The 57671-nt window shown below is 57.3% G+C and carries 52 protein-coding genes, 3 pseudogenes and 1 other annotated feature (1 of these 56 running past the window's edge); of the genes and pseudogenes, 20 read left to right on the top strand and 35 right to left on the bottom strand.

The window, feature by feature from the left end; all coding sequences use genetic code 11:
- From hisIE to hisL, 9 genes are all read right to left on the bottom strand, one after another.
- A protein-coding gene (hisIE, locus tag FHW04_RS17025; protein ID WP_089561749.1) for a bifunctional phosphoribosyl-AMP cyclohydrolase/phosphoribosyl-ATP diphosphatase HisIE crosses the window boundary here: on the bottom strand, positions 1-449 show its 5' portion. It extends 163 nt beyond the left edge of the window; 449 of the gene's 612 nt are visible here — the first part of the coding sequence; the start codon lies at positions 447-449; its stop codon lies off the left edge, out of view.
- Complete coding sequence (gene hisF / locus FHW04_RS17020) at positions 443-1219, bottom strand: imidazole glycerol phosphate synthase subunit HisF (protein ID WP_031375353.1); 777 nt, start codon at positions 1217-1219, stop codon at positions 443-445. Before hisF ends, hisIE begins: the two co-directional genes overlap by 7 nt.
- Entirely contained in the window at positions 1201-1938 is a 738-nt protein-coding gene (hisA, locus tag FHW04_RS17015; RefSeq protein WP_089561750.1) for a 1-(5-phosphoribosyl)-5-[(5-phosphoribosylamino)methylideneamino]imidazole-4-carboxamide isomerase, read from the bottom strand. The genes hisF and hisA overlap by 19 nt, the downstream gene beginning before the upstream one ends.
- Positions 1938-2528, bottom strand: a complete 591-nt coding sequence (gene hisH / locus FHW04_RS17010; RefSeq protein ID WP_031375355.1) for an imidazole glycerol phosphate synthase subunit HisH — start codon at positions 2526-2528, stop codon at positions 1938-1940. The genes hisA and hisH overlap by 1 nt, the downstream gene beginning before the upstream one ends.
- Positions 2528-3595 (bottom strand): bifunctional histidinol-phosphatase/imidazoleglycerol-phosphate dehydratase HisB, encoded by a 1068-nt coding sequence (gene hisB / locus FHW04_RS17005; RefSeq protein WP_031375356.1) that lies wholly within the window; start codon positions 3593-3595, stop codon positions 2528-2530. Before hisB ends, hisH begins: the two co-directional genes overlap by 1 nt.
- Positions 3592-4668 carry a histidinol-phosphate transaminase gene (gene hisC, locus FHW04_RS17000; protein WP_089561751.1) on the bottom strand — a complete coding sequence of 359 codons (1077 nt, stop codon included), beginning with the start codon at positions 4666-4668 and terminating at the stop codon, positions 3592-3594. The genes hisB and hisC overlap by 4 nt, the downstream gene beginning before the upstream one ends.
- Positions 4665-5969: a histidinol dehydrogenase gene (hisD, locus tag FHW04_RS16995; RefSeq protein WP_089561752.1), complete on the bottom strand. Its 1305-nt coding sequence runs from the start codon at positions 5967-5969 to the stop codon at positions 4665-4667. Before hisD ends, hisC begins: the two co-directional genes overlap by 4 nt.
- Positions 5970-5972: 3 nt before the next feature.
- Positions 5973-6872, bottom strand: coding sequence for an ATP phosphoribosyltransferase (gene hisG, locus FHW04_RS16990; protein WP_031375359.1), 900 nt, complete (start codon positions 6870-6872; stop codon positions 5973-5975).
- 197 nt (positions 6873-7069) lie between these two features.
- Positions 7070-7190, bottom strand: a sequence feature (His leader region).
- Entirely contained in the window at positions 7166-7213 is a 48-nt protein-coding gene (gene hisL / locus FHW04_RS16985) for a his operon leader peptide (RefSeq protein ID WP_100396937.1), read from the bottom strand. (Overlaps the previous feature by 25 nt.)
- A gap of 180 nt (positions 7214-7393) precedes the next feature.
- Here hisL and FHW04_RS16980 point away from each other — a divergent pair, with 180 nt between their 5' ends.
- Complete coding sequence (locus FHW04_RS16980; protein ID WP_031375360.1) at positions 7394-8221, top strand: SDR family oxidoreductase; 828 nt, start codon at positions 7394-7396, stop codon at positions 8219-8221.
- Between the two features lie 164 nt (positions 8222-8385).
- Here the strand turns inward: FHW04_RS16980 and FHW04_RS16975 are convergent, their stop codons facing one another.
- From FHW04_RS16975 to puuD, 3 genes are read right to left on the bottom strand one after another with little or no spacing between them, the layout of a single operon-like run.
- Positions 8386-9663, bottom strand: coding sequence for an NAD(P)/FAD-dependent oxidoreductase (locus FHW04_RS16975; RefSeq protein WP_031375361.1), 1278 nt, complete (start codon positions 9661-9663; stop codon positions 8386-8388).
- Between the two features lie 19 nt (positions 9664-9682).
- Positions 9683-10240, bottom strand: a complete 558-nt coding sequence (puuR, locus tag FHW04_RS16970) for an HTH-type transcriptional regulator PuuR (protein ID WP_031375362.1) — start codon at positions 10238-10240, stop codon at positions 9683-9685.
- A complete protein-coding gene (puuD, locus tag FHW04_RS16965) occupies positions 10233-11000 on the bottom strand; it encodes a gamma-glutamyl-gamma-aminobutyrate hydrolase (protein WP_046288220.1) in 768 nt (255 codons plus the stop codon). Before puuD ends, puuR begins: the two co-directional genes overlap by 8 nt.
- A gap of 204 nt (positions 11001-11204) precedes the next feature.
- On the opposite strand from puuD, the gene FHW04_RS16960 reads away from it, so the two are divergent.
- Positions 11205-12620 (top strand): glutamine synthetase family protein, encoded by a 1416-nt coding sequence (locus FHW04_RS16960; RefSeq protein WP_046288221.1) that lies wholly within the window; start codon positions 11205-11207, stop codon positions 12618-12620.
- A 382-nt stretch (positions 12621-13002) separates the two neighbouring features.
- Entirely contained in the window at positions 13003-14361 is a 1359-nt protein-coding gene (locus tag FHW04_RS16955) for an APC family permease (protein WP_069729544.1), read from the top strand.
- Between the two features lie 54 nt (positions 14362-14415).
- Here the strand turns inward: FHW04_RS16955 and ygbI are convergent, their stop codons facing one another.
- Positions 14416-15177, bottom strand: a complete 762-nt coding sequence (gene ygbI, locus FHW04_RS16950) for a DNA-binding transcriptional repressor YgbI (RefSeq protein ID WP_031375364.1) — start codon at positions 15175-15177, stop codon at positions 14416-14418.
- A gap of 269 nt (positions 15178-15446) precedes the next feature.
- Here ygbI and ltnD point away from each other — a divergent pair, with 269 nt between their 5' ends.
- The 5 genes from ltnD (at position 15447) to FHW04_RS16925 (ending at position 20526) form a co-directional block, all read left to right on the top strand.
- On the top strand, positions 15447-16352 hold the full coding sequence (gene ltnD, locus FHW04_RS16945) for an L-threonate dehydrogenase (RefSeq protein WP_089561753.1): 906 nt from the start codon (positions 15447-15449) through the stop codon (positions 16350-16352).
- On the top strand, positions 16352-17617 hold the full coding sequence (gene otnK, locus FHW04_RS16940; RefSeq protein WP_089561754.1) for a 3-oxo-tetronate kinase: 1266 nt from the start codon (positions 16352-16354) through the stop codon (positions 17615-17617). Before ltnD ends, otnK begins: the two co-directional genes overlap by 1 nt.
- Positions 17610-18254, top strand: coding sequence for an aldolase (locus FHW04_RS16935; protein WP_069729547.1), 645 nt, complete (start codon positions 17610-17612; stop codon positions 18252-18254). Before otnK ends, FHW04_RS16935 begins: the two co-directional genes overlap by 8 nt.
- On the top strand, positions 18254-19039 hold the full coding sequence (locus FHW04_RS16930; protein ID WP_046288223.1) for an HPr family phosphocarrier protein: 786 nt from the start codon (positions 18254-18256) through the stop codon (positions 19037-19039). The genes FHW04_RS16935 and FHW04_RS16930 overlap by 1 nt, the downstream gene beginning before the upstream one ends.
- 128 nt (positions 19040-19167) lie before the next feature.
- Entirely contained in the window at positions 19168-20526 is a 1359-nt protein-coding gene (locus tag FHW04_RS16925) for a GntP family transporter (protein ID WP_089561755.1), read from the top strand.
- Positions 20527-20604: 78 nt separating this feature from the next.
- Here FHW04_RS16925 and sbcB read toward each other — a convergent pair whose 3' ends face one another.
- From sbcB to FHW04_RS16905, 4 genes are all read right to left on the bottom strand, one after another.
- On the bottom strand, positions 20605-22032 hold the full coding sequence (gene sbcB, locus FHW04_RS16920) for an exodeoxyribonuclease I (RefSeq protein WP_031375233.1): 1428 nt from the start codon (positions 22030-22032) through the stop codon (positions 20605-20607).
- Positions 22033-22397: 365 nt separating this feature from the next.
- The gene (locus FHW04_RS16915) at positions 22398-22829 is read right to left on the bottom strand and encodes an Hcp family type VI secretion system effector (protein ID WP_089561756.1); all 432 of its coding nucleotides are present in this window, start codon (positions 22827-22829) and stop codon (positions 22398-22400) included.
- Between the two features lie 282 nt (positions 22830-23111).
- Positions 23112-23804 carry a hypothetical protein gene (locus tag FHW04_RS16910; RefSeq protein ID WP_089561758.1) on the bottom strand — a complete coding sequence of 231 codons (693 nt, stop codon included), beginning with the start codon at positions 23802-23804 and terminating at the stop codon, positions 23112-23114.
- Positions 23805-23848: 44 nt separating this feature from the next.
- The gene (locus FHW04_RS16905; protein ID WP_158087036.1) at positions 23849-24022 is read right to left on the bottom strand and encodes a hypothetical protein; all 174 of its coding nucleotides are present in this window, start codon (positions 24020-24022) and stop codon (positions 23849-23851) included.
- A gap of 246 nt (positions 24023-24268) precedes the next feature.
- Between FHW04_RS16905 and dacD the strand changes: the two genes are divergently transcribed.
- Complete coding sequence (gene dacD, locus FHW04_RS16900) at positions 24269-25432, top strand: serine-type D-Ala-D-Ala carboxypeptidase DacD (RefSeq protein ID WP_031375230.1); 1164 nt, start codon at positions 24269-24271, stop codon at positions 25430-25432.
- A gap of 54 nt (positions 25433-25486) precedes the next feature.
- On the opposite strand, the gene FHW04_RS16895 is transcribed toward dacD, so the two are convergent.
- Genes FHW04_RS16895 through FHW04_RS16885 form a run of 3 tightly spaced genes read right to left on the bottom strand, consistent with a single transcriptional unit; the run spans position 25487 to position 29213 of the window.
- Complete coding sequence (locus tag FHW04_RS16895) at positions 25487-26704, bottom strand: cytochrome c (protein WP_089561759.1); 1218 nt, start codon at positions 26702-26704, stop codon at positions 25487-25489.
- The gene (locus FHW04_RS16890) at positions 26701-28467 is read right to left on the bottom strand and encodes a GMC family oxidoreductase (protein WP_089561773.1); all 1767 of its coding nucleotides are present in this window, start codon (positions 28465-28467) and stop codon (positions 26701-26703) included. The genes FHW04_RS16895 and FHW04_RS16890 overlap by 4 nt, the downstream gene beginning before the upstream one ends.
- Entirely contained in the window at positions 28467-29213 is a 747-nt protein-coding gene (locus FHW04_RS16885) for a gluconate 2-dehydrogenase subunit 3 family protein (protein ID WP_031375227.1), read from the bottom strand. Before FHW04_RS16885 ends, FHW04_RS16890 begins: the two co-directional genes overlap by 1 nt.
- Positions 29214-29422: 209 nt before the next feature.
- On the opposite strand from FHW04_RS16885, the gene FHW04_RS16880 reads away from it, so the two are divergent.
- Both FHW04_RS16880 and tmaR read left to right on the top strand, forming a co-directional pair.
- Positions 29423-30481: an FUSC family protein gene (locus FHW04_RS16880; RefSeq protein ID WP_069729551.1), complete on the top strand. Its 1059-nt coding sequence runs from the start codon at positions 29423-29425 to the stop codon at positions 30479-30481.
- 160 nt (positions 30482-30641) lie between these two features.
- Positions 30642-30968, top strand: a complete 327-nt coding sequence (gene tmaR, locus FHW04_RS16875; RefSeq protein WP_004571340.1) for a PTS system regulator TmaR — start codon at positions 30642-30644, stop codon at positions 30966-30968.
- Between the two features lie 123 nt (positions 30969-31091).
- Here the strand turns inward: tmaR and FHW04_RS16870 are convergent, their stop codons facing one another.
- Positions 31092-32153: a LacI family DNA-binding transcriptional regulator gene (locus tag FHW04_RS16870; protein ID WP_031375225.1), complete on the bottom strand. Its 1062-nt coding sequence runs from the start codon at positions 32151-32153 to the stop codon at positions 31092-31094.
- 95 nt (positions 32154-32248) lie between these two features.
- Between FHW04_RS16870 and FHW04_RS16865 the strand changes: the two genes are divergently transcribed.
- A complete protein-coding gene (locus FHW04_RS16865) occupies positions 32249-33025 on the top strand; it encodes a YdcF family protein (RefSeq protein ID WP_089561774.1) in 777 nt (258 codons plus the stop codon).
- Positions 33026-33061: 36 nt separating this feature from the next.
- Here the strand turns inward: FHW04_RS16865 and FHW04_RS16860 are convergent, their stop codons facing one another.
- Both FHW04_RS16860 and FHW04_RS16855 read right to left on the bottom strand, forming a co-directional pair.
- Positions 33062-33976, bottom strand: a complete 915-nt coding sequence (locus tag FHW04_RS16860) for a ketopantoate reductase family protein (protein ID WP_089561760.1) — start codon at positions 33974-33976, stop codon at positions 33062-33064.
- A gap of 25 nt (positions 33977-34001) precedes the next feature.
- Entirely contained in the window at positions 34002-34355 is a 354-nt protein-coding gene (locus tag FHW04_RS16855; RefSeq protein WP_046288224.1) for an ArsR/SmtB family transcription factor, read from the bottom strand.
- 138 nt (positions 34356-34493) lie between these two features.
- Between FHW04_RS16855 and fusA the strand changes: the two genes are divergently transcribed.
- Positions 34494-36590 (top strand): elongation factor G, encoded by a 2097-nt coding sequence (gene fusA, locus FHW04_RS16850; RefSeq protein ID WP_069729554.1) that lies wholly within the window; start codon positions 34494-34496, stop codon positions 36588-36590.
- A 48-nt stretch (positions 36591-36638) separates the two neighbouring features.
- On the opposite strand, the pseudogene FHW04_RS16845 reads toward fusA, so the two are convergent.
- Positions 36639-37397, bottom strand: a pseudogene (locus FHW04_RS16845) (phosphate/phosphite/phosphonate ABC transporter substrate-binding protein); the annotation flags it as partial.
- A complete protein-coding gene (locus FHW04_RS16840) occupies positions 37390-38316 on the bottom strand; it encodes a fatty acid desaturase (RefSeq protein WP_227021896.1) in 927 nt (308 codons plus the stop codon). The gene FHW04_RS16840 and the pseudogene FHW04_RS16845, both read right to left, overlap by 8 nt.
- 255 nt (positions 38317-38571) lie before the next feature.
- Between FHW04_RS16840 and FHW04_RS16835 the strand changes: the two genes are divergently transcribed.
- Positions 38572-39594, top strand: a complete 1023-nt coding sequence (locus FHW04_RS16835) for an LLM class flavin-dependent oxidoreductase (RefSeq protein WP_031375219.1) — start codon at positions 38572-38574, stop codon at positions 39592-39594.
- Positions 39595-40001: 407 nt separating this feature from the next.
- Positions 40002-42212 carry a catalase/peroxidase HPI gene (katG, locus tag FHW04_RS16830; protein ID WP_094106276.1) on the top strand — a complete coding sequence of 737 codons (2211 nt, stop codon included), beginning with the start codon at positions 40002-40004 and terminating at the stop codon, positions 42210-42212.
- 106 nt (positions 42213-42318) lie between these two features.
- On the opposite strand, the gene FHW04_RS16825 is transcribed toward katG, so the two are convergent.
- The 8 genes and pseudogenes from FHW04_RS16825 to FHW04_RS16790 form a co-directional block, all read right to left on the bottom strand.
- Entirely contained in the window at positions 42319-43728 is a 1410-nt protein-coding gene (locus FHW04_RS16825) for an FAD-binding oxidoreductase (RefSeq protein ID WP_069729556.1), read from the bottom strand.
- 25 nt (positions 43729-43753) lie between these two features.
- Positions 43754-44569 carry an ABC transporter permease gene (locus tag FHW04_RS16820; protein WP_069729557.1) on the bottom strand — a complete coding sequence of 272 codons (816 nt, stop codon included), beginning with the start codon at positions 44567-44569 and terminating at the stop codon, positions 43754-43756.
- 4 nt (positions 44570-44573) lie between these two features.
- Positions 44574-45401 carry an ABC transporter ATP-binding protein gene (locus tag FHW04_RS16815; RefSeq protein WP_069729558.1) on the bottom strand — a complete coding sequence of 276 codons (828 nt, stop codon included), beginning with the start codon at positions 45399-45401 and terminating at the stop codon, positions 44574-44576.
- Positions 45398-46381, bottom strand: a complete 984-nt coding sequence (locus tag FHW04_RS16810; protein WP_089561761.1) for an ABC transporter substrate-binding protein — start codon at positions 46379-46381, stop codon at positions 45398-45400. Before FHW04_RS16810 ends, FHW04_RS16815 begins: the two co-directional genes overlap by 4 nt.
- A 13-nt stretch (positions 46382-46394) precedes the next feature.
- A complete protein-coding gene (locus FHW04_RS16805) occupies positions 46395-47273 on the bottom strand; it encodes a creatininase family protein (RefSeq protein ID WP_046288227.1) in 879 nt (292 codons plus the stop codon).
- A 21-nt stretch (positions 47274-47294) separates the two neighbouring features.
- A complete protein-coding gene (locus FHW04_RS16800; RefSeq protein WP_069729560.1) occupies positions 47295-47756 on the bottom strand; it encodes a RidA family protein in 462 nt (153 codons plus the stop codon).
- Complete coding sequence (locus FHW04_RS16795) at positions 47746-49026, bottom strand: cytosine deaminase (RefSeq protein WP_089561762.1); 1281 nt, start codon at positions 49024-49026, stop codon at positions 47746-47748. Before FHW04_RS16795 ends, FHW04_RS16800 begins: the two co-directional genes overlap by 11 nt.
- Before the next feature lie 20 nt (positions 49027-49046).
- Positions 49047-50014, bottom strand: a pseudogene (locus tag FHW04_RS16790) (PDR/VanB family oxidoreductase).
- A 220-nt stretch (positions 50015-50234) separates the two neighbouring features.
- Here FHW04_RS16790 and FHW04_RS16785 point away from each other — a divergent pair.
- From FHW04_RS16785 to FHW04_RS16770, 4 genes are all read left to right on the top strand, one after another.
- Positions 50235-51158, top strand: a complete 924-nt coding sequence (locus FHW04_RS16785; protein WP_031376326.1) for a LysR family transcriptional regulator — start codon at positions 50235-50237, stop codon at positions 51156-51158.
- Between the two features lie 261 nt (positions 51159-51419).
- Entirely contained in the window at positions 51420-52409 is a 990-nt protein-coding gene (locus FHW04_RS16780; RefSeq protein WP_069729564.1) for an ABC transporter substrate-binding protein, read from the top strand.
- Positions 52410-52420: 11 nt separating this feature from the next.
- Entirely contained in the window at positions 52421-53848 is a 1428-nt protein-coding gene (locus FHW04_RS16775; RefSeq protein WP_031376324.1) for an amidohydrolase family protein, read from the top strand.
- Between the two features lie 25 nt (positions 53849-53873).
- Positions 53874-54863, top strand: coding sequence for an isopenicillin N synthase family dioxygenase (locus tag FHW04_RS16770; RefSeq protein WP_089561763.1), 990 nt, complete (start codon positions 53874-53876; stop codon positions 54861-54863).
- A gap of 379 nt (positions 54864-55242) precedes the next feature.
- On the opposite strand, the gene FHW04_RS16765 is transcribed toward FHW04_RS16770, so the two are convergent.
- Together FHW04_RS16765 and FHW04_RS16760 are read right to left on the bottom strand one after the other, a co-directional pair.
- Positions 55243-55647: a tautomerase family protein gene (locus FHW04_RS16765; RefSeq protein WP_031376322.1), complete on the bottom strand. Its 405-nt coding sequence runs from the start codon at positions 55645-55647 to the stop codon at positions 55243-55245.
- Positions 55648-55929: 282 nt separating this feature from the next.
- On the bottom strand, positions 55930-57180 hold the full coding sequence (locus FHW04_RS16760) for an MFS transporter (protein WP_089561764.1): 1251 nt from the start codon (positions 57178-57180) through the stop codon (positions 55930-55932).
- Between the two features lie 245 nt (positions 57181-57425).
- Here FHW04_RS16760 and FHW04_RS16755 point away from each other — a divergent pair.
- Positions 57426-57553, top strand: a pseudogene (locus FHW04_RS16755) (zincin-like metallopeptidase domain-containing protein); the annotation flags it as partial.
- Positions 57554-57671 lie beyond the last annotated feature (118 nt).

Below are 57671 nucleotides of genomic sequence, written 5' to 3'. Positions count from 1 at the left end.
ACTTTCTGCGCGATGCGCTTGGTGCCGCTGGCGTAGAGCCGGGCGGTGTAGGAGCTTTCAGGATCGGCGCTCTTACGTGACGCCAGCAGCTGCTCCAGCTGATAGAGGAAGGTCCACTCCGCAGCGGCCGGGGAGAAGCAGCTGGAGGTGCCGAGATGGCAGGTCGGACCGATGGGATTCGCCAGCACCAGCAGCGTATCGTTATCGCAGTCTGGCGTGATGCTGACTACCTGCAGAAAGTTGCCGGAGGTCTCGCCTTTGGTCCATAACCGGTTTTTGGTACGCGAGAAAAAGGTCACGTTGCCTTCGGCCAGGGTTTTTTCCAGCGCCGGCTGGTTCATATAACCGTGCATCAGCACTTCGCCTGAGACGTTATGCTGCACAATCACCGGCATCATGCCCTGCGTTTTGTCCCAGTCGAGCTGGGCCAGTTGTTGTTCGGTTAACACGCGCGAATCTCCACTCCGTTGTCGATCAGGAAGCTTTTCAGCTCACCAATATTGATAATCTGCTTATGGAACACCGAGGCCGCCAGCGCGCCATCGACGTTGGCATCGGTAAATGCCTCGAGAAAATGCGGCATGGTGCCTGCGCCGCCAGAGGCGATCAGCGGTACATGACAGACTTCACGCACTTTTTTCAGCTGCACCAGGTCATAACCGTTACGCACGCCATCCTGGTTCATCATGTTCAGCACGATTTCGCCAGCACCCAGCTTCTGCACTTCCTGCACCCAATCCAGCGTTTCCCACTGCGTCACCCGGGTACGGGCTTCGTCGCCGGTGTACTGATTGACCTGATACTTGCCGCTGGCTTCATCGAACCAGGTATCAATGCCGACCACAATGCACTGTACGCCGAAGCGGTCAGCCAGCCGGGTAATCAGCGAGGGATCGGCCAGCGCCGGTGAGTTAACCGAAATCTTGTCGGCACCGAACTCCAGAATGCGCGCGGCGTCTTCCGGGGTTTTGATACCGCCAGCCACGCAGAACGGAATATCGATCACTTCAGCGACCCGCGATACCCAGCTTTTATCAACCACCCGGCCATCGGATGAGGCGGTGATATCATAAAATACCAGCTCATCGGCACCTTCGGCGGCATAACGCTGCGCCAGTGGCACGATGTCGCCAATGATCTCGTGATTGCGAAACTGCACGCCTTTCACCACCTGGCCGTCACGTACATCAAGACAGGGAATTATCCGTTTTGCCAGCATGAAATAGCCTCCGAAACTGTGAATTTACCTTCCAGCAGCGCACGTCCGACGATCACGCCCTGTACGCCACTGCCGCGCAGGGCCGCGATATCGTTAAGTTCACCAATGCCGCCCGAGGACTGGAAGGCAATCTGCGGGAAGCGAGCGGTCACTTCCTGGTAAAGTGCAACGTTTGAGCCGCTCAGGGTGCCGTCGCGGGAAATATCAGTGCACAGCACATGTTTCAGGCCGACTGGCTGAAAATCGGCGATCACCTGCTCCAGCGTGACGCCCGCCGCTTCCTGCCAGCCGCTGATCGCCACTTCTTTGCGGTTATCAGCATCAATGCGCACGTCCAGCGCCAGCACAATCGCCTCTGCGCCAAACTCGGCAAACCAGCGTTTTACCTCGTCAGGCTGTTTTACCGCGGTCGAACCGACCACCACACGGCTGGCTCCGGCGTCCAGCAGCGCCTTCACATCGTCACGATGACGAATGCCGCCGCCGACCTGCACAATCACCTCGACGCCGTCGAGCAGGGTTTTCAGCAGCGCAATCTGCCGCTTTGCCGGATCTTTCGCGCCGGTTAAGTCCACCAGATGCAGCACCGTGGCGCCTTCCTGCGCATACTGCTGCAAACGCGGCAACGGATCGCTGCCGTAATCGCGCTGCTGGCCATAATCGCCCTGATGCAGACGGACCACTTTGCCGTCGATTAAATCTAACGCGGGGATAATCATCACATCTCCAGGAAGTTTTTCAGCAACTGCGCGCCCGCTTTGCCCGAGCGTTCCGGGTGGAACTGTACGCCGAAGAAGTTATCTTTCTGCACCGCCGCGGTGAAGGCTTCACCGTAGTGACACTGGGCGATAGTGCTGGCGTTGACCGGCATGGCGTAGCTGTGCACGAAGTAGAAGTAGCAGCCTTCATCAATGCCGCGGAACAGGTGATTGCCCGCCTGCGCGGTAATCTGGTTCCAGCCCATGTGCGGCAATGGCAGACCGTGCGTGTCCATCAGCGAGACCGGCTGGTCGATAATACCCAGCGTCGGCACGCCGCCGTTTTCATCACTGCCGCGTCCCAGCAGCTGCATGCCGAGACAGATACCCAGCACCGGCTGGGTACAGGCCTTGACCAGATCGATCAGGTCACGCTCTTCCAACTGATTCATCGCCGCCTGCGCCGTACCGACGCCCGGCAGAAACAGTTTGTCGGCGCGCAGTACCACATCGGGATCGCGGCTGACTTCCGGGGTATACCCCAGACGTTCAATCGCCCATTTTACCGACGAGAGGTTGGCGCAACCGGTATCCATGATCACCACGTTCATCACAGCACTCCTTTCGAGCTCGGCAGCGTATTACCTTCAACGCGGATTGCCTGGCGCAAGGTGCGGCCAAAGGCTTTAAACAGGCTTTCGACGCGGTGATGATCGTTCTTACCCTTGGTTTTAAGATGCAGGGTGCTCATCATGGCGTAGGAGAGGGAACTGAAGAAGTGCTCAACCATTTCGGTGCTCAGGTCACCGACGCGCTGATAGTTGAATTCCGCTTTAAATTCGATGTGCGGGCGGCCGGAGATATCCAGCGCACAGCGTGCCAGACATTCATCCATCGGCAGCACAAAGCCAAACCGGCCAATGCCGCGTTTGTCGCCCAGCGCTTTGAGCAATGCTTCACCCAGCGCCAGCCCGGTATCTTCCACCGTGTGGTGATCGTCGATATAGAGATCGCCTTTCACTTCGATATGCATGCGGAAACCGCCGTGCACCGCAATCTGGTCCAGCATGTGGTCAAAGAAGCCGACGCCGGTGTTGATTTTGCTGCCGCCTTCGCGATCCAGCCACAGCTCGACCCGCACCTGGGTCTCTTTGGTATTACGCTGCACCAGCGCATGGCGATCGCGCTGGGTCAGACGCTGCTGAATGGTCTGCCAGTTTTCCCCTTCAGCACCGTAACGGATCGGCTGAATGCCCATGTTCTCTGCCAGTTGCACATCGGTCAGGCGATCGCCAATCACGTAGCTGTTGGCGGTATCCAGCGCGCCTTCGGCCAGCCAGGCTTCCACCATTTTGGTTTTCGGCTTGCGGCAGTCACAGTTTTCCTCCGGCAGGTGCGGGCAAATCAGCACCTGATCAAACGCGATACCCTGCGAGGTCAGCACCTGCATCATCAGGTTGTGCGGGCCGTCAAAGTCCGCCTGTGGGAAGCTTGAGCTGCCCAGTCCATCCTGATTGGTGATCATCACCAGACGGTAACCGGCGGCCTGCAACGCCAGCAGTGCCGGGATCACGTCCGGCTCAAAGGCCAGTTTGTCCATGCGATCCACCTGATAATCTTCAGGCGGCTCAGAGATAAGGGTGCCATCGCGGTCAATAAAAAGGGTCTTCTGGCTCATGCTTGCTCCACAGATAAGGCTTGCAGCGCGGCGATCACACGTCCGCACTCTTCACGCGTGCCGATGGAGATGCGCAGGCATCCCGACAGGCCCGGATTTTTGTTCTGGTCACGCAGGATAATGCCCTGATTCCATAAGGTTTTAAACACTTCTGGTGAATCGGTAAACCGCGCCAGCACGTAGTTGGTTTCACTGGCGAAAACCTGCTCGACGCAGGCCAGCTTCGCCAGTTCCGCCAGTAACCAGCTGCGATTGTCGTTGAGCTGTGCCACATGTTCACGCATCAGGGCGATGCCTTGCTCGCTCAGCGCCTGACCGGCCACATCCGCCACCGGCGTCGCCAGCGGGTAGGGGGCAATCACCTTCATCAACAGATCGATTACCGGCTGATTCGCCAGCGCAAAGCCACAGCGCAGGCCAGCCAGCGCAAAGGCTTTCGACAGGGTGCGCAGGATCACCAGGTTGGGATAATCTTTCAGCCAGCCGGTCAGCGTCGCCTGCGGACAGAACTCAATATAGGCTTCGTCTGCCACCACCAGCGCTTTGCCAGCGGTCATCGCCAGCAGCTGACGGATATCATCCTGATTGATCAGGTTGCCGGTCGGGTTATTCGGGCTGCAGAGGTAAACCACCTTAACGCCTTCCAGCTGGTCCGCAATGGCAGGCAGGTTAAGCTGCCAGTCGGCCAGCGCCGGCACCGTGCGGTACTCAATGCCGATGGTTTCCGCGCTGACGCTGTACATGCCGTAAGTCGGCGGGCAGAACAGAATCGCGTCCTGGCCCGGCTCACAAAACGCCCGCATGATCAGTTCAATCGCCTCGTCGGCGCCGCGGCTGACCAGCACCTGCTCCGGTTTCAGGTCGGCATAGGCCGCGTAACGCTCAATCACTATTTTGGGCTGGCATTCCGGGTAGCGGTTCAGCGTCTGCTGCGACAGCTCAAACGGCACCGGCAGCGGAAACTCGTTGGCATTGAGCCAGACATCACCATTACCACCCAGCCGGCGTGCCGACTGATAAGGCGTCAGCGCGCGAACGTTGGCGCGCGCCAGTTGCTCGATATTCTGGCTCATGCTTGCTCCTTCAGTGCGGCAACGCGCAGGGTGACAGCGTTTTTGTGGGCATCCAGCTGCTCGGCGGCAGCCAGCGTTTCAATGGTGGCGGCCAGGTTAAGGAAGCCCTGCGGCGTCAGCTCCTGTACCGTCATGCGTTTCTGGAAATCAGCCAGACCCAGGCTGGAACAGGTCGAGGTATAACCGTAGGTCGGCAGCACGTGATTGGTTCCCGACGCATAGTCACCCGCCGATTCCGGCGACCAGTCGCCGAGGAATACTGAACCGGCACTGGTAATTGACTCCACCAGTTCGCGCGGCTGGCGGGTCTGCAGGATCAGGTGCTCCGGGCCATACTGGTTTGAAATCTCTACACACTGCTGCAGGTCGCGCGCCACGATCAGACGACTGCTCTCCAGCGCCTGACGCGCGGTAGCGGCACGTGGCAACTGCGCCAGCTGCTGTTCAACCGCGTCAGCGACCGCGTCGGCCAGCGTCCGCGAAGGCGTCAGCAGGATAACCTGCGAATCCGGACCGTGCTCGGCCTGGGACAGCAGATCCGAGGCGACGAAGGCGGGCGTGGCACCCGCATCGGCAATCACCAGCACCTCTGACGGACCGGCCGGCATATCAATTGCCGCCCCGTCCAGCCGCTGACTGACCTGACGCTTCGCTTCCGTCACCCAGGCATTGCCCGGACCAAAAATTTTATCTACCCGCGGTACCGTTTCGGTGCCAAAGGCGAGGGCGGCAATCGCCTGCGCGCCGCCGACCTGAAACACCTCTTCAACGCCACACAATTGGGCAGCATAAAGGATCTCATCAGCAATCGGCGGCGGTGAGCAGAGCACCACGCGCCCGCATCCGGCAATGCGCGCTGGCGTTGCCAGCATCAGCACGGTAGAGAACAGCGGCGCAGAGCCGCCAGGAATGTAGAGCCCGACCGATTGAACCGGGCGGGTAATCTGCTGGCAGCGCACGCCCGGCTGGGTTTCAACATCGACCGGCGGCAGGATCTGCGCATTATGGAAGGTTTCGATGTTGGCTACCGCCACCGCCATCGCCTGTTTCAGCGTATCGCTGAGCCGGGCACTGGCGTCGCTGATCTGCTGCGGCGTAACGCGCAGATTATCAACCTGCGCCTTATCGAAGCGGGCGCTGAAGGTGCGCAGGGCCTCATCGCCCTTCGCCTTTACCTGCTCCAGCACGTCACGTACCGTCTGGGTCACATTCTCTGAGGCGGCAATAGCCGGACGTAACAACAGCGCCTGCTGCTGTTCTGCACTGCATTGCTGCCAGTCAATCGGGGTAGAAAAGGCCATGGCTTACTCCATCATCTTCTCAATTGGCAGCACCAGAATCGAACTGGCACCCAGCGCTTTCAGTTTTTCCATCGTTTCCCAGAACAGGGTTTCGCTGCTCACCATGTGCATTGCCACGCGGCTGACATCACCGGCCAGCGGCAGCACGGTCGGGCGCTCGGCACCGGGCAGCAGGCTGATGACCTCTTCCAGCCGCTCGCTTGGCGCATGCAGCATGATGTACTTTGATTCACGCGCTTTAATCACGCCCTGAATACGGGTCATCATCTTGTCGATCAGTTCCTGTTTGGCGGCAGGCATCTCGCCGTCGCGCTGAATCAGCACCGCTTTCGAGCGGTAAATGACTTCGACTTCGCGCAGACCGTTGGCTTCCAGCGTGGCACCGGTCGAGACCAGATCGCAGATCGCATCTGCCAGCCCGGCGCGGGTTGCCACTTCAACGGAACCGTTCAGCATACAGGTTTTGAAACTGACGCCTTTTTTATCGAGGTACTGCTTTAACAGGTGCGGATAAGAGGTGGCGATGCGGGCATTATCGAGGCATTGCGGACCGGTATATTCATCATCAACCGCCATCGCCAGCGACAGACGGCAACCGCCGAAGTCGAGGCGACGCAGCGTGAAGTAGCGCGGGTCTTCACCCTGGGCACGGCGAGACAGCAACTCTTCTTCCAGCACGTTCTCGCCAATAATCCCCAGATCGACCACGCCATCCATCACCAGGCCAGGAATATCGTCATCACGCACCCGCAGGATATCGATCGGCATGTTTTCCGCAAACGCAATCAGGCGCTGTTGCTGAAGGTTGATTTTAACGCCGCAGCGCGCCAGCAGTTCGCGTGAATCATCACTTAAACGGCCGGATTTTTGCATAGCTATGCGTAAACGGGTGTTATCTAACATGGTTCCTGTCCTCTTTAAGCCTATTCCGGTAGGCGTATATTGTTGCAGTCAGTCTGGTCACGGACAGCGCGCAACAACCGGAACGTACACGCAGTACGTAAGGATGGTGAGCACCGCCCAGGGCCAGAGTGGCAAATAAAATAGCCTGATGGGATAGGCTATTATTCCTGTCCTGGTTGGTGGATATGCTTCAGCCCATAAAAAAACCCCCGGAAGACGATCTTCCGGGGGTTCTCTTGCGTTCGCACCACTGGAAGATCTTAAAAGTCTTCCAGCACACATCGCCTGAAAGACTAGTCAGGATGATGGTGGTGGTGATGGTTGAACTGAACGCGTGTCATAAAAAATTCCGTAGATGAATGAGTATTCATTTGTGAGGTTTAACCTAGCGAAGATGGCCGCGATTGGCAACCCTTTTTTAACCAGGTGGTTCGGAAAGCACTGAAACAGGTTGTTCTGATTTGCAATCCGGGGGCAAACTACGTTGAAGTCAGGGTTGATGTTTTACGCCAGGAGTCAAAATGAAGAAGGTCGCAATTGTGGGGCTGGGTTGGTTGGGCATGCCGCTGGCCACGGCGTTAACCGCACGAGGCTGGCAGGTAACCGGCAGCAAAACCACGCCGGATGGGGTGGATGCGGCACGCCGCTGCGGCATCGAAGCCTTTCAGCTGGAGCTGACGCCGGAACTTATCTGTGATGCCGCCGATGTCGAGCCGCTGTTCAACGTCGATGCGCTGGTGGTGACGTTACCCGCCAGCCGCACGGCGGAAGGGGGCGAAGCCTATCTGCAGGCGGTCCAGAACGTGGTGGACAGCGCGCTGGTCTATAACGTTCCGCGCATCATCTTTACCAGCTCGACCTCGGTGTACGGCAGCGGATCGGGCATCAAACGCGAAACCACTCCGCTGACGCCCGAAACCGTGGCCGGCAAAACGCTGGTTAAACTGGAGAACTGGCTGCACGATCTGCCGGGCACCAGCGTCGATATCGTCCGCCTTGCCGGGCTGGTGGGACCGAAGCGCCATCCGGGCCGGTTTCTGGCCGGTAAGCAACAGGTAGCGAATGGGTCACAGGGCGTTAACCTGGTACATCTGGATGACGTGGTTGAGGCGATTACGCTGTTGCTGCAGACGCCAAAAGGGGGACGGGTGTATAACCTGTGCGCCGCAAAACATCCGTCGCGCGATACCTTTTACCCGGCGGTCTCCCGTCAGCTGGGGCTGCAACCGCCACACTTCGCGCCGGAAACCGCTAACGAAAGCGGCAAACTGATTGATGGCTCGCGCATCTGCACCGAGCTGGGCTTTGAATATCGCTACGACGATCCGGTTAAAATGCCGCTGGAGTAAAGCGGAAGCTGCTGTTCCGGGCGCACGTCACCGGAACAGCCATCAAGGCAGACCACGCCTGCCATCTCATAGTTACAACATACTTAAAGCCTGCGAAAGCACGCCAGAGCCTGCCCCGACCCCGCTTTTCAGCTAAGCACGCCGGGCAGGGGCCTGGCGCTACATCAAACCCCTAAACGATCGCGAATGGCGTACCACACCGCTCCCATGGCGGTCAGTGGCACCTTGAAACGTCGTCCGCCGGGAAACGGCAGGTGAGGGAGGCGGGCGAAGGCATCAAAACGCTCGGCATCGCCGCGCAGCACTTCGCTGATCAGCTTGCCGGACAGATGGGTGCTGGTCACGCCGTGGCCGCTGTCGCCCTGCATGAAATAGACATTATTCTCCAGCCGGCCAAACTGCGGCATACGGGACAGCGTTAACAGAAAATTACCGCTCCAGCTGAAATCCAGCTTTACGTTCTGCAACTGAGGAAAGGTGCGGCGTAGCTTTGGCCGGATTAGCGCCTCAATATCGCCCGGCTCGCGCGCGCCGTAAACCACGCCACCGCCATACAGCAGCCGGTTATCGGCGGTCAGACGAAAATAGTCGAGCAGATAATTACAATCTTCCACGCAATGATTATTCGGCAGCAGCGACAGCGCCTGATCGGGTGACAGCGGCTCGGTGGCCACAATCTGCGAGCCGCACGGCATGCTTTTACCGCTCAGACGGGGCTCAACTTCACTGGCCAGATAGGCATTACCGGCGAAAATCACAAATTTTGCAGTGACTTCACCGTGCGCGGTTTTTACCCGATTCGGCGAGCCGTAGGCCACTTTCACTGCGGCGGACTGTTCATAGATACGTCCGCCGTGCCGCCGAATCGCTTCCGCTTCACCCAGTGCCAGGTTGAGCGGATGCAGATGGCCGCCGCGCCGATCCAGCAACCCACCGACGTAGCGCTCGGTCGCCACTTCACGACGAATCCCGCGCTCATCCAGCAACTCCAGATCATGATTGCCATACTGCTGCCATAACGCTTTCTGTTTACGCAGGTGCGCCATCTGGCGGGCATTAAGTGCCGCAAAAATGCCGCCGGGCCGGTAGTCGCAGGCAATGGCGTAACGATCTATACGATCGCGGATGATCTCTGCTCCCTCAAACATCATGCTGCCCAGCATCCGTGCGCTCTCTTTGCCGTAACGCTGTTCGATCACGTCCACATCGCGGCTGTAGGAATTGACCACCTGACCGCCGTTGCGCCCGCTGGCACCAAAGCCGATGCGCGCTGCTTCCAGCACCACCACCTCGTAACCCGCTTCGGTCAGATGCAGCGCCGCCGACAGGCCGGTGAAGCCGCCGCCAATAATGCAGACATCACACTGAATGCTCTCCTGCAACGTCGGCCACGGCGCGTGTGGATTGGCGGTCGCGGCGTAATAACTCTCCACGTAATTCATAACTACCTCCTTGATGCGCTCAGAAATTGGCAGGCGTATGGGCACTGACAATGCGGCAGGGTTCGTCAGACGTATTGGTAAAACTGTGCGGCAGGCCGGTATCAATCACGTAACTTTCACCGGCGTACAGGTGAAAGCTCTGGCCGTTAATCACTAAGGTGATTTCGCCCGCCAGCAGCGTGCCGGTCTCCTCACCGGGATGACGCAGTTTTTCGCCGGTGCTGGCGCCAGGCTGATAGGTTTCCAGCAGCATGCCCAGCGAGCGCTGCGGATTGCCATTTTCGACCAGCTTCAGCGAGACGCCCTGACTGCCGATTTCCAGCAGATCGTCCGGACGGACAATCACTTTAGGCGTGGCGTCGGCTTTCGGTTCTGAGAAAAATTCCGACAGGGAGAGCCCGTATACCTTTAATAGCTTCTGTAAGGTACTGACGGCCGGACTGACTTTATCCTGCTCAATGGTGCTGATGGCACTGTGGGTCAGGCCCGCCAGTTCAGCCACGCGGCGCTGTGACAAACCCAGCGCCTGACGGATCTGCGACAGCCGGCGTCCGGGTGCCAGCGTGGCGTCATTCATGATCTTTTTCCTTATGAAAGCGAACTGCGGCCTGGATAAAACCGTCAAACAGCTGACGCGAGCCGGTTGTGCGATCCGCCTGCCATTCCGGGTGCCACTGCACCGCCAGCGCGAAGGGATGATGGCGCAGGCTGACCGCTTCAATCAGCCCGTCCGGCGCGCGTGCTTCAACCCGCAGCTGCGGGCCCGGTTCGCGTATGCCCTGATGATGCAACGAGTTAACCTGCAGCGGCTGCGTGCTGTCGAGCAGGGAACTGAGCAGCCCATTCGCTTCAATAGTCACCGGATGCGCCGGGGCGTACTGCTGATCCAGCGGCTGGGTCTCATCTTCATGATGGCGCTGGAACTGTTTTTGCTGGCTGAGATCGCGCCACAGCGCACCGCCGTTAGCCACCACCAGTTCCTGCATTCCACGGCAGATCCCCAGCATCGGCATCTTTCGGCTGGTGGCCCAGGTAATCAGCTGGAAGGCGAGACGATCGCGACCCGGATCGGCGTGCGGCTCTTCACCGGCTTCACCGTAATGCCAGGGTTCGATATTGCTCGGACTGCCGGTCAGCAGCAGGCCATCCAGCACCGTCATAGCGTTTTCTAATAGGTGGGGAGCGTTCATCAGGCTGTGGGGCAGGGCAAGCGGAACGCCGCCCGCGAGGATCACCGCGTCGGGGTATTTGTTGTGCACCGTTTGCGTCAGATGGCCACCGATGTGGCTCTGGCACATCACTACGCCAATCAAGGGTTTGTCAAAAATAATGCCCATCTCACGTCCTCGCATCGCTGTTCGAAATATCTACCGAAAGGGCACGTCTGGCGGTTAAGTGTGCAATATTTTGTCAATCTAGCAATCTGCTGTTTGTTCTTCAAACAGATTTGTTACATTTGCACACTTTTTATGTTGGCGCTATGTTAGAGGAGTGGCTGTTATTTTGAGCATTGCGCAAACCGAATAGGGGCGGGTGAGATCATGACTAACCTGGTAGAAGTGGAAGACTTCACGCTTCACAGTGAAGAGAAACGAACCAGCGCGTTCCAGCTTGAGGTGAAAGCCTGGCTGGAGCGCCATCCTGAAACGCAGTATGTCGACATTCTGTTAAACGATTTAAACGGTGTCTTTCGCGGTAAGCGCATTCCCGTCTCAGCGCTGCCAAAGCTGGAAAAGGGCTGTTACTTCCCCGCCTCAGTGTTCGCCATGGATATCCTCGGCAACACGGTGGAAGAAGCCGGACTCGGCCAGTCTTTGGGCGAACCTGACAACCTCTGTCTGCCCGTCGCGGGCACCTTAGTTCCCTCCGCTTCCGATCCTCAGCACATCGCGCAACTGCTGCTCACCATGTGCAACCAAGATGGCACTCCCTTTGACGTTGAACCCCGAAATGTCCTTAACCGGCTGTGGCAACAGTTGCGCAACCGAGGCCTGTTTCCGGTGGTAGCGGTAGAGCTGGAGTTCTATCTGGTGGATAAAAAGCGCGATGCCGAGGGCTTCATCCAGCCGCCGTGCGCGCCGGGCAGCGATGAACGCAATATGCAGAGCCAGGTCTATTCGGTCGATAATCTCGATCATTTCGCCGATGTGCTGCGTGATATTGACGATCTGGCGCGTCAGCAGGGTATTCCGGCCGATGGCGCGCTGGCTGAAGCGTCGCCGGGTCAGTTCGAAATCAACCTGCATCATACTGGCGACGTACTGCGCGCCTGCGATCACGCGGTGCAGCTGAAACGGCTGATCCGTCAGGTGGCTGAAAATCACGCTATGACCGCCACCTTTATGGCCAAGCCATATGAGGAGTATGCGGGCAGCGGCATGCATGTCCACATCAGTATGCTGGATGCCGCCGATCACAACGCCTTCGCCTGTGATGACGGCAGTGACTCGCCGCTGATGAAGCGCGCGCTGGCCGGAATGATCGACCTGATGCCCGCCTCGATGGCGCTGCTGGCACCAAATGTTAACGCCTATCGCCGCTTTGTGCCGGAGGCTTACGTACCGTTGCAGGCGTCGTGGGGCCATAACAATCGCACCGTGGCGCTGCGGGTGCCGTGCGGCGATATCGATAATCATCGCATCGAATACCGGGTAGCGGGGGCGGATGCCAATCCTTATCTGGTGGTGTCGGCGATACTTGCCGGGATGCTGCACGGTCTGGATACCCAGCTGCCGTTGCCACAGCCGGTGACCGGCAACGGCCATCACGCCGAGGGTCTGGCGCTGCCGATTCGGCAGAGTGACGCTCTGTATGAGTTCAACAACAGCTATCCGCTGCAAAAATTACTCGGCGAACGCTTTGCCAGCGTCTGGTATAGCTGCAAGAATTATGAACTGATGCAGTTCGAACGGCTGATAACCGCAACGGAGATTGACTGGATGCTGAAAAACGCCTGATAACCTTTTTTTTTGCATCCGGTGCCCCGGTGGCTTGTATTTCGGCCCTGGGATGAGGCAGAATACGCGGCCTGCAAAATCAGACCATAACCGACGCTTACCGCGCCGGTTATTTTTTTTGCATCCTGTTTTAACAAATAGTTTTTCGCTGACTTAACCGAGGCCGGGCACGCACCCGGATAGATAAACACTGAAAACACGCGTTAGCGTGAGATTGAGGATACAAAGATGGGGATGTTTTCCACACTGCCAGCTCAGGCTGGTGCGCGTTTTCGTGATGACTACGGCGCCGCGTTGATCACCAACCTTACTCCCTGTCGCTTAATGCGCAGTTGCCCTGTGACCCAACCCAGTCAGGTTGTTGCGCAGGAGGGACTGAAGCATGTCGCTTAACACCTCCGCTGCACCACAGCGTGCACAGCTGAAAAAAACGCTAACGTTACTTCCGGTCGTCATGATGGGCTTAGCCTACATGCAGCCTATGACCCTGTTCGATACCTTTGGCATCGTTTCCGGGCTGACCGACGGTCACGTCGCGACGGCTTACGCTTTCGCGCTGATTGCGATTCTGTTTACTGCCGTGAGCTACGGTAAGCTGGTACGCCGCTTCCCCTCTGCGGGCTCCGCTTATACCTACGCTCAGAAGGCGATCAGTCCGCACGTCGGCTTTATGGTCGGCTGGTCATCGCTGCTGGACTACCTGTTCATGCCGATGATCAACATCCTGCTGGCGAAAAACTATTTCGAATCGCTGGTGCCCGGCATCCCTTCGTGGATTTTCGTGGTGCTGCTGGTCGGCTTTATGACGCTCTCCAACCTCAAGGGCATCAAAACTGTCGCCAACTTTAACAGCGTGATCGTGGTGCTGCAGGTGATTGTCATGGTCGGGATTACGGCGATGGTAATTTATGGCGTGGCGAACGGCGTTGGTGCCGGCACGCTGGCCAGCAGCAAACCGTTCTGGTCTGAGAACGCGCACGTGGTGCCGATGATCACCGGAGCGACGATACTCTGTTTCTCGTTCCTCGGCTTTGATGGCATCAGCTCACTGTCAGAAGAGACCAAAGATGCAGAACGTACCATTCCGCGTGCGATTTTCCTGACCGCGCTGATTGGCGGCGTGATCTTCATCATCGCCTCCTACTTCCTGCAGCTTTACTTCCCGGACATCACGCGCTTCCAGGACCCGGATTCCTCTCAGCCTGAAATCATGCTGTTTGTTGCCGGTAAAGCGCTGCAGGTCGGCATCCTGATCTTCTCGGTGGTCACGGTGCTGGCATCCGGTATGGCGGCGCATGCCGGCGTCTCACGTCTGATGTATGTGATGGGCCGTGATGGCGTGTTCCCGGAGCGTTTCTTCGGTTACGTTCATCCGAAATGGCGTACCCCGTCGCTCAACGTGCTGCTGGTGGGTGCGATTGCGCTGATGGCGATTAACTTCGACCTGGTGACCGCAACGGCGCTGATTAACTTCGGTGCGCTGGTGGCCTTCACCTTCGTTAACCTGTCGGTGATTGCCCAGTTCTGGATCCGTGAAAAGCGTAACCGTACGCTGAAAGATCACTTCCAGTATCTGGTTCTGCCGCTGATGGGTGCGTTGACGGTCGGTGCGTTGTGGGTGAACCTGGAAGAGAGTTCAATGGTGCTGGGTCTGATCTGGGCGACCATTGGTATTATCTATCTGGCGTTCGTGACCCGCAGCTTCCGTAACCCGGTGCCGCAGTTCAGCGAAGAGATTTAATCGCGCTAAACCTCGCCGCCTTCCCGCGCTAAAAACGGGAGGGCGGCGAAAGTCTTAACTGGCGAGCACCAGCTCCCAGTGTCCGGCGTTCAATGCCATCCGTCCCGCCTCACTCAACTGACTGTCGGTCACCACCAGATCAAACTTCTCCAGCGGCAGGGCCAGAAAGGTCGCAATCTTGTTGTATTTCGAACTGTCGCTCAGCAGCACCCGCTTACTGCTCACCTCGCTGACCGTCTGCTTCACCGTCACCTTATCCTCATCCGGCGTAAACAGCCCGCGCGGCCCCCAGCAGGAGGCGGAAATAAAGGCGATGTCGATCGCCAGATGACGCAGGCTGCGCGCTGCCGACTCGCCGACGCAGGAACGGTTCTCACGGCAGACCGTACCGCCGGTGTGGATCACCCGGCAGTGACTGGCTTCCATCAGCAGGTTAGCCACCATAAAATCATTAGTCACCACCAGTAAATCGTCCCGATCCACCACTTCCCGCGCCAGCGCCAGCGTTGTGGTGCCGGCATCCAGATAGATGCAGCTATTGCGCGGGATGTGCTGAGCGGCATAGCGACCAATCGCCCGCTTCTCATCGTTGTACAAGGCACTTTTGGTCAGATGTGACGGTTCGGCCGCCAGCCGATCCGCCGAACGTACTCCCCCTGACACCGACAGCACCGCGCCTTGCTCCTCCAGCTTTTGCACATCACGCCGGATAGTCATGTGCGACACGCCCAGCCGCTCGGTCAGTTCAGCAATGCTCACCACGCCACGATCGGCCACCAGCGCCAGAATCTGTTGATGACGTTCAACCGGAATCATATTCGCTCCCTGAGATTTATCATTTTTTCACATTGTAGAGCATCTGCCGGTCGGGAAGAATAGAAAATAACAGCCTGCGCCCGCTGTTAAGCCGGGTGATAATGCCCGCAAAGTGGGGTATGTCAGGGATTATGGTGGATGTTAAGAATTGTTCCTGATCACATCACAGATGTTTTTTTGTGAGTTACCACACGTTTTTGCTGGGGTAAAGCTGGCAGGATTAACAGTAACAAACAAATAATCACTTAATTTAACAGTGGAGGCCGACAGTGCCAGTCGAAAATATCTGTGTTATCGGGTTAGGTTCCATGGGCATGGGCGCCGCGCAATCCTGTATCCGCGCCGGTCTTAACACCTGGGGCGTCGATCTGAATCCCGCCGCGCTGGAGACCCTGCGCCAGGCGGGCGCTCGTGACGCGCAATCCTCCGCCGCCCGGTTTGCTGACCAGCTCGACGCGGTGCTGCTGCTGGTGGTGAATGCGCAGCAGGTGAACGCCATTCTTTTCGGTGACGATGGCCTGGCCGCGAAGCTACGGCCCGGCACGGCGGTGATGGTGTCATCGACCCTCTCAGCGCAGGATGCGCAGCAGATTGAACAGCGGCTGGCACAACATCAGTTGCTGATGCTCGACGCGCCGGTCTCCGGTGGGGCAGCAAAAGCCGCCAGCGGTGAGATGACGGTAATGGCGTCCGGCAGCGAAGAGGTTTTTACGCAGCTGCAACCGGTGCTGGATGCTGTGGCGGCCAAAGTCTATCGGGTGGGCAGCGACATCGGCCTCGGCTCGACGGTCAAAATCATTCATCAGCTGCTGGCCGGGGTACACATCGCAGTCGGGGCAGAAGCGATGGCGCTGGCAGCACGGGCGGGCATTCCGCTGGAGACCATGTATCAGGTGGTTACCCATGCCGCCGGTAACTCGTGGATGTTCGAAAACCGCATGCGGCACGTGGTGGACGGTGACTACAGTCCGAAGTCGGCGGTCGATATCTTCGTCAAAGATCTCAACCTGGTGGCTGATACCGCCAAATCGCTGCACTTCCCGCTGCCGCTGGCCTCGACCGCGCTCAATATGTTTACCGAAGCCAGCAACGCCGGTTATGGCCGTGAAGATGACAGCGCGGTGATTAAAATCTTCAGCGGCATCAGCCTGCCACAGGGTAAGGAGAATACCTGATGCGTCTTGGAGTGATAGCCGACGATTTTACCGGTGCGACCGACATCGCCAGTTTTCTGGCGCAAAACGGCCTGACCACCATTCAGTTCAACGGCGTACCGGCCGGCGATCGGGCCGTCGGGGCGCAGGCGATAGTGATCAGCCTGAAGAGCCGATCCTGCCCGGCAGAGCAGGCGGTAGCGCAGTCGCTGGCGGCGCTGGCGTGGCTGCAACAGCAGGGCTGTGAGCGCTTCTACTTTAAATACTGCTCCACCTTCGACAGCACCGCGCAGGGCAATATCGGCCCGGTGACCGATGCATTGCTGACCGCACTGGGCGAAAGCCTGACGGTGATCTGTCCGGCGCTGCCGGTGAACGGGCGCACGGTGTATCAGGGGCATCTGTTTGTCGGCGATCGGCTGCTGTCGGACTCCGGCATGCGCCATCACCCGGTCACGCCAATGCACGACAGCAACCTGCTGCGTCTGATGGCGGCGCAGGCCACCGGTCAGGCCGGGCTGATCGCTGCCGCGCAGGTCGATCAAGGCGCGGAGGCAGTGCGTCAGGCGCTGGGCCAGCTGGGGGAGCAGGGCATTAACTATGTAGTTATCGACACGCTGAATGAACAACATTTGCTGACCCAGGGCGAGGCGCTACGCGATCTGCGGCTGGTGACCGGCGGTTCCGGGCTGGCAATCGGGCTGGCGCGCCAGTGGGCGATGGCCGGAGCGGATGCAGCGGCGGCGGAGCAGGCAGGACGACCGCAGGGCGATCGTGCGGTGGTGCTTTCCGGCTCCTGCTCGCAGATGACCCAACGCCAGGTCAGTGTCTATCGCCAGCTGGCACCCGCTCAGGAAGTGCAGGTCGAACGCTGTCTGCAGGATGCTGACGGCTACGCCCTGCAGCTGTGTGACTGGGTAGCAGCCAACAGTCATCAGGCACTGGCGCCGCTGCTGTTTGCTACCGCTGACGCGCAGCAGTTGCAGCTGATTCAGCAACAATATGGTGCCCGGCGCAGCAGTGAGGCGGTCGAGCAGCTGTTTGCCGCCGTGACCCGTGAGCTGCAGCGGCGCGGCTGGCAGCGCTTTATCGTGGCGGGCGGCGAAACCTCCGGCGTGGTGGCACAGAGCCTGGGGGTTACGGCGTTTCATATCGGCCCGACCATCTCGCCTGGCGTGCCGTGGGTGCGTGATATTCAGCAGCCGCTGTCGCTGGCGCTGAAGTCCGGTAACTTTGGCGATGAAGACTTTTTCCGCCGCGCGCAAACGGAGTTTTCCCATGTCTGAATCTTTCTCTTTAGCCGAGCAGCAGGCGCGTGACGAAATGGTCCGGCTCGGCGCCTCCTTCTTTCAGCGCGGCTACGCCACCGGCTCGGCCGGCAATCTGTCCGTGCGGCTGGAAGATGGCAATCTGCTGGCAACCCCCACCGGCTCCTGCCTCGGTGAGTTACAGGGTGACCGCCTCGCTAAAGTCACGCCTGACGGTGAGTGGCTCTCTGGCGATAAACCGTCCAAAGAGATCGCGTTTCACCGCGCGCTCTACCTGAACAATCCCGACTGCAAAGCGGTGGTGCATCTGCACAGTCACTACCTGACGGCGCTCTCCTGTTTACAGGGACTGGACCCGGAAAACTGCATCCGTCCGTTCACGCCGTATGTGGTGATGCGGGTCGGAGATGTACCGGTTGTGCCGTACTACAAGCCGGGCGATCAGCGGCTGGCGGAAGATCTGGCGCAGCTGGCACCGCGCTACCGCGCCTTTTTGCTGGCCAACCATGGGCCGGTGGTAGTGGGGAAATCATTGCGTGAAGCGGCAGATAACACCGAGGAGCTGGAAGAGACGGCCCGGCTGATCTTTACCCTTGGCGACCGCGCCATCCGTTATCTCAATGACGCCGAAGTGGCCGAGTTAAGGAGCCGATAATGCCTGAGTTTGCTGCTAACCTGTCGACCCAGTTTACCGAACTGCCGTTTGCTGAACGCTTCGCTGCCGCAGCGGCGGCCGGTTTTGAGGCGGTGGAGTTTCTGTTTCCCTATGACTATCCCGCAGAACAGCTGAAGCAGTGGCTGGATGAGAATCAGCTCCAGCTGGTGCTGTTCAATACCGCGCCTGGCAACGTTGCCGCGGGTGAGTGGGGCGTTTCCGCCATTCCCGGCCGTGAAGCGGAAGCCAGAGCGGATATCGATCGCGCTCTGCAGTATGCGCTGGCGCTCAACTGCCCGCAGGTGCATATCATGGCGGCCACGGTGCCGCCGGGAGCCGATCGCCAGCGCTATGTTGAGACCTTTATCAGCGCGATGCGTTATGCCGCTGAACGCTTTGCGCCGCACGGCATCAACCTGCTGATTGAGGCACTGAACCCGACCACTAAGCCGAACTATCTCTATTCCAGTCAGTATCAGACGCTGGAAATGGTGGAGCAGATCGATCGGCCCAATGTGTTTACCCAGCTCGACCTGTTCCACGCGCAGTTAGTGGATGGCAACCTCAGCCATCTGATTCGCCACTACGCCGGGCGCTATCGTCACGTACAAATCGCCTCAGCACCGGATCGCCATGAGCCGGATGAGGGGGAAATTAACTACCCGTGGCTGTTTACCCTGCTGGATGAGGTCGGCTATCAGGGCTGGGTCGGCTGCGAATACTTCCCGCGAACCAGCACCACCGCTGGCCTCGGCTGGTTTGCCCGCTGGCGTACGCGCCGTTAATCACCTGCACGGCCACTCACACCGATTGTCAGACAAACGGTGTGAGTCCTGCTGCAGCTTAATCACACCAGTGTTCAATCAATAAAAATATAACTTACTGAAAATTATAATTAATCAGAGGTCTGCCGATGTCCACTACGCTGCTGTTATCCATCGCGCTGGTCAGCGTGATTCTGCTGTTGCTGTTGGTAATCAAAGCCAAAGTCCATCCCTTTATTGCGTTACTGATTGCCAGCCTGTTTGTCGCCATCACTACCGGTATCCCGGCTGAAAACATTATGAAAGTGATCCTTGGCGGGATGGGCAGCTTGCTCGGCAGCATTGCCGCAATAATTGTACTGGGGGCGATACTCGGCGCGATTATTGAAGCATCTGGCGGCGCTGATCGGCTGGCAAACCGCTTCGCGCAGCTGTGCGGACCACAGCGCATGGTCGCGGCGTTAACCACCGTAGCCTTTATTCTGGGATTGCCGGTGTTTTTTGACGTCGGGTTTATTATCGTGGTCCCGCTGATTTATGGTTTTACCAAAGTGATGCGCGTATCGCCGCTGAAGTTTGGTTTGCCAATGGCAGGTATGATGCTGATGGTGCATGTTACGGTGCCCACTCATCCAGGACCGGCCGCCGCCGCCGGTTTGCTGAATGCCGATCCTGGCTGGTTAATGATGACCGGGATAGCATTGTCGATACCGACAGGCATTGCCGGTTATTTCGTGGCTAAGGCGCTAAATCTTAAAAAATACCATCTTTCTGTTCAGGTACTGGAGCAGCTGCAGCTTACTGCACCCACCGCCCAGACGACATCTGCCAGCGGTAAAGATGCGCCGGGCGCCTTGCTGATTTCGGGCTTAATCTTATTGCCGATTCTGCTGATCATGCTGGGTACGTTATTGCCGCCGCATCTTACCCCCGATAGCCTGCCACTGAAGATTCTGACGTTAGTGGCATCGCCAGCTGTGGCATTGCTGATTACCCTGGCGCTTGCAGGATGGCTGCTGGGTCTGCGTCGTGGCTGGACCAAAGAGAAGCTGGAGACGCTGTCAAATAACGCGATATCCACCGCTGCCGGGGTGATTTTAGTCTCAGGCGCCGGGGGAGCATTCGGCAAGGTGCTGGTGGAATCAGGCGTAGGCAAAGCGCTGGCCAATTCATTGCAGACGATTCATCTGCCGTTGATCCCGGCTGCGTTTATTCTTTCACTGGCGCTGCGCGCTTCACAGGGGTCGGCAACGGTGGCGATTGTCACAACCTGTGGGTTGTTAAGTACTGCCGTGACGGGGCTTGGCGAGCTGCAACTGGTGCTGGTCGCCCTGTCAGCCTGTTTTGGTGCGCTGGGCTTGTCACACGTTAATGATTCCGGCTTCTGGGTGGTCACCCGTTATCTTGGTTTGTCGGTGGCTGATGGGTTACGCAGCTGGACAATACTGACCACAATGATGGGACTGTGTGGTTTTGCGCTGACCTGGCTGGTATGGGTAATGATGTAATGCGGCAACGTGCCGGGACCGCAAACAGTTGCGGTCCCGACCTAAGTCGGCAGCAGAAACTGCCGGGCAGTTTCGGGGCTAAGAAACCAGTTCCTGCGCATAGAGATAGAGCGCTTTTAACTGTCCCAGCTTCTCCGGATCGGCTTCATGCAGACTCGCCAGTGACTCCAGCTCCTGCAAAAACGCCTGCACCCGCTCAGCATTGAGCACCTCGCGCCGATGCTGCAACCAGCGCTGCTGTTCCGCATCATCCAGCGTGCCGGGGAAGTTACGCGCCCGATAACGGAACAGCAGTTTCGCCACGCGCGCGCTGTCGAAAGTTAAATCCAGCGCCGGCAGGTTAGCGGGTGCAGTCTGGCGAATAATGTTCATACCCGCGCGATCGGCATCGCTGAAAAAGCCATCGTACAGCTGGGTGTCAACATCGTCCGACGGGGTAAACGGTTCAGCGTCAGCAAACAGCGTCACCAGCTTCTCACGCACCTCTGGTTGCTGACGCAGCAGCGCCAGATTCGCCAGGCAGTGCTGACGATCGATACCCAGCCGGGCGGCATCCTCCGGACGCAGCGTATTAGCCGGTGCCAGCACCGGACATTTGTTGATATGAACCAGCTTAACCGGCACTGCTGGCAGATCGCCGAGATCGTTTTTCGGCGTATAGAGCCGCTCGCGCAGGGTCTCGGCATCCAGCTGCAGCAGCGGTGAGATATCACCGGCCAGATCGACCACAATCAGCGCATTGCGGTTATCCGGGTGCCAGGCCAGCGGAACTACCCAGCTGGTGTTGCCGCGTGCCGCGCCGAACATGCCGGAGACGTGAACCAGCGGCTTCATCTGCGGGATATCAATCAGGTTCATCAGCTTGTTTTTGTTACGGTGGGTAAACAAAAACTCAAACAGCTTAGGCTGCTTCTCTTTCACCAGCCGGGCCATCGCCAGCGTGGCATAGACATCAGACATCGCGTCATGGGCATTTTCATGCGCCACACCGTTGGCTTTGGTCAGATGTTCCAGCCGGAAGCTGGGAAAGCCTTCTTCATTTTCCGGCCAGTTGATCCCTTCCGGGCGCAATGCATAGCAGGCCCGCATCACGTCGAGCAGATCCCAGCGCGAGTTGCCGTTCTGCCAGCTCCAGCCATAGGGATCGTAGAAGTTGCGGTAGAAGATATTGCGCGTCACTTCATCATCAAAGCGCACGTTGTTGTAGCCGACCACGCAGGTTTGTTCGGTGGTAAACAGGGCGTGAATGCGTTCAGCGAACTCCGCTTCTGTCACACCGCGCGCCATCGCCACCTGTGGCGTGATGCCGGTAATCATCACGGCTTCCGGCTGCGGCAGATAGTCATCCGGCGGACGGCAGTAAAACACCTGCGGCTCACCAATCGGATTAAAATCGCTGTCGGTACGCAGACCGGCGAACTGTGCCGGCCGATCGCGTGAAGGGCTGGTGCCGAAGGTCTCGTAATCGTGGAAGAGGAAGGTGGCCTGGACGCGATCGTTATTCAAATTTCATATCCGCTTAATTTCATTCACTAAACTGATGAACAGCAAGTTGTCACTCTTCCCGTTCGCTTGATGCCTTTCTTCATCTGCGCCTGACTGCTGATGCGCATGTGCCGGTGCAGAGCAAAATCACCCAGGCAGCATCAGGCTTCACAACCTATATGGTAAACCATAATCCGACCGGCCTGAAGTTTCGGATGGTTGCGGGGGCAGGCTGTACGGTTCTGCCAAAGCTGACATGAGGCTCAAAACCGCGGCTGGTGGCGCGGCAGCGCCTGAGCGGTTAGCGCAGTTGCTGCACCACCCGGGGATAGGCATAACAACTGCCTGAGAAGTGTCAGGGGACAAAAATGAACCTGTTTTACCGGTCAGCCTATAGCACGATCGTTCCATGTGTCTCGATAGATAATATTACCTTCGGTATATTTCCAGGTTATCGCTTCATAGCGTAATTCCAGCGTTGCCAGATGCGTGCTGCTCATGCCGTTGGGTGCAAGATAGGGCGATACCGTGGTGACCTTCACGTTTTCCAGGATGATATTAAAATATTCAGTCTCAATTCCTGCATCAATTATCCGGTACATCCTGATTATCGCCTTCTTCATGATTCGGCCTTCGCAGACAGCTCTGTATAGAAGTGGAGTTGTTTGATCAAACTCTTTCACTATCGTAACAGGCTGGTGAATGCGTGTGCCTGTAAGTTTTCCCCAGTTAGGATCGACCGGAATAGTAACGCCGTGGGAGAATGATTTGAGTTCAATAGAGCCTGAACGCAGTGGCATCTGACAACTACCGACGATTGGAGAACCCTTTTCATCGTTAAGCCATAAATGTGGGGAGCAGACATGTTATTTCCTTATATGTTGCAGTTTTCGTCAATGAGCAGGTTGCTATTTAACCAGTCGGTGGAAAAATATAATTACAAGTACAGCAAAAACAGGTACGGGCCACAAAGGGCCGTCAGGGAAGATCTGAAAAAGTGCCACAGCAAAAGCAAGAGTAAGGAGAGCGGGTCCATAAAGAGAAATCCAGGATTTAAAAATCCGCTTGAAAACTCTGATGATTAAATTTCTCATCATTCCTTACCGAATCATGTTAGTAATAATTCTGGAAATTTCATCATCAGATGACCCGTTACTTTGTAGGGCACCAGACCTTTCGAATAAAGGCTCAATCAGGAAAAACATCATCTCCAGTTCATTGGCATATAATGCGGAATAATAGTCAGGCAGGGCATACCGAAGTCGGTTTGCGCTATCAGCAGCTTTCTGAACGACGCCATACATTCCCGCAAGAGCAGCTGCTGCACCAGCTTTGAGGCCCACCAGTGCGCTCATGTCAAGGCTCAGTTTCATGCCAACAGATACCGCAGTTGCTACAGCTAAAGAAAATCCGTGCTGTGTTAAATAACTGTCAGCAATATGGATATTTACAGCCATTAGCGACTCCTTGATGCCATCTGGCTGGCTATTGGTTTTATATTTAAAAATCTCTTCAAAATATATTTTGATCATGTCATTTACTATATTTCCATGACTGATCAGCTTGTACACGCCTTTGGTAAACCTTAAGTCCTCAACTTTTTGTTTCTGACAAACATCCTGATATTCATCAGTAAAACAGGAGGTGTAATACAGCGCACGTCTGGCACCAGCGCCTATGGTTTCAATCTGGTTTGATACAGCTTTTCCAACGCCGGTAAATGTGCGGTCAAGTTTTAACGCGAGGATATTATTTGACTTCAAGTAACTGATAACGTTTTTATTATAGTACATAACCGTTTCCTTATGGTTAGTCTGTGTCCTGCCACCCTTTAAACTTAAGGGAAATAATCATTTAGTAATGTGTAATACAAAGCGCGTTTTGCACCTTTTCCAATAAGTTCCCTCTGAGCAGAGAGCGCGTTATTCACATCGGTTAAGGCGTGATCAAATTTCAGCGCCAGTATCCTGTTGGTTTGCAGAAAATCGATAATCTCATCAGCGTAATACATAACCTTATCCCTCAGGTCGATGTTCCTTTTTTAACCGTATAAAAGGTACGGGTAAATGGTCATTAAGTAAACAGCTTTCACCGCACGCCGTGATCCATCGAACAGCCAGCCGGTGTCTTAGCCGCCGCAGTTCATACTTTTTTTCAATTTATTCAAACCTTCACAACGGTTTTGCCGTAAAACGTGCGGCTGTTTCCGTTTCGTTTCATATATAAATTTTTCTCCCGTGCAGGTAAGGATGAAGTGTTGAAAAGGCGTCTGTTGATTACCGTTACCGCTACTGTTTTTTGGGCTTCGCTGGCACAGGCTGACGACATGCCATTTCCCGTGACGCCACCGGCGATTGATGCGGCGTCCTGGGTGTTAATGGATGCCACCACCGGCCAGGTCCTGACCGCCGGTAATCCGGATGAGCGCCGCAATCCTGCCAGTCTGACCAAGCTGATGACCGGTTACGTCGTCGATCGCGCTATCGATCAAAAGAAAATCAGCCGCGATGATATGGTCACCGTCGGTAAAGATGCCTGGGCAGCCGGTAATCCGGTATTTAAAGGCTCATCGCTGATGTTCCTTAAGCCGGGCGACAAGCTGAGCGTACGTGATTTAAGCCGGGGAGTAATCATCGATTCCGGTAATGACGCCTGCGTGGCGCTGGCAGATTATGTGGCGGGCAGCGAAGACAATTTCGTCAAAATGATGAATCACTATGTCGATAAGCTGGGCCTGCAAAATACACACTTCGAAACGGTGCATGGGCTGGACGCGCCGGGCCAGTTCTCAAGCGCGCTGGATATGGCAAAACTGTCGCGGGCGATTATCGACGGCGAGCCTGACTTCTATGCCATGTACAGTGAGAAAACCCTGACCTGGAACGGCATCACCCAGAACAACCGTAACGGCTTACTGTGGGATAACGCCCTGCATGTGGACGGGCTGAAAACCGGCCACACCGAAACCGCAGGCTTTAATATCATCGCCTCTAACGTGGTGGGCAAACATCGTCTGATCGCCGTGGTGATGGGTGGCAAGAGTCCAAAAGGGCGGGAAGAGCAGGCGCGCAAACTGCTGGTATGGGGTCAGAATACCTTTGATACCGTACAGCTGTTCCATGCTGGTAAGAAAATTGGCAGCGAGAATGTCTGGTACGGCAATCCGCATCAGGTCGAAGTGGGTACCGCGAATGATGTCTACCTGTCGCTGCCGCGCAGTGAAGTGCAGAACGTCAAGGCGAAATACATTATTAACCGCAGCGATCTGGAAGCGCCGCTGAAAGCCAATGAGGTGATTGGTGAAATTCAGGTAATGGATAAAGATCAGCAGATTGCCCACTATCCGCTGGTGGCGCTGAGCGCAGTTGAGCCTGCTGGCGTCATTACCCGCATTACCGATTATCTCAAGCAGAAGTTCTGATCGGCATTGCTGGCCGCGTAATCGGGGGCAGCCTTCAGGCTGCCCCCTGACTGCTTAACGCAACGCTTCCTTCATCTTCTTCACCTCACTGGCCTCAACCGGCGCGGCAGCATTGCCCCAGCTGTTGCGAATGTAGGTGAGCACCGCGGCAATATTGTCATCACTTAGCGTACCGGCAAAGGCGGGCATCGCCGGGGCCGTTGGCCGTGCATCGGTATCCACGCCGCGACTGCCCGCCAGCACCACATGCATCAGTGATGTCGCATTCGGCTGATTGATCAGCGGATTATCCGCCAGCTGCGGGAAGATATTCTTCTCACCACGGCCACCCGGACTGTGGCAGGCCGAGCATTTGGCTTCATAGATCGTCGCCCCAAGCTTCATCCTGTCATCATTAGCATCCAGCGGTTTTGGCTTCTCGTCGGCTTTTTTCTCGCCATCCTTGAGATAAACCGCCACTGCGTTGAGATCGTCCTCGCGCCAGTGCTGGGTTGAATGACGCACCGCATCGGCCATCGGACCGGAAGCGATGGCATAGCGGTTCACGCCGGTCCGCAGGTAGCTGACGATATCCTGCTGGGTCCATTTACCGAGTCCGGTATGATCGCTGGCGTCCAGATTCGGCGCATACCAGTCCTCGACCTCGCTGCCGCCAAGGAAGCGGCCATTTTTGTCGCCGCCCAGCAGATTTTTCGGTGAGTGGCAGGTGCCGCAGTGGCCGAGTCCCTCAACCAGATAGGCCCCGCGATTCCATTCCGCCGATTTGTCCGGATTCGGTTTGAATTCGCCCTTATCAAAGTTAATCCAGTTCCACACCATCAGGCTGGTACGGATATTGAACGGAAAGGGCAGCTGATTGGTTTCTACCGGATGATGGATCGGTTGCAGCGTCTGCATCCAGGCCCACAGGTCCTGCAGATCCTTTTCCGACATTTTGGTGTAGGCGGTAAACGGCATCGCGCCATACAGACGCTTACCGTCATGGCCGACACCGGTATTCATGGCGCGGCGGAAATCATCATAACTCCAGTCGCCAATCCCGGTTTCACGGTCAGGAGTGATATTCGCGCCGAGCAGCGTCCCAAACGGCGTCTGTAACTTAACGCCACCGGCGAAAGGCTGTTTCTCATCGGTGGTGTGACAGGCGGTACAGTCGCCCAGCGTGGCGATATAACTGCCGCGGGCGATCTGATCATATTCCGGTTGCGCCTGACTGCTGAAGCTGCAGGCCAGTAACCACGTGGCGGCGGAGAGAAGCGGTAATGTTTTCATGCGCTAATCATCTCCCCCGGACGTTTCAGGTAGTAGCGACGGATATCGTGCGCCGCTTTAAAGGCCAGAGCGCCCACCGTGCCGGTCGGGTTATAGCCGGGATTCTGCGGGAAGGCGGAAGCGCCCACCACAAACAGATTCGGCACATCCCACACCTGCAGATGTTTATTCACCGAGCTGGTTCGTGGATCGGCACCCATGATGAAGCCGCCTACCACGTGAGAGGACTGATAGGGCACGCTGCTCCAGTGGCCGGTCATCGGTTTAACGATCATCTCGCGCGGGTTCATCACCTTAGCGATCTCAGCCACCTTGTTAGTGCAGTACTGCGCCATTTTCAGGTCGTTCTGCGCGAAGTCGAAGGTGATACGCAACAGCGGGCGGCCATGCGGATCTTTGTAGTTAGGATCCAGCGACAGATAGTTGGTGCGGGTGGTATAGCTGCTGGCTTCACAGCCGATCGACATGGTGCTGAGATAGTTATCTTTCAGCGTCTGTTTCCATTTCGATCCCCACTTTGGCGTGTCAGGTGGCAACGGACGATAACCAATCGGAGCCGCGCCAATCGGGGTGACGCGGATACTGCCGCCGCCAAAAAAGCCGAGGCCGCTGTGGTCAAAGTTATCGTTATTGAATTCGTCGATTCCCATGCCGACCGCGCCAGCGCCGATAAACGGATTGAAGTTTTTGTTATCGAAAAACAGCGTGACGTTGTTGGCGGTCTGGTAGGCGTAGTTGCGTCCGGTGGTGCCGGTGTTGGTCACCGGATCGTAGGCCTCGCCAATGCCCGACAGCAGCATCAGGCGCACATTCTCGAAGGTAAAGGCGGCGACGATCACCAGATCGGCCGGCTGTTCCCACTCATCACCCGACGAGTCGATGTAGGTGACGCCGGTGGCTTTTTTGCCGGTAGAGTCAGTCAGCACCTGCAACACTTCACTGTTGGTATAGGCGGTGAAGTTAGGCTTGCGCATCAGCGCCGGCAGTACGGTGGTGATGGCGCTGGCTTTGGAGTAGTTGGCACATCCGTAGTTAGTGCAGAAACCGCAGAAGGTGCAGGGCCCCATGGTGACGCCATACGGATTGGTATAGGCTTCAGAGACCAGCGAAGAGGGCACCGGGAACGGCTGATAGCCAAGGTTTTTTGCCGCATCGGCAAACAGGGTCGGACCATAAGGCTGACGCAGCGGCGGTGTCGGATAGTCGCTGGAGCGCGCGCCCTCAAAGGGATTCCCGCCCGGCCGTTTTTCACCGTTGAGGTTGCCGGCGCGGCCCGAGGTGCCGGCCACACGTTCAAACTGCATATAGTGCGGCTCCATCTCCTCCCAGCTGGTGCCCCAGTCCTGCAGCACCAGCTCATCAGGTATGGCACTGGCACCGTAACGCTCGGTCAGATGGCTTTTCAGGCGGAATTCTTCCGGCTGGAAGCGAAAGGTGATGCCAGCCCAGTGGTTGCCTGCGCCGCCAGTGCCGTTGCCGGGGTGAAATGATCCCCAGGTCCGCATCGGTAGCGCGGTCTGCGACGGATTATTACGCATGGTGCAGGTGTTCTGGCGGGTGCGCAGCATCAGCTCTTCGCGCATCACATAACGCAGCTCATCGGTTACGGTGCCGATATTAAAGTCGCGAGCGGTATCGCGCCACGGACCCCGTTCAATGCCCACCACGTCGAGGCCTTCATCGGCCAGCTCATTGGCAATAATCGATCCGGCCCAGCCGAGTCCAATCACCACTACATCGGTTTTGGGAAGTTTTTTCATGATTAGTCCTTTGCCTTCCATTGCGCAATACTGATCGGCTCGAAGTGCAGATTTTCGTTATGCCGTTCGATGTAATCGCGATAGTCATAGCGCGCACCCGGAAAACCGAGCATCTTCCACGACACCATCTCACGGTTGCCGCCATACACCGGATCGGCAAAGAAGCCTTCCATGGTGTTATTCAGCACTTCGAGAAAGAAGGACTGCGCATCGAAATCGCTGAAGTGCACCTTACCGGCTTCCATCGCCTGCAGCAGTTCGTCCTGCTGTTGCGGCGTCAGGTCAGTGAAGTTTTTATTTGAGGTCTGCTGAACGTAGCGGTTAAGTGCGGCGATGCCCTGGCGGTAGCGCTGACGCGGCACCAGCGGCGACTGATCGCCCTGCTCGGTGGTGCCTTGCTGAAAGGGGCCCTGCATATAAAGGCGCTCAAAAGTACCGTAGGAGCCGTGCAGTTGACGATCGATAAAGACGGCGCAGCCCGCCTCTTTGCCGCCCACGCTAAGATCATCGGCCGGGATCAGCCGGTCAACTATCGCCTCGATGGTTTTGGCTTCGGCATCGGTAAAAAACAGCCAGCCTTGTTGTGGGTAAGTTTCTGGAGGATTATCGGAGAATGGCGTCCAGCCTGGACTGCCTTTCAGCGAAACGGCATCGGCGACCTGGCTGACAGTCGCTGCTACGCCCAGCGTCGACCATGTCAGAACCTGCCGCCGCGTAACGCCCGGCAGGGTTTTTGCTCTTTTTCGCATCGTGCTTCCTTCTCAAGTGTTACTAACAAAAGCTAAAGGTTAAAAATTGTTGGCAATTTGTTTTTTGAGTTCGGGGCCGTATGTAAAGGCGATGTTGATAATTGTAAGGGAACGTCAAAACTGTTTTGAAATGTAGATGGCGCACTAAGCCTTAGCAACATCAGGGGTTAAGATAGCGCACAAAATGATCCCTCAACCGGAAAACCAATTTGCGATCTGATAAGCCCATATCAAAACTTGAGTTTTGGTTCTACCGCCATTACCGCACCGTTCACGGCGTACGCATCGCTATTGCCTTTTTGCTCTGTTTTATTTTTGTCCGGGCGACGGATATTCCGGAAGGCACCTGGCCGCTGATTACGCTGGTGGTGGTGATGGGGCCGATCTCAACCTGGGGGAATGTGTTTCCGCGCGCGCTGCAGCGTATCTGCGGCACGGTGGCGGGGTCGATCTCAGGACTGATTGCCCTGAAGCTGGAGCTGATCTCCATGCCGATGATGCTGGCCTGGTGTGGCGTAGCGATGTTTATCAGCGGCTACCTGACGCTGGGTAAACATCCGTATATGGCGCTGCTGATCGGCATCACCCTCAGCGTGGTGGTCGGCGCGCCCACCGGCGATTTCACCATGGCGCTGTGGCGCGGCGGCGATGTGATTCTTGGCTCGCTGATGGCGCTGCTGTTTACCGCCATCTGGGCGCAGCGCGCCTACATTCACTGGCGAATCCAGCTCTCGGACACGCTGGCGGAGATGGCGAAAATCTACCACGCCGGTTTCTCGCCCAACCTGGTGGATAAGCCGCGCCTTAACAAGCCGCTGGGCAAATTGCTGACCAGCGTGATCAAAATGCGGGCGCTGCTGGAACCGTCAAGCAAAGAGACGCGCATCCCGAAATCGGTGCTTGAAGCCATTCAGACCATAAACCGTAATATGGTGTACACCATCGAGATGCAGATTGATGCCTGGTGGGCCTCGCGTCAGAGCCATCTGATTCTGCTTAACGCCCCGGCATTACGCCGAACCCAGCAGATGACCGAAAGCACGCTGCGTGCGCTGTCGGTGATGGCGATTGAAGGCGAAACCGACGAGGTGCTGGCTAACAGCCATGAGCTGACCGAAATCAGCGGCGAGCTGCGGCGGCTGATTGCCGAGGCGGGCAGTGAAGGACTGGAGGAGACGCCGATTTACGGTTACGTCTGGTTAAGCCTTGAGCTGGCAAAACAGCTGGAGCGGATGACCGATTTGATGCGAATGGCGCTGCGCAAATAATCACCTCAGACAATGACTTAATGTGAAACCGGGTTTCTTTGCGCTAAGATAAGGGCCAGTCCGAAATTAGCTGTGAAAATTGCGTATAAGGCTGGCTAGCCGCTAAGCTGATCGTTTTGTCTCTCTCCCTGCGTCAGCAGGCTCAAAGAAAGGTGCCATCATGGAAAATGCCAAGCAATCATTTCAGGACGTCCTGGAGTTCGTGCGTATGTTCCGCCGCAAAAACAAACTGCAGCGTGAAATTGTCGATAACGAGAAGAAAATTCGTGACAACCAGAAGCGCGTCCTGCTGTTAGACAACCTGAGCGAGTACATCAAACCCGGCATGAGCGTCGAGGCGATTCAGGAAATTATCGCCAGCATGCGTGTGGATTATGAAGACCGCGTTGATGAATACATCATCAAAAACGCCGATCTGTCGAAAGAGCGTCGTGAGCTATCGAAAAAGATCAAAGCCATGGGCGTCGGCGAACACCCGAAAGCCTGAGGCTGATAACAGAGCGTGAACGCTCCGCTCGGTTAACAGAGACCCGCTCCCCGTCAGGAGGGCGGGTTTTTTTTATCGCCGGGATCGACGCTGCAGCATCATTTGCCTGGCGGCAGGAAGGCATTATTTTTCGGTCAGCTGGCGGGCAATCGCCTGAAGCTGCTGCGCCAGCGCGGTGAGATCGCGGTGTGAATCGGCGGGTGGTGCGGTGGTTTCTCTGATCACCAGCGTGGTTTCCAGCGCTTCATCACTGACTGATTCGCCCTGTAACCGCGCCAGCAGCTGCTCAACGCTGAGTACGCCCAGCTGCTGTAAATCCTGCCGCACCGTGGTCAGCGGCGGCTGATACCACGCGCTCTCGGCGGTATCGTCATAGCCAATCACCGAAATCTGCCCCGGAATCGCCACGCCGTGCTGATGCAGCGCCCGCATCGCGCCCAGCGCCATCTGATCGTTCGCTACCAGCAGCGCCTGAGGTAAGGCATTCGGTAACTGTGCCAGTAGCGCCTGATAACCTGATTGCGCACTCCAGTCGCCGCGCAGGGAACAATGCGGCGTCAATTGATGATCGGCCAGCGCCTGATGCCAGGCGGCTTCACGCTGACGCGCCGACACGGACCGCTCCGGGCCGTTCAGCAAGCCGATCTGCCGGTGTCCCAGCGCCACCAGATGCTCTACCGCCGCCCGCGCGCCGTGATGATTCGGATACTGACACTGCGCCACGGCCGCCTGCGGCTCGACGTCCAGAAACAGCACCGGTTTCGCAGCGCACAGCGCCTGGATCTGCTGCGCTTCCTCCGCCTGCAGCGGCAGATTGATCAGCAATCCATCCACCCGCTGCGCCAGCAGTTCATTGATGGTCGCCGCCGCGTCATTGCCGCTCTGCATAGCGATCACCAGATGATAGCCCGCAGCCGCTGCGCGCCGCTGAATCGCCGAAGCAATCTGTGCCGGGGCCATCAGCGCCAGATCGCTGGTGGCGAGACCCAGGGTGCGGGTCGCTTTACCCGCCAGCTGTTGCGCGACCCGGTTCGGCACGTAATTGAGCTGCTGCATCGCCGCTTCGACCCGTTGCCGGGTGCGGACCGAGACCTGTTCAGAACGATTAAGCACCCGTGAAACGGTTTGGTAAGAGACGCCAGCCAGTTGAGCGACATCATCAAGGGTCACAGAGCGGGAAGTCATTGATCTCTCCAGTAGATGAAGCGGCGATTGTAGCAAATTTTCCGGCTGCAGCGCTGCTGCTGCGCGCTACACTGCTCAGCAATAAGGAGAAAAATATGCAGCTTACTGAGCATGATATTGATGACATCAACCTGATCGCCAACTGGCTGGCGCTTGATCAGCTGACAGATCCGCAGCACCCCGACGCCGATCTGCTGATTCTGGCGGGCCATGCGGTGCTGCCAAATATTGAGGGCGCGGTGGCGCTGGCGAAAACCTCCGGTCTGCCGCTGCTGATCAGTGGCGGCGTCGGCCACGCCACGCCGCTGTTAGCGCAGGCGATGGCGGCAGATCCGCGCTTTCACCCGCTTGATACTCAGGGAAAGAGCGAGGCGCAGATGCTGGCGGCTATCGCGCATCGGCTGGCCGATCTGCCGCAACAGCAGCTGCTGCTGGAAGGGGAATCGCGCAACTGCGGCGAAAATGCGGCATTCAGCCAGCGGTTACTGGATAGCCGTGGCCTACAGCCGCAGCAGGTCATTCTGATTCAGGACCCGTTACTGCAGCGGCGTACTGACGCCACCTTCCGCTGGCAGTGGCGCGATCGGCCGGCGGCTCCCCGCTTTATCAACTGGCCGGTTTTCATTCCACAACTGAGGCTGGAGGCGGGCCAGCCGCGCATCACCGGCGCCGCGCCGCAGGGTATGTGGTCGCTGGAGCGCTTTATCTCCCTGCTGATGGGAGAGGTGCAACGGCTGCGAAACGATGAGCAGGGCTACGGACCGCGCGGGAAAGGGTTCTTCGCGGAAGTGATACTGCCTGATCAGATTGATGCGGCGTGGCAGCGCCTGATGCGCCTTTCCGGGGTGCAGCAGCGGATTCAGGGCCGCTGAAAAGTGGCGGGCCGGCGTGATGCGGCCCGCTGGCGCTTAACGGTTCTGCAGATAAACCTGCAGATTGACATACACCGCATTCAATAAAGGCGCGCTCAGGCCATAGTGACTGGCGCGCAGCAGCAGATCGCCGATGATCTGGTCGGCTTCAATATCGAATCCCTGGCATAAATCGCGGTACATGGAGGAGGTCATCGGTGTGGCTGGATTGTTCAGCAGCTCGAAGATTTTGGCGGTCACCGCCGGGCGCGGTTGATAACCTGCAGCACTGATTACCGTCAGGATCTCGCTAAAAACAGCCTGTAACAGCGCTTCACCGCCGTGGGATCGCAGCACCTGCTGAGTATCGCCGCGAGCCAGACAGCACACCGCGCCGAGCGTGCTGAGCAGCAGCCATTTCTCCCACAGCTCATCCATGATGTTGTCGCTGAAGCGGGTATCAACCTGACTGTCGCGCAGTGCAGCATCGACCCGCTGCAGGCGCGCATCGTTATTACCGTCGAGCGCGCCGTAATAGAGCTGATGTAGCGGCGTCATCTGGATCACTTCGCCGTTATCGCCCAGCGTAGCGTTGATTTTACACAACCCGCCGATCACCGCTTCGCGGCCAAAGCGCTGTTGCAGCGTTTCAATGTGCCGCATGCCGTTAAGGATCGGCATAATCAGCGTCTGCGGGCCGACGGCGGGTGCAATATCTTGCATAACCTGCTCGAGGGCAAAGCTTTTTACCGTCAGGATAATCAGGTCATAGTGACCGTGCAGAGAAGCCGCCTGCACCAGCTGCGGCTGCAGCGTTTCGGTGCCGCTCGGGGTCTGCAACACCAGTCCCTTTTGCTGCAACTGGCGGTAACGCCGTTCGCGCACCAGAAAGGTCACGTCCTGGCCGGCCTGGGCCAGTCGCGCGCCAAAATATCCACCGGTCGCGCCGGCACCTGCTATCAGAATGCGCATAGAATTTCCCTTTAAGTAAAAACCGTTACCTTAAAACGTCATCGCCGGGCTTGCCAGCCGGTCCGTGCGGTGAGGCATCCTGACTGATAGCCGTCAGCACGCTGGTGAGTAAGCCTGGAAAGCGATGTTCAAGATCTTCACGGCGCAGCGAAATCAGATTTTCCCGCCCCAGCGGCCGTTGCCAGATCACGCCACTGTCACGCAGAACCCGCCAGTGATGGGTCATGGTCGATTTCGCCACCTCACCACGCAACAGGCCGCAAGGCTGTTCACCTTCACGCGCCAGCGCATCAACAATAGCCAGCCGCAGCGGATTGCCCAGCGCAAACAACACATTTTCTAACCGTAACTGTTCAGTATCAGGGTGATTACTCAGCATAACGTTCCTGTCAGGGGAATGATCCGGTTAATTATAGCTCAATCTGTTCGTATGGAGTCGTACCATTAGTCTAAGCTTGCTGACATGGGTGCCTGAAAAGTGTGCACCTCTTTCCGTCAAACTGACTAAGGATACATCATGCCCCGATCCCTTCCGATCGAACGTTACCGCAACATCGGCATCTCCGCGCACATCGATGCCGGTAAAACCACCACCACCGAGCGCATTCTGTTTTATACCGGAATGAGCCACAAGCTGGGGGAAGTGCACGATGGCGCTGCAACAACCGACTGGATGGCGCAGGAGCAGGAGCGCGGCATAACCATCACCTCTGCCGCGGTCAGTTGCTTCTGGCCGGGCATGGATAAGCGCTTTGAGCCGCACCGCATCAATATTATCGACACCCCGGGCCACGTTGATTTCACCATCGAGGTCGAGCGCTCAATGCGGGTGCTGGACGGCGCGGTAATGGTGTATGACGCAGTGGGCGGCGTACAGCCGCAGTCGGAGACGGTGTGGCGGCAGGCAAATAAATATCATGTGCCGCGGCTGGCGTTCGTCAACAAAATGGATCGGCAGGGCGCCGATTTTTTCCGCGTGGTCACCATGATGCAGTCACGGCTGAAAGCCAATCCGGTGCCGATTGTGATTCCCATCGGTCGCGAAGAGCATTTCGTCGGGGTGATCGATCTGATCCGCATGCAGGCCATCTACTGGGATGAAGAGAGCCAGGGGATGACCTTCAGCTATGGTGAAATTCCGTCTGATCAGCTGGCCGAAGCGCAGAGCTGGCGTGAAAAAATGGTCGCGGCGGCGGCGGAAGCCAATGAAACCCTGACCGAAGCCTGGCTGGAGCAGGGCGATCTCAGCGAGCAGCAGGTGATTGCCGGTTTACGCCAGCGCACGCTGCTCAACCAGATCCAGCCGATGCTGTGCGGCAGTGCGTTTAAAAATAAAGGGGTACAGCGGATGCTGGATGCGGTGATCGAACTGATGCCGTCACCGGCCGATGTGCCAGCGATCAGCGGCGTGGATGAGGCCGGAAACCACGCCGAACGGCACGCTGATGATGACGAACCGTTCTCGGCGCTGGCGTTTAAGCTGATGAGCGATCCCTTTGTCGGGCAGCTGACCTTTGTACGGGTCTACTCGGGCGTGTTGCGCAAGGGCGACAGCGTCTTTAACGCGGTCAAAGGCAAGAAGGAGCGCATTGGCCGTATCGTGCAGATGCACGCCAACGCCCGCCATGAGATCGACGAGATACGCGCCGGGGATATTGCCGCCTGCGTCGGGCTGAAAGAGGCGACGACCGGCGAAACCCTGTGCGATCCGCACGCCATTATTACTCTGGAGCGGATGGAGTTTCCTGAACCGGTGATTTCGCTGTCGATAGAACCGAAGACCAAAGCGGACCAGGAGAAGATGGGGCTGGCGTTACAGCGGCTGGCGGCAGAAGATCCGTCGTTCCGGCTGCACACCGACGAGGAGTCAGGCCAGTCGATTATCTCCGGTATGGGCGAACTGCATCTGGAGATTATCGTCGATCGTCTGAAACGTGAATTTGGCGTAGAGGCCAATATCGGGCGGCCGCAGGTTACCTACCGTGAGACGCTGCGCAAGGCGGTGCAGGATGTTGAAGGCAAGTTTGTGCGCCAGTCGGGCGGCAAAGGGCAGTACGGCCATGTGGTGCTGAGCCTGCAACCGGGTGCGGCGGGCAGCGGGTTTGTCTTTGAGGATGCCACCAAAGGCGGGGTGGTGCCGCGCGAATATATCCCGTCAGTGGAGAAAGGGGTCCGCGAAGCGCTGAACAGCGGCGTGCTGGCGGGCTATCCGATTGTCGATATCAAAGCGACCCTGACGTTTGGCTCCTATCATGAGGTCGATTCCTCGGAGATGGCGTTCCGCATGGCAGCGATTCTCGGTTTCCGTGCGGCGGCAAAACTGGCCGATCCGGCGATTCTGGAGCCGGTAATGAAAGTGGAAGTGGAGACGCCGGAAGAGTACGCCGGCGGGATTATGGGCGATCTGTCGTCACGGCGCGGCGCGGTGCAGGGCATGGATGAGCATTTTGGCGGCCGGATTATTCGCGCCGAAGTGCCGTTGTCGGAGATGTTCGGCTACTCCACCAGCCTGCGTTCGCTGACCCAGGGGCGCGCCACCTACAGCATGGAGTTCAGCCACTACGCGCAGGCACCGCGCAACGTGGCCGATGAGATCATTGCCGCCCGTAAATAGGGCGATGCGGCAGGGAAGCCGCCTTTCTTTCAGCTCAAAGCCGGGCCACCCATGCGCCGCCGCCTGCTGTTCAAAGCGGATTATCGTCTGATAATCCTGGCGCTGCAGCGGGCTGAATCCGCTAATCAGGCTGGCCGCACAGACTTCACGCCACGCCGGACTCGTCACCAGTTCGCCCAGCACCGACTGCAGCGTCTGGCGCTGCTGCGCCGAGGTGGAGGCCGAAGTGATGAGTGGCAACCCAGGCGCAGGCGGTGTTTCGTCGATAATGTGCAATCCCTGTAGTTCCTCTGGCGCGTACCGGGCGATCAGGGCCCAGCTGACACAATCAATGGCGGCAATATCCGCCTGATGCTGACGCACCGCCGCCAGTGACTGACGATGCCCGCCGCTCAGCACCAGTCGTGAAAACAGCACGCCCGACAGGGCCGCCACCAGGCGCAGCGCGTTATAGCCGGAGTGTGAATCGAGGCCGTTGGCCACCGCCCGACGCGCGTGAAAATCGCTCAGCGTCGCGCCCTTATCCCGCGCCACCAGCCAGCTACGATAATCGGGTCCGCTGCAGCCTGGCGCGCTGTAGTGAAACGCGCCGACCAGCTGCACCGCAGGCAGTCGCGTCACCAGCGGATAGCCGCAGGTCTGGCTCAGCAGCAGCCGATCATCCTGCCAGTGGGTAAGCAGATCGTCGGGCCAGACTGGCTGCGCCGCCGTGCCGTGCTGCGCCAGTAACGTTACTATCGCCTGGCTGAGCGCCTCAGTGGCAGGGCGCTCAATGTCGTACATCGGTAATGCCAGCAGGTCAGTCATGGCGAGCCTCTTCAGAACGCCCCGGATGGGCATTGACCCCGACCGGCCGCGCCCAGAATTGACGCAGCCAGACCCGGTAGCCCGCCACGCGGAAACCGTGATTGCGCTGGTAATAGCGCTCACGGTCGCGCAGATAAAGGCGACGCAGACCATACCAGGGCACGCCGGGCAGATCGTGATGCACTGAATGGTAGTTCAGATTCAGGAACAGGATCCGCCAGGGCAGCGCCGCCTCATTATTGACCGAACGCGCCAGCGGATCGTCAGCCGCGCGATGTTCATAAAAGGAGCGCACTTTGGTCAACGCCAGCGCCGGATAGCTGACCGCCAGCAGATACCACAGCGGGGAGAAGCCGCACTGCGCCATGCCGTAAAACAGCAGCGCCAGCAGGCTCCAGTGCAGCAGCCACATGCCGATGGCGGCCCGCTCACCGTGACGAAACGCCTGCCACATCGCCCTGAAAGTGCCGCAGATATCCAGCAACGGAGCCAGCAGCAGACGGCCAAAAAAGGTATTACGCAGGTGGATCAGCTGCTGCTGCCACGGCGACAGCTGCGCCCAGCGTGCGGCGGACAGGTAGTAACTTTCCGGATCGTCATCCGGTTCGGTCAGGGTGTGATTGCGGTGATGGGCCAGATGAGAATCGCGGTAGAGGCCAAACGGAAACCACACCGCCAGCGGCAGGATGCCGAACAGCTGATTGATCCGCGGCCAGCGCGTCGGATGGCCGTGGATCAGCTCATGCTGCAGCGACATATACCAGGCGGTGAAGCCAGTCAGCAGCAGGGTAGCGGGCAGCCGTCCGAGGATCTGCCAGCCGAGCAGCGTGCCGAACCAGCCGCCATAGACCGCGACGATCAGCAGCCAGGTGGGCAGTTCAGTGCGCCATAACCAGCTGCGCGAGAGCTGTTGCAGCAGGGCGCGCTACTGCGGATGAAGGTAAGCGGCACGGCTTTTTTGCATGATCGACCTGGCAGAAGAGGAACAGAGAGCCACAGTGAAATAAACGCTGCGCAAAGACAAAGACGTTATTTTTCTTAGCTATGTCGAAAATCCTGAATATGGCGCTGAAAGATATTGACTATCAGTGGTGACGACGACGGCGTAACCTTTGCCTATCGAAAACCGCCTTAGCATGTGTGGGCCACTTTTGCCCGCCAGGAGAAGTAACAGATGAAAAAGATTGGCTTTTTATCCTTCGGTCACTGGACGCCCTCTTCACAGTCAGCCACCCGTTCGGCGCAGGATGTGTTACTGCAGTCGATTGACCTGGCGGTTGCAGCCGAAGAGCTGGGCGCAGACGGAGCTTACTTTCGCGTGCACCATTTTGCCCGCCAGCTGAGTTCGCCGTTCCCGCTGCTGGCGGCGGTCGGTGCCCGTACCAAAAATATTGAAATCGGTACCGGCGTGATCGACATGCGCTATGAAAACCCGCTCTATATGGTGGAAGATGCCGGTTCAGCCGACCTGATTTCCAACGGCCGTTTGCAGCTCGGCCTGAGCCGTGGCTCGCCTGAGCAGGTGGTGGATGGCTGGCGCTATTTTGGCTTTGAGCCAAAAGCGGGCGAGACCGACGCTGATATGGGGCGTCGTCATACCGAAGAGTTTCTGGAAGTGCTGCGCGGTGAAGGCTTTGCCAAACCGAATCCGCAGCCGATGTTCCCGAATCCGCCGGGCCTGCTGCGCCTTGAACCGCTGTCTGAAGGGCTGCGTGACCGCATCTGGTGGGGCTCCGGCTCCAACGCCACTGCAGAGTGGGCAGCAAAAATGGGCATGAACCTGCAAAGTTCGACCCTGAAAGATGATGAAACCGGCGAACCGTTCCACATCCAGCAGGCGAAGCAGATCCGTGCCTACCGTGAAGCGTGGAAAGCCGCCGGCCATCAGCGAGAGCCACGGGTTTCGGTCAGCCGCAGCATTTTTGCGCTGGTCAATGACATGGACCGCGCCTACTTCGGCCGCAGCGGTAGCGACCAGGATTCGGTGGGATTCCTCGACGAAAAAACCCGCGCCATCTTTGGCCGCAGCTATGCCGCTGAACCGGAGCAGTTAATTAAGCAACTGGCGCAGGATGAAGCGATTGCTGAAGCCGATACGCTGCTGCTGACCGTGCCGAACCAGCTTGGGGTGGCGTATAACGCGCATGTGATTGAGGCGATACTGAAGTATGTCGCGCCGGAACTCGGCTGGCGTTAATACCGTTCCCGACCCAGCGCCTTAGTGATAAGGCGCTGTTCATCTCATTCTGTTGTGATCCCTGCCGCTCTCCGCATCCTCTTTTATCCCTGATCTGATTTCAACACCGCAGGTGCTGGCCCGGCATTTCAGCCTGAATCAGCAGGTGATAGCGCCACTTTTGCCAATCATGATCGCCGTCACGCTGCTGATTATTATTTGGCAGACGCGATCCCTGGCGGCAAGGGTAATGGTATTTTTAACCGCTTCGCCTGAACTGACCGGCGCGGTTCTTTTTAATCGTTAAAACCTTTTTCAGCTAAGCATATTCAAAGGGGCAGGCTATCAAAGGTATAGGATGAGACAGGTGTGCCTTTTTCAAAAGCCACTATAGAGTAGCGCTGAGAATACATAAAAGAGGTGTGACCATGAGCAATTCTGTTGATGAAGATGCAAAAGATGCAAAGCCTATTGTCGAAGCCGATCGCGAAGCAGCGGCAGGTAAATGTCCTTTTCATGCAGGAAAGGCCAATCAGACATCAGGCGGCGGCACGTCCAACCGTGACTGGTGGCCTAACCAGCTGCGTGTCGACCTGCTGAACCAGCACTCATCCCGCTCTAACCCATTGGGCGAGTCGTTCGACTACCGTAAAGAATTTGCCAAATTAGACTACGCTGCGCTAAAAGCCGATCTCAAAGCCTTGCTCACTGAGTCACAAGCCTGGTGGCCTGCCGACTGGGGCAGCTACATCGGTCTCTTCATCCGTATGGCCTGGCACAGCGCCGGTACCTATCGCGCAGTAGACGGTCGCGGTGGTTCAGGCCGCGGCCAGCAGCGCTTCGCTCCGTTAAACTCGTGGCCCGATAACGTCAGCCTGGATAAAGCGCGCCGTCTGCTGTGGCCGGTGAAGCAGAAGTACGGTCAGAAAATTTCCTGGGCCGACCTGTATATCCTGGCGGGTAACGTGGCGCTGGAAAATTCCGGCTTCCGCACCTTTGGTTTTGGTGCCGGACGTGAAGATGTCTGGGAACCGGATATGGACGTCAACTGGGGCGATGAAAGCACCTGGCTGGAACACCGTCATCCGGAATCGCTGGCACAGTCACCGCTCGGCGCGACCGAAATGGGGCTGATCTACGTTAACCCTGAAGGCCCGGAACACAGCGGCGATCCGGCGTCAGCCGCTCCGGCCATTCGTGCGACCTTCGGCAATATGGGAATGAACGATGAAGAGATCGTTGCCCTGATCGCTGGTGGCCATACGCTGGGCAAAACCCACGGTGCCGGTTCGGCCGAGCACGTTGGCGTTGATCCGGAAACCGCACCGATTGAAGCACAGGGTCTGGGCTGGGCAAGCAGCCACGGCACCGGCGTGGGTGCCGATGCGATTACCTCGGGTCTGGAAGTGATCTGGTCGCAGACGCCGACCCAGTGGAGCAACTACTTCTTCGAGAACCTGTTCAAATATGAGTGGGTGCAGACCCGCAGCCCGGCCGGTGCCATCCAGTTTGAAGCGATCGACGCGCCAGAGATCATTCCTGATGCGTTTGACCAGACGAAGAAACGTAAGCCGACCATGCTGGTCACCGATCTGACCCTGCGTTTCGATCCGGAATTCGAGAAAATATCGCGTCGTTTTTACAACGATCCGCAGGCCTTCAATGAAGCTTTTGCCCGCGCCTGGTACAAGTTGACGCACCGTGATATGGGGCCAAAAGCGCGTTATATCGGTCCGGAAGTGCCGAAAGAAGATCTGATCTGGCAGGACCCGCTGCCGACACCGGTTTATCATCCGACCGGCGCCGACATCGCGCAGCTGAAAGAGAAGATTGCGGCCGCTGGCCTGAGCGTCAGTGAACTGACCTCGGTTGCCTGGGCGTCAGCCTCAACCTTCCGTGGCGGTGACAAACGCGGCGGTGCCAACGGCGCGCGCCTGGCGCTGCTGCCGCAACGCGAGTGGGACGTTAACGCCAATGCGGCCCGGGTATTGCCGAAGCTGGAAGCGCTGCAGCGGGAATTCAATAAAGTCTCGCTGGCCGATGTCATTGTGCTGGCCGGAGTGGTTGGGATTGAGCAGGCGGCGAAAGCGGCCGGCGTTGAGATTGAGGTGCCCTTTATCCCGGGCCGGGTCGATGCGCGTCAGGATCAGACCGATATCGAATCGTTTGAGTTGCTGAAACCTCGCGCTGACGGTTTCCGTAACTACGGTCGCGGATACGGCAAAACCACCACCGAGCACCTGCTGATTGATAAAGCACAGCAGCTGACGCTGACGGTGCCGGAATTAACGGTACTGATTGGCGGGATGCGCGCGCTGGGAACCAACTATGACGGCAGCCAGCACGGCGTCTTCAGCCGCAGCGTCGGTGAACTGAACACCGATTTCTTCATCAACCTGCTGGATATGCGCATTGAATGGAAAGCCATTGATGGCTCCAGCGAGCAGTTCGAAGGACGCGATCGCCTGACCGGTGAAGTCCGCTTTACCGCCACCCGCGCTGACCTGGTATTCGGCTCCAATGCGGTGTTACGCGCGTCGGCAGAAGTCTATGCCAGCAGCGATGCCAAAGAGAAGTTCGTCAAGGACTTCGTCGCTGCCTGGACCAAAGTGATGAACCTGGATCGGTTCGAGCTCTGATGGCTTGCGATTAACCACTGAAAGGCAAAAACCCGCTTAGTGATAAGCGGGTTTTTTATATCAGCGATGACAGCGATGCCGTTGCAGCCGGCTGATCAGGGCGCGCTCAGGGTGAAGGGCGGCGCAACGCCAGCGGATCGTCATCCAGCACCAGCGTATCGCGCAGTTCCCAGCCTTTGAGTTTGCCGGGATTGAGTAATCCATCCGGGTCCAGACACTGTTTAACCGAGACCACCGCCGGTTTGATCTCTCCCTGTTTGCCTTCTTCAATCTGATAAACATGCGGATTATTGATCCGGACGCCGTTGGCGCGAAAAGCGTTCATGATCTCGTTCAGTCGCGCGTCACTGCTGTAGCGCACCAGTTGCAGGCCGCTGGCGGTCAGATTGCCGTCAGCGTCACGCAGAAACTCAATGTGCGACATCACCTCATCACCCAGCAGAGCGGCCATGTCGATAATCTGCTGGCGATAACAGGCCGGGTTAAACGCGGTCTGTAAATAGGTCAGAGTATTGTCAACTTTCAGCGCGTGCAGGGTAGTGTGGTTCCAGCAATATTCCATCAGTGACGCATTCGCATCGCGAGCGGCGCTGGCAGACTGCCGCAGCGCACTCTTTCCGCGATATTTTTCCAGCAGGCCCGCCGCTAACCCGTCACTTTCCTGCCCAATCACGCTGATCACCGCATGCTGATCCGCCTGATAATGGCCGCTGAGATGGGTGAAGTAGCCGGGGATCGGCGCGGCGAATAACGCCAGCTGACGTTTCACCAGTCCTGGTGAGCGGGCGAAGGCATTAGCGTAATCCAGCGCGTCGGTAAAGTCGTCGAACACGTCCAGCCGCTCTATCCAGTCATGTACCGGTGCCAGCGCCAGTTCAACCTCCAGCACGATACCGTTACTGCCGTAAGCGTGATGCAGCAGCAGCGCCTGCGGTGCCGGAACCTGCAGAATGCGCGGTTCCGCTTCCACGGTCATCACTTTCACGCTGAGTACGTTTCCGGCGGCGGCCAGCGGGCCATAGTTGATTGAGCCGATGCCGCCAAAGCCGCCACCGTACAGCCCGCCCAGCGTGGCAAGGCGATAGGTCGAAGGCATGCAGCGCAGTTCCCAGCCGGTCGGACGGGTCAGGGCTTCAATCTCCGCCAGCCGCATCCCGGCCTGCGCGCGGACCACGCCAGGGGTGAGTTCACACAGCTGATTAAAGCCGGTCATATCGACCAGAATGCCGCCCGCCAGCGGCACCAGCTGACCATAGTTACCGGTTGCTCCGCCGCGCAGGATCAGCGGTAGCTGATGGCGGACGCAGGCTTTGACCAGCAGGCTCAGCTCCTCTTCACTGCGCGGTCTGACCACCGCATCGGCCTGTTTATCTTCCAGTTGCCGTTTCAGTAGCGGGCTGAACCAGTGAAAATCACGTGACAGGCGTTTAACTCTGGCGGCCTGCAAAGTCCAGTCGAGATCGGGAAGCGCCTGCTGTATCAGGGCAAGCGCGTGCTGACGGTGTTCGCTGTGCATAATTTTCCTGCCTGAAAATAGGGAGTTAATGAGACTGAACCGCTTCGCTTTCATGCCAGGCGGAGAGGGCGCGACGGGAAATCCACGACATCATGCCAAACAGCGCAATACCGGCGAGGGAGATCAGCAGCAGCGCCGCAAACATCAGCGGAATGTCCAGCTGATAGCCCGCTTGCAGGATCTGGTAGGCCAGCCCGGTATTATTTCCGCCGGTGCCCGCCACGAACTCGGCAACCACCGCTCCGATCAGCGACAGCCCGCTGGAAATTCGTAGCGCACCAAAAAAGTAGGGCAGCGCGGACGGAATGCGCAGACGAATCAGCACCTGCAGACGACTGGCGCGGCTCAGCCTGAAGTAGCTCAGCAGCCCCGGCGAGACGCTGCGTAATCCCTGGGTGGTGTTGGAAATAATCGGGAACACCGCCATCAGCGTTGAACAGACCACCAGCGACAGGGTGGTGTCTTTGACCCAGATAATAATCAGCGGCGCGATGGCGACGATCGGCGTCACCTGCAGAAAGACGATGTAGGGAAACAGGGCGGTTTCGACAAAGCGATTCTGCACCAGCACGAAAGCCACGGCGGCACCGATGATGATCGAGAGTAAAAACGAGATCAGGGTGATTTTCAGGGTGAACAGCAGCGCCATCATCAGCGAGCCGAAGTGGGTCCACAGGCTTTGCAGCATCACCAGCGGTGACGGCACCAGAAACTGCGGGATATTGAAATAGCTCACCCATCCCTGCCACAGCAGCACCACGACCACCGCCACAACGGTGGGATAAAACACTTTACGAAAGCCGGGATTAGCCATCCACGGAGAAGATTTTTGCGTCTGCATGGTATTACTCCATTCCCGATTGGCTGGCTTGCAGCAGGCTATCCTGCAGTTGCTTCGCATAACGTGAAAAGGCCGGACTGACGCGGAAATCTTCGCTGCGCGGGAACGGCTCATTGATGGCGATATCTTCCACCACCCGGCCCGGCCGGGCAGCCATCATGATCACCCGCTGCGACAGAAAAACCGCTTCGTGAATTGAGTGAGTCACGAACACCACCGTCAGGCCCTGTTCACGCCACAGCCGCAGCAGGTCGCTGTCGAGTTTATTGCGGGTGATTTCGTCGAGCGCGCCAAAGGGTTCATCCATCAGCAGCAGTTTCGGGCGCGTCACCAGCCCACGGGCAATCGAGACCCGCATCTGCATGCCACCGGAGAGTTCACGCGGCAGGACCCGGGCAAATTTACCCAGCCCGACCAGTTCCAGCGCCTCGGCAACGCGGGTATTGGCTTCGGCCCGCGGCACGCCCGCCAGATCCAGCGGCAGACGGACGTTGTTTTGCACCGTGCTCCAGGGCATCAGCGTCGCTTCCTGGAACACGAAGGAGAGCGGGACCTGGGCGCTTTCCCGGCTGTCACGACGCCATAACACCAGTTTGCCGTCGCTGGGCTCGGTCAGCCCGGCGACCATTTTCAGCAGGGTGCTTTTGCCACAGCCCGACGGACCGAGCAGGGTGACAAATTCGCCCTGATGAATGGTGAGATTGACCGGCAGCAGGGCGCGGGTGCCGTTGCTGTAAATCTTCTCTGCCGACAGCACTTCGATCGCCGGCTCTGCCTGCGGCGAGGCTGCGCGAACGTCGCGCATCACGGTGAGGTTGGGGACAGTATTCATGGCATAACCTTCGCGTCTTTAATCATATCGAGGGTATAGGTTTGGCCGAACGGCACTTTCTCCGCGTCGATCAGCTTGTTTTTAACCAGCATGTCCCAGCTCTTTTTCAGCCGCGATTCCGTGATGATGCCGATACCGCCGGTTTGTGCGTCGCCGCCCGTCACCAGCTGATACTTCTTCATCTGCGCGATACCAAAAGCGATCTGGTCGGCGGTCATCTGCGGGTTATCTCTGGCGATCAATGCATTGCCGGCGGTCGGGTCCTGCAGATAAGCTTTCCAGCCCTGCATGGAGGCTTTAACGAAGGCGGCTACCGCAGCCGGGCGTTGTTTAACCGTGTCGGCCATGCAGATAATCGAGTTGCCATACGGCGGGTAGCCCCAGTCGCTCAGCATGTAGACGTAAAACGGTTTGCCGCCTTTCTCAATCGAGAACGGTTCAGAGGTGACGTACCCCTGCTGCACCAGATTGCGGTCGGCGAGGAAAGGCTGGACGCTGAAGGTGTAGGGACGGATTTTCACCTTCTCCAGTCCGAGTTCGCTTTTTGCCCACGGCCAGAACGAGTTATAAGCCTCGGTGGCCAGCAGGAAAGTTTTGTCTTTCAGCTGCTGAGGCTGGTCGACTTTGTCATGGCTGATAAATACCGTCGGTGAATGCTGAAACACCGTAGCGACCGTGACGGCGTGCACCCCAGCCTCCCAGGTCTCCAGCGCCTGGCCGTTGTCACCCAGCGTACAGTCTGCGCGTCCGGCCGCCATCAGCTGCATCACGTTCACCTGTGGCCCGCCCATGTTGATGCTGACATCCAGCCCGGCTTTTTTGTACAGCCCGCTAGCCTGAGCCTGATAAAAGCCACCGTGCTCCGCCTGCGCGTACCAGTTAGTCAGGAAGGTAAACTTCTCTTCCGCCATGCCGGAAGCAGAGACCCCGGCCAGCATCAGAGCAAGCAGGGAGAAAGTCGATTTACGCCAAATTTTCATCGTAACTACTCCACTATTCAGAGGCCAAAGAAGACGGAGGAGTAAAGCCGGTTTGCACAAAACCGCTCCAGTGCTGTTTTCCCCAGGTGGGTTCGCTGCGCACCGGCCAGCTCATCTGGTGGATTTCGGTGATCGCCTGCGCCCAGCTTGCGGCCAGCGAATCAAGGATTGCGTGACCCTGTTCTGCGGTGGCACCGGTCGGATCGCCAATCACGCCGCTCGGTCCGAAATCGTAAGAGACCCAGGCGGCAGCCGGGCGACCGGAGGAGAGCGTCGGGCAGGGGAATTCCGGCGGATAACTGGCCACCGCCTGGTCGGGGTGGACGCATTCCGGTGCCAGCGCCAGCATCACCGCGGTTTCGCTGTGACCGGCATGCATCGCCATTTTCTGCTCCCGGGCGCTGAGGAACTGGTTTTCGACGTTCGGCACCCGAAACACGTCGTGCGGGATGATGATCATATCGCCGTGACGCAGACGCATTTCCCGTGCCGCCATTTGCAGCACCTGCGGCTGTCCGCCGTGACCGTTGATCATCAGCAGCTTGCGGAAGCCAGCGCGGTAAAGCGATTCAGCGATCTCCAGCACGGTTTGCAGCAGGGTGTCGCCGGTTAAGGTCAGCGTGCCGGGGAAATTCAGATGTTCATCCGATTTGCCGTAGGTGATCGGCGGAATGGCGTAAGCCGGGATGGTTTTTGGCAGTCTGGCCAGCGCATGGCCCGCCACGCCGGAGGCGATCACGCTGTCGACCGAACAGGGCAGATGCGGACCGTGCTGCTCAATCGCGCCGGTCGGCAGAACAATCACCGTGTTGGCTTTGTCGGGCAGAGCCGCGATGGCCGTCCAGCTCAGAAAAGGCAGAAAACGCGCTGCAGGAATATAACCGTTAATCATGCTGTGCCTCGTAGTCGGAGATTAGGGGGTTAGCGGTAACCAGGCGGTGGCTTCCACTTCAATCAGCACCTCGGCGCTCGGCAGCATTTCACTGACCTGCACCACGGTTGAAACCGGCGGTTGTCCGTCATAAAACAGCTTTCTGACCCGGCTGTAGCAGGGAAAGTGATCGAGATTGCGGAAGTACTGCACCAGCTTGATCACATCGCTCATCTGTCCGCCCGCCTGTTGCACGGTGTGGCGAATGCTTTCCAGCACATACCAGCTCTGCGCGAGGATCGGCCCCTGTCTGGCGTCGGTCGAGAACTCGCCGGTTTCGCCAACTAACTGACGGACTTCAACCGGGATATCCTTAAAGCCGCGCACGATAGTGCCGCTCTGCGGATTAACCGGAATGATGCCGGAGAGAAAGACAAAATCACCGGCCCGACGCCAGGCGGCATAGTGGGCGAGCGGTTTGCCCGCACCCTCTTCAAGACTCATGGGATATCTCCTGCTGCCAGATACGTTGATGGGTCAGCCTGCCGTGATGGATAACCTGGCGGGCTGCGCTGTTTAACGGCCAGCTGGCGCTGTCGCTGCCCGGGAACAGCACCAGCGTAGCGTCGCTGCCCGGTGACAGCGGCGGTGGGGCTGAGTGCGCGCCGGTCAGGGCGGCGGCATCACAAATCAGCCGCGAATGCTGGTCAAAAACGTTGTTCAGCTGCAAAGCGAACAGCGCGCAGCTCAGGGTATCCAGCGGGTCATAACTGCCTGCCGGACAAAAGGCATCCTGAACGTTGTCACAGCCGATCAGCAGTGGAACGCCTGCCGTCTGCGCCTCTTTCAGCAGGGTAATGCCGCGCTGACGCGGCGTGCGTCCGGTTACCGCATCCTGCAACAGCAGGTTGGTCATCGGCAGGGCAATCAGCGTGACGGCGTGGGCAGCCAGTTGCCGCAGTACCTGCTGCGCCTGCAGTTCACTGCCGGACGCCAGCGCGCAGCCGTGGCTGCAACAGATGTGGCCGCTGAAGCTGTTTTCAGCCAGGTAGTGCGCCAGCCAGCTCAGGCCGTGGGCCACTGGCGAAAGCTCTTCATCAATATGCAAATCCAGATCCAGCTGCCAGCGGGCGGCGCTGCGCATCAGGTGGGTCATCGCCGCCGGGTCCCAGTTTGAGGAGTGGATAAAGCCGCCCAGCAGGCAACCGGCGCCGCTCTGCGCCACCGCGCGGGCGATGCGGTCAGCGCTCCCGGCATCGGCGAACAGGCTCAGCGGCACCAGCGCCACCCGTTCCAGCGTGATGCCGGGAGGTGCCATGCCAGCCAGTTCCGTCCAGGCCAGCGGAGGGCGATCGTCAAACCAGTCGATATGGCTGCGCAAACGGGTCACGCCGTTGGCGGCCGCCCAGCCGAAAGCCCGGCCGGCACGCTGTTGAAGGTCCGACGCCGTCCAGTGCTGGCGATCCTGATGCAGGGTTTCAATGGCGGCCAGCAGGCCCGGTTTTGACGGACGGCTGCGGGCGAGGGTGAAGGTTTTATCGAGGTGCGCATGCGGTTCAATCAGCCCCGGCAGCGCCAGTGCGCCATCCACCGGCCACAGGTCGCTCTGATCGGGCCGGGCTGGCGTCAGCGCAGCAATTTTGCCAGCCGCAAAGCGCAGATCGGCCAGCAGCGGCTCACCGGCTTCACGCGGCCAGTCCGCCGGCAGCAGCCAGGCGGGGAGGCGAACGCTGGCAAGGCCAGCAAGCGGTGCATCGGACCGGGAAACAGACATGATAAGACTCCGCGCTGAGATTAAAGGTCGAGCACCAGAACCGGCGTTCTGGATCGGGAGCAGCACAAGGTTATCTGCGTATTCTCCGCTTTCTCTTCGGCAGTCAGCACGCAGTCACGATGATCGGGAATACCGTCGATTACCTCAGTGATGCAGGAACCACATATTCCCTGTTCGCACGACAGCATAATATCGACCCGGGCGCTTAATAAGACTTCGGCAATAGTCTGCTGCGGGCTGACTAAATAGCGGGTGCCGGTAGAATTGAGCTGGATATAAAAGGCGCTGTCGCTGGCGCTATTATTTAGCGCTGCATTGCTGAATCGCTCAAAAATCAATTGATCCGGTTGCCAGCCATGCTGCTGCATAAGGTGCTGCAGACGCTGAATAAAGCCGTCCGGGCCGCAGGCTATTATCCGGGTCTGTGGATCGGGCTGCGATAAACACGGCGGCGTAGTCACACGCAGAGAATCGTTTGCGCTGCTGTGATGAAAATAAACCTGGTCTGCTAATCGCGGTGCGGTTAATCGCGGCACAAACGCCGCCTGTTCTGGCGACGAGATAAAATAATGCAGTTCATAGTCAATCCCTTGTCGGGCAAGCTGTTCCGCCATCGGCAACAGTGGGGTAATACCGATTCCCCCGGCAAACAGCAGATAGCGTCCCGCTTCGGGCAGCGGGAAATGATTGCGCGGTGCTGAAATTTCCAGCGCATCGCCAGGCCGTAAATGGTGATGAATAAAATGCGATCCGCCGCTGGAGAGGTCTGCCCGTTTCACGCAGATCTCGTAATATTCACCGCCGTGGTTTTCGCTGCAAAGTGAATACTGACGCGGCCGATTTGCGGAATGAAAACGTCAATGTGCGCGCCAGGTAAATAAGCCGGTAATAAACCACCGTGCCGGGCAATAAGCTGTAATGAAAGATTGCCGACACCATTAATATGGACAGCGCTGATCGTGACTGGAATAAGTCCGGACTCTTTCATCATTATTTACCGTCTGTGCTTAAAGAGAGCAGTGATAAAAAAGCAGGTCATCGTCGCTGCCGCCTGACCGGCGGTGCTATCACCCAGCGCTGCGCAACTGCAGCCAGCTGAGTGATGAAACGATTGTTCCCGTTGCCATGAAATCTACGTTATTGTGATAAAACTGTTGCGTCCAGCGCTTTGATTCGCACATCCCGTTGCATAAAAGAGAGCACTCCCTATGTTTGCATTCTCCCGATTTCTGCTCTATTTCACTGAAGTGGCCCGTCAGGGATCGTTTCGCAAGGCGTCTGAAAGCCTGCACGTGGCGGCGTCGTCGATCGATCGGCAAATCCTGCGGGTTGAGAAAGAGCTGGCGATGCCGCTGTTTGAGCGTCACCCCAGCGGCCTGCGGCTGACCGCAGCGGGCGAACTGCTGCTGCACGCCGCCAGTAACTGGAAAAAGGATTTTTCGCGGGTCTGCGAACAACTGGATGACCTGCGTGGACTGCGACGCGGCCATGTGCGCATCGCCACCATCGACGCGATTAACCGGCAGTTTTTCTCGTCAATGCTCAGACAGGTGCATCTCGACTATCCGAACATCTCTTTCACCCTGACCACCATGAACAACGTCGATATTCAGCAGGCGCTGATGTCGGGTGATGCCGATTTCGGGGTGATGCTGAACCCGCAATCGTCACGCGAACTGCAGGTGCGGGCCTTTGCCGAGATCGATCTGGGGATTGTGGTCCCGACCGGCCATCCGCTCAGCAGCAAAAGCGGGGTGCGGTTTAACCAGTGCAGTGAGTATCCGTTTATCCTGCCTTCTGCCCCGCTGATGCTGGCTGAACCGGTGCAGGCGCTGATCAACATCCATGGCGAGATGATCAACGAGGTGGCGGTCTCCAATAACATCCACATGATCCGCTCGCTGATCAAAGAGAAAATCGGCATCGGCATTCTCTGCTGGCTCGATATCATGGATGAGGTGGAAAGCGACGAACTGCAGTTTATTCCGCTGACCGATCCGCAACTCAAAACCTTCACCCTGTCACTGTGCGTCGCCCCGGCAAGGCAGCTGTCGCTGGCGGCGTCGATGATGCTCAAACAGCTGGAAATGCTGTTCAGCCAGATTCAGACGCCCGGACGCCAGCGGCCCTGACGCTGCACCAGTATGGTGCTGGTTGCTCCTTAATGAATCAAAGGTTGCAGCGCCGCCTCCGCCGATCGCCGCGCAGCCCTTAAGCCGCGCCGATCGGCTAACCTGGCATCCTTTTTGTATAACTCACTGTGAGTAGAAGCGGTCAGTGCAGGCAACTGCGCGGGACATTGCTCAGCCACCATTTCGCGGTTCATGTTGAACCGGCTGGGGGCTGAGTCGCCTTTGCTCAGCCTCCCTCCGGTGACGATTAGGAGAGGAGCAATGAAGTTACGATCCCGCATTCCCCTGTCTGGCTGCGTGCTGAGCACGCTGATTTCTGGCGCATTCATCCTGCCGGCCGATGCCGCAGAGAAGATTGCCTTACTCACCTCCTGGTACGCGCAGGCTGAGCAGGGCGGCTATTATCAGGCGCTGGCGACCGGCATCTATCAGCGCTACGGGCTGGACGTCAGCATTCAGTCCGGCGGGCCGCAGATCAACGGCATGCAGTTGCTGTTATCGAAGCGCGCCGATGTGATCATCGGTTATGACCTGCAGTTACTTGAAGCGGTGCAGCGTGGCTTTCAGGCTAAAGCGATTGCCGCCCCGTTTCAGTATGATCCGCAGGGACTGCTGACCCACGCCTCCGTCACCTCCCTCGACGGCCTGAAAGACAAAACCATTCTGGTCTCCAGTTCCGGGCAAGCCACCTGGTGGCCGTGGCTCAAGGCACAGTATCAGCTCAGCGATGGGCAGGTGCGCCCCTATACCTTCAATATCCAGCCGTTTATCGCCGATCAGAATGTGGCACAGCAGGCTTATGTCAGCTCTGAGGTTTTCCAGGCGCAAAAGGCCGGGGTGAAATCGAATTTCTTCCTGTTTTCCGAGCACGGCTATCCGCCCTACGGCGGCATTCTGATTACCCGTCCGGACCAGATCAGCAGCCGCAGCGAAGCGATGGCGAAATTTGTACGTGCCTCAATGGAGGGCTGGGTCAGCTATCTCACTAATCCGGCACCAGGCAACGCGCTGATTAAAAAAGAGAATCCAAAAATGACCGATGATTTGCTGGCCTGGGGCGTCACGCAGATCAAACAGCACCATCTGATTGACGGTGGCGATGCCGCGACAGCCGGCTGGGGCACCATGACGCAGGATCGCTGGCAAAAAACCCGCGATTTTATGGTCAAAGCCAGCCTGCTTAAAGCGGATACCGACTGGAAACAGGCTTATACCACTGAGTTTGTTCAGCAGATGCAGGTTAAACCGTGAGGAACGTTGCGATGTCATCTCAATCATTACTGATTAAAAACGCGCACGCCATTCTGACCGGCCTGCCGGGCGAGCGGGCACGACATGCCGGACCCGATATTCGCATCCGCGAAGGCGTGATCGAAGCCATTGGGTCGCTGACCGCGTTGCCGGACGAGCGGCTGATTGATGCCCGCGACTGCGTGGTTTATCCCGCCTGGGTCAATACCCATCACCACCTGTTTCAGTCGTTGCTGAAAGGTGAGCCGCAGGGGCTGAACAAAAGCCTGACCGCCTGGTTAAGCGCCACGCCGTATCGTTTTCGCGCCACCTTTGACGAACAGACGTTCCGGCTGGCGGTTCGTATCGGCCTGATCGAGTTACTGCGATCCGGCTGCGCCACGGTCGCCGATCATAACTATCTCTACTGGCCAGATATGCCGTTTGATCCTTCCGACATTTTGTTCAGTGAAGGCGAGGCGCTGGGCATGCGGATTGTGCTGTGTCGGGGTGGTGCGACTCAGGGGCGGACGATTGAGCAGGATTTACCGCAGGCGCTGCGCCCGGAGAATTTTGATCACTATATGGCCGACATAGAACGGCTGGTGGGACGCTACCACGATCCGCGGCCGACCTCGCTGTGTCGGGTGGTGATGGCTCCGACCACGCTGCTGCACTCAGCGCCGGGCGCGCAGCTGCGCGAAATGGCCAGGCTGGCGCGTCAGTTGGGTATCCGGTTGCACAGTCACCTGTCGGAAACGGTGGATTATCTGGATGCGGCGCGCGACCGCTTCAACATGACGCCGGTGCAGTTTTGTGCTGAACACGACTGGCTGGGTAATGACGTCTGGTTTGCCCATCTGGTGAAGCTGTTGCCGCAGGAGATCACGCTGCTGGGTGACAGCCGGACCGGTATTGCGCACTGCCCGCAAAGTAACGGACGACTGGGCAGCGGCATTGCCGATCTGCTGGCGCTGGAGCAGGCGGGCGTGCCGGTTTCCCTGGGCGTGGACGGCGCGGCATCGAACGAGGCAGCCGATATGCAGAGTGAAGCGCATGCGGCGTGGCTGTTGCAGCGTGCCAGAAAAGGCATGTTCGCCACGCCACGCTATGACGGTGGAACTTTTGAAGGCGGTGGCGATGCGGCAACCATTGAAGATGTGGTGCGCTGGGGCAGCGCCGGCGGGGCGCAGATCCTCGGTCTGCCGCAGAGCGGCACCGTGCAGGTCGGGATGCTGGCCGATATCGCCGTGTACCGGCTGGACGATCCGCGCTATTTCGGCCTGCATGACATGGCAATTGGGCCGGTGGCCTGCGGCGGTCGGGCTTCGTTAAAGGCGCTGATGATCAATGGCCGGGTGATTGTCGAAAACGATCACATTCCTGGTCTCGATCTGGATGCCATGCGCCATCAGGCAATGTCAGCCGTCCGGACGCTGCAACAGCGTGCCGCCGGTTAACCCTCTTCTGTATAGGAAAAATACCATGACACAATCAACCCGGACACAAGGTTATGCACTGCAGGAACTGGAGAAAGAAGCGGCAATGGGCGCAATGGGTGAAGAGACTTTTGCCCGCGAGGTGCGCTGCATCGACCTGTCAGATTTCGAACAGCGTAAACATGAGATTGCCGATGAACTGTGGCAGGCAGCGGTAGAGATCGGTTTCTTTCAGGTCAGCAATCACGGCATTGCCCTCGACGATATCCGCCAGGCATTCTGCATGACGGAGGATTTTTTCTCGCTGCCGGAAGCGGTCAAAGCCCGCTATCCGCTGGCGCGCAACGCCGGCTGGGAAAATAAGTCGCAGGTCCGTCCCTCGACCAAAACCCCGGACCAGAAAGAGTCCTATCAGATTACCCGTCCGTTAATGGATTCGCTGTGGCCGACAGAGCAGGAGCTGCCCGCCTTTAAGCAAACCATGCTGAGCTTTGAGTCGCAATGCTGGCAGCTGGGGATGAAGTTGCTCTCCTGCTTTGCGCTTAAGCTGGGTTTTCCTGAGCACTTCTTCGAGCAGGCGCACAATCCCGATCGGAATACCTACCAGAGCACGCTGCGAATGTTGCACTACTATGCCACCGAACAGTCGGAGCAGGGGATGTGGCGCGCCGGTGCGCATACCGATTTCGACTGCCTGACGCTGCTGTTCCAGCGCCCCGGCCAGGGCGGCCTGCAGGTCTGTCCCGGCAAAGATCGCGAAAGTCAGCAGTGGACCAGCATTGAACCACGTGAAGAGGTGATCACCTGCAATATTGGCGACATGCTGATGCGCTGGAGTGACGACCAGTTGCCGTCAAACTTCCATCGGGTAAGAAGCCCGCTACCGGGGGAATATCAGGGCGCGCGCTACAGCCTGGCTTTCTTCTGTCAGGCGAATAAAGACGTTGAGATCCTCGGCCCGCAGGCGAAGTATCCGGCGATCAGTGCTGAAGATTATCTGCAACAGCGTATCCAGGCGAACTTTGCCAAAGGCTAAGTGGCAGTAACAGCAAAAAGTCCGCTCAGGTTTCCCTGAGCGGGCTGCTTAAATATGGCTGCTCAGACTGGACTCGCCTTTGCCAGTAACTGTCTGATAAGAAAGATAAAGATGAGTTATCTTTCTGTCAAGACCACCAGAATGACCGCCAATAGTTGCTCGTTACGTAAAACAGGTTTAAAACTTCGCTTCATCGCTGATCGTGCCACGAGGTTCTCTGCAAAAGACGGGTGTTCAGAACAAGCATCTAAAAGTCGGCTCGAAGCGAGATGGTGGTCAAAGAGCTCTGACGGTCTGCTCTGTGCCAGAAGCGGACGTTAGCGCCTTAAGTCCACAATCAAAATGCGCCACATTGACGGTGATAGAAAAGAAATTTTGGTTAGTAAAACTCATCTTTATGCTGATATCTGTATTCTTGCGTTATCCCTGTGTATCCATATGAAGCAGCTTTACAATCAATAACATGCACATTTGACTGAGGATGTAGGTTACCAATAGCTTGTTCCATAGCGTTGTAAATTGCTTTTTGATACGCTGCTTTCTGATCTTTGCTACAGGTTTCATCCACGACAGTAACTTCAAGTCTGAACGAATTTTTTCCCCATTCAGCCAGACTCTTGCCATCAATAAACCAGTCATCATCGTCCACATGTCTTACTATGACCATGGTTTCGAAGCTGTTTTTCTTCAATATCTCGCATGTGATTTGAGTAGCTAAAAGTACACACTTTTTGGTTAATTTTTGATCTTTGCAACCAGACAATGTGAGCGTTATTCCAGGCATAATGATTCCTTAAATGTGTCATTACATAGCTTGATTATCAAAAGTGTTGCCGCATTTTTTGAACGATACGAGATGAATAAGATGGCATAATCGAAAACGTGAGTACAACTTACGTCCGCTTTTCGCTCACAGCGGACCTTCCGATTCGATAGCTCAACCGCTGTGTGCCAAAAACGGAGATTTAAGCGTCCAGGGAATACTAATCCCTTGGGAATGTTTCATCGTTTTATATAGTCTCAAGCAATAATTTACATTTCATATTTTGTAATTTTTTGAATATTGTCATGAGGAGCTGGTGGCTTTTTTCGAATTCACCTGTGAAAAATTGTCGAGCTGTCTAATCCCAGGGACCAGGCAGGTTCCTAAAGTTGCTATGACTACTGCTATCGCTGAAACCAGAAGCACATTACTCCTGCCATAATGAATTGCCAGCGGCCCAGCGACCAGTTCACCTAAGGGAATGGCCACAAACGAACCTACAGCGTCATAGGCGTACACGCGAGCCAATTTTTCCTGAGGAATATGAGTTTGTAATGAATGAGCCCAGGAGACTCCGAATAGACCGAACGTTACGCCAGCAATAAAAAAAGCTGCAATAAGCCACGCTGCAGAAGCAGGTTGACTAAGCATAAAAATTGGCACTGAGCATAGTGCTACTAGCATTGCACCAATAAAAAGATCGCGTCGTGGACGCCATCTTAGGGCGAAGAACGAACCTGTCATAAGGCCAACGCTTTGCGCAGCAACCATAATTCCCCAATTAGCTCGCCCAAAAGAAGCATCAGCAATCACAGGGCCAAGTACCATCATTACGCCACTAAATGCTGCATTGATAATGGTGAATTGGACCACAATTGCCCATACCCAGGCTCGGCTTGTGAATTCTTCCCATCCTTCTTTTAAGTCCTGCAGGATATTACCTGATGGTGGGCATGCTTTGATTGATGTAATACGAATTAAGAAATAAAGCGGTGCAGAGGCTGCGAAACCAATCGCATCAATTGCCAGTCCCCAACCGGGTCCGACAGAACTGATTAGGATCCCACCAAGCGAAGTGCCGATAATCGTACCGCCATAAATACCAAGCTGAATTAATGCATTCGCTGCTCGCAAATTCTGCACTGGAACAGTTTGGGGGACCAGCGCGGAGGAGGCAGGTAACGCGATGCCAGCTGCTGCTCCATTCAAAGCTCCAGGTAATGCCAGACTCATCACAGTTGCTGATCCGTCCAACACAGACCATGCGACAATAGCTTGTGAAACTGCCGCAATAACAGAAGAGGATACCAATACCTGGTTACGAGAGTAGCGGTCCGCTAATACGCCCCCGATCAACAAGAATAAAACGTTAAAAATGGAGCGGGACGCAACAACGAGGCCTAAATCAGATACCGATCCGCCAATATCAAGCACTGCGAACGCTAATGCAATCGGTGCAATACCATTGCCCAAAACGGTAAGAAGGCGAGCAGCAAACAGATAACGAAAAGGACTGAAGTGAAAAACGCTAACTTTTTTAGTAAATGTTTTCATTATAAAAATGGCTTCTGGATAAGAGGATTTATTTTAGAACGCCTGTATTTTGCTAATACTTTAGCATGATCTGATAGTTACACTGCATTATGTCGTTTAGGTAAGCAGAGAAATAACTTCCGCTCCTCATGGATATTGGCCTGTATGTCAGTCCGCCTCGTGCCAGGAGCTGACTTCGCGAACATCACGACACGTTAAGGAAAGATATCTAAAATCAGGTGGCCGGGTTTTACGGGATGTTTACATGGTTGCCGGAGCGTTACCTTTTTTCTGATGCGGCCAATTTTCACGCCACCGGTCTGCATGAGCTGGTTCACTGGACTGGGGCAAAAGCCGCCTGAATCGTGAAATGAAAGGGAAGTTTGGCAGTGCGAGTTAGGCTTTTGAGGAATTGATCGGCTTTGTTGAATAAATAAGATTTCTTGCGAACGACCCTGTAGCTGGCTGGATTTTCAAGCAATACGCACGCTTTCTGGCATCCCAGCCTTTGT

The organism is Pantoea sp. AN62 (assembly GCF_050432985.1).
GTDB classification, from domain to species: Bacteria; Pseudomonadota; Gammaproteobacteria; order Enterobacterales; family Enterobacteriaceae; genus Pantoea; species Pantoea brenneri.
Note: the sequence above shows the minus strand (reverse complement) of the source record. Positions and strands in the feature narration are given on the sequence as shown.

Coding starts and splice junctions, on each gene's coding strand:
- FHW04_RS16795 (WP_089561762.1), bottom strand. CDS start 49,026: ATGTCTGTTTCCCGGTCCGATGCACCGCTTGCTGGCCTTGCCAGCGTT.
- FHW04_RS16980 (WP_031375360.1), top strand. CDS start 7,394: ATGAAGAAGGTCGCAATTGTGGGGCTGGGTTGGTTGGGCATGCCGCTG.
- ygbI (WP_031375364.1), bottom strand. CDS start 15,177: ATGATTCCGGTTGAACGTCATCAACAGATTCTGGCGCTGGTGGCCGAT.
- FHW04_RS16935 (WP_069729547.1), top strand. CDS start 17,610: ATGTCTGAATCTTTCTCTTTAGCCGAGCAGCAGGCGCGTGACGAAATG.
- tmaR (WP_004571340.1), top strand. CDS start 30,642: ATGGAAAATGCCAAGCAATCATTTCAGGACGTCCTGGAGTTCGTGCGT.
- FHW04_RS16955 (WP_069729544.1), top strand. CDS start 13,003: ATGTCGCTTAACACCTCCGCTGCACCACAGCGTGCACAGCTGAAAAAA.
- FHW04_RS16960 (WP_046288221.1), top strand. CDS start 11,205: ATGACTAACCTGGTAGAAGTGGAAGACTTCACGCTTCACAGTGAAGAG.
- FHW04_RS16820 (WP_069729557.1), bottom strand. CDS start 44,569: ATGCAGACGCAAAAATCTTCTCCGTGGATGGCTAATCCCGGCTTTCGT.
- FHW04_RS16785 (WP_031376326.1), top strand. CDS start 50,235: ATGTTTGCATTCTCCCGATTTCTGCTCTATTTCACTGAAGTGGCCCGT.
- FHW04_RS16770 (WP_089561763.1), top strand. CDS start 53,874: ATGACACAATCAACCCGGACACAAGGTTATGCACTGCAGGAACTGGAG.
- FHW04_RS16835 (WP_031375219.1), top strand. CDS start 38,572: ATGAAAAAGATTGGCTTTTTATCCTTCGGTCACTGGACGCCCTCTTCA.
- FHW04_RS16780 (WP_069729564.1), top strand. CDS start 51,420: ATGAAGTTACGATCCCGCATTCCCCTGTCTGGCTGCGTGCTGAGCACG.
- fusA (WP_069729554.1), top strand. CDS start 34,494: ATGCCCCGATCCCTTCCGATCGAACGTTACCGCAACATCGGCATCTCC.
- puuD (WP_046288220.1), bottom strand. CDS start 11,000: ATGGGCATTATTTTTGACAAACCCTTGATTGGCGTAGTGATGTGCCAG.
- FHW04_RS16865 (WP_089561774.1), top strand. CDS start 32,249: ATGCAGCTTACTGAGCATGATATTGATGACATCAACCTGATCGCCAAC.
- FHW04_RS16810 (WP_089561761.1), bottom strand. CDS start 46,381: ATGAAAATTTGGCGTAAATCGACTTTCTCCCTGCTTGCTCTGATGCTG.
- hisD (WP_089561752.1), bottom strand. CDS start 5,969: ATGGCCTTTTCTACCCCGATTGACTGGCAGCAATGCAGTGCAGAACAG.
- otnK (WP_089561754.1), top strand. CDS start 16,352: ATGCGTCTTGGAGTGATAGCCGACGATTTTACCGGTGCGACCGACATC.
- FHW04_RS16760 (WP_089561764.1), bottom strand. CDS start 57,180: ATGAAAACATTTACTAAAAAAGTTAGCGTTTTTCACTTCAGTCCTTTT.
- FHW04_RS16800 (WP_069729560.1), bottom strand. CDS start 47,756: ATGAGTCTTGAAGAGGGTGCGGGCAAACCGCTCGCCCACTATGCCGCC.
- FHW04_RS16910 (WP_089561758.1), bottom strand. CDS start 23,804: ATGTACTATAATAAAAACGTTATCAGTTACTTGAAGTCAAATAATATC.
- hisB (WP_031375356.1), bottom strand. CDS start 3,595: ATGAGCCAGAAGACCCTTTTTATTGACCGCGATGGCACCCTTATCTCT.
- FHW04_RS16870 (WP_031375225.1), bottom strand. CDS start 32,153: ATGACTTCCCGCTCTGTGACCCTTGATGATGTCGCTCAACTGGCTGGC.
- FHW04_RS16815 (WP_069729558.1), bottom strand. CDS start 45,401: ATGAATACTGTCCCCAACCTCACCGTGATGCGCGACGTTCGCGCAGCC.
- FHW04_RS16930 (WP_046288223.1), top strand. CDS start 18,254: ATGCCTGAGTTTGCTGCTAACCTGTCGACCCAGTTTACCGAACTGCCG.
- FHW04_RS16855 (WP_046288224.1), bottom strand. CDS start 34,355: ATGCTGAGTAATCACCCTGATACTGAACAGTTACGGTTAGAAAATGTG.
- FHW04_RS16885 (WP_031375227.1), bottom strand. CDS start 29,213: ATGCGAAAAAGAGCAAAAACCCTGCCGGGCGTTACGCGGCGGCAGGTT.
- FHW04_RS16825 (WP_069729556.1), bottom strand. CDS start 43,728: ATGCACAGCGAACACCGTCAGCACGCGCTTGCCCTGATACAGCAGGCG.
- hisC (WP_089561751.1), bottom strand. CDS start 4,668: ATGAGCCAGAATATCGAGCAACTGGCGCGCGCCAACGTTCGCGCGCTG.
- hisG (WP_031375359.1), bottom strand. CDS start 6,872: ATGTTAGATAACACCCGTTTACGCATAGCTATGCAAAAATCCGGCCGT.
- katG (WP_094106276.1), top strand. CDS start 40,002: ATGAGCAATTCTGTTGATGAAGATGCAAAAGATGCAAAGCCTATTGTC.
- FHW04_RS16905 (WP_158087036.1), bottom strand. CDS start 24,022: ATGTATTACGCTGATGAGATTATCGATTTTCTGCAAACCAACAGGATA.
- FHW04_RS16860 (WP_089561760.1), bottom strand. CDS start 33,976: ATGCGCATTCTGATAGCAGGTGCCGGCGCGACCGGTGGATATTTTGGC.
- FHW04_RS16775 (WP_031376324.1), top strand. CDS start 52,421: ATGTCATCTCAATCATTACTGATTAAAAACGCGCACGCCATTCTGACC.
- FHW04_RS16925 (WP_089561755.1), top strand. CDS start 19,168: ATGTCCACTACGCTGCTGTTATCCATCGCGCTGGTCAGCGTGATTCTG.
- FHW04_RS16975 (WP_031375361.1), bottom strand. CDS start 9,663: ATGAATTACGTGGAGAGTTATTACGCCGCGACCGCCAATCCACACGCG.
- puuR (WP_031375362.1), bottom strand. CDS start 10,240: ATGAATGACGCCACGCTGGCACCCGGACGCCGGCTGTCGCAGATCCGT.
- hisA (WP_089561750.1), bottom strand. CDS start 1,938: ATGATTATCCCCGCGTTAGATTTAATCGACGGCAAAGTGGTCCGTCTG.
- hisF (WP_031375353.1), bottom strand. CDS start 1,219: ATGCTGGCAAAACGGATAATTCCCTGTCTTGATGTACGTGACGGCCAG.
- FHW04_RS16895 (WP_089561759.1), bottom strand. CDS start 26,704: ATGAAAACATTACCGCTTCTCTCCGCCGCCACGTGGTTACTGGCCTGC.
- FHW04_RS16765 (WP_031376322.1), bottom strand. CDS start 55,647: ATGCCTGGAATAACGCTCACATTGTCTGGTTGCAAAGATCAAAAATTA.
- FHW04_RS16805 (WP_046288227.1), bottom strand. CDS start 47,273: ATGATTAACGGTTATATTCCTGCAGCGCGTTTTCTGCCTTTTCTGAGC.
- hisH (WP_031375355.1), bottom strand. CDS start 2,528: ATGAACGTGGTGATCATGGATACCGGTTGCGCCAACCTCTCGTCGGTA.